This is a genomic window from Leifsonia sp. EB41, assembly GCF_041262565.1.
Lineage (GTDB): Bacteria > Actinomycetota > Actinomycetes > Actinomycetales > Microbacteriaceae > Leifsonia.
Map to the genome: position 1 here is coordinate 4,042,147 of NZ_JBGCCJ010000001.1, position 55,858 is coordinate 4,098,004.

The following is a 55,858-nucleotide window of genomic DNA, read 5'->3' on the forward strand; positions in this document are numbered from 1 at the left end:
GGCGTCGATCGCCACCGGATCGCCGCCGTCCGGGCCGAGGGCGAAGGCATCCTGGAGGACCGCGACTTCTGGCGGTACCAGTCGCGCTCGCTGGCGGTGTTCCTCGACGGGGAGGTCGCCGAGACCTTCCGCCTGCCCAACCGGCTGAACTCCGCGTGCGAGGTCGCCGACCGTTTCTACATCAAGCCGCTGCTGCGTGCCGTGACCTTCCCGCAGTCGGCGCTCATCCTCGCGCTCGCGCAGAACTCGGTGCGCCTGATCCGCGTGGACCCCGAGCTCCCGCCCGCGCTGGTCGAAGTCGAGGGGATGCCGAAGGACGTGGCCGCCGCCGTCGGGCTGACCTCCGTCAGCGGGCGCACTGCCGAAGGCCGTATCCAGGGCTCCGAGGGCCAGAAGGTGCGGATGCTGGAGTATGTGCAGGCGATCGAGCGGGCGCTGCACCCGCTGCTGGCGAGCTCCACCGAGCCACTGATCCTCGCCTCTGCCGAGCCGCTCACCGGCATCTTCCGCGGCGCGACGGACTATCCGCGCCTCGTGGACGACGTGATCGCGGGCAACCCGGAGGAGAAGACCGAGGACGAGCTGGCGACGGCCGCACGAGCCGTGCTCGACCGGCTGTACGCCGGCAAGATCGACGCGCTCAAAGAGGACTTCTCCACCCGCATCGCCGGCGGAACCGCTCTGGTGGATCTGAGCGACATCGCCCGTGCGGCGACCTACGGGGCGGTGGAGACCCTGGTCTTCGACATCGACCGGCGGGTGCCGGGGTCCCTGGACGACGAGACCGGCAAGATCGCGTACCTGGACGACGACACGGCGGGAAACTACGGCGTGGTGGACGAGATCATCCGCCGCTCGCTGGCCTCCAAGGCGAAGGTCTACGCGTTGCGCGCCGAGGACGTCCCCGGCGGCGGAGCCGTCGCCGCCGCCGTCCGCTTCCCGGTCTGACCCTCGCCGAAGGGCACGTAAACGCCCCTAAAATGTGGTTTTAGGGGCGTTTACGTGCCCTTCGACACGGGGTCAGTGGCGCTCGGCGCGGGCGAGGGCGAGGATGAGGAACTCCTGGACGGCGGCGAGCCAGTCGTAGACGGCTCGTCGCGTCGCGGACTCCAGGTCGTGGATGTCGCCCTCGTCGCCGTCGTGCTCGATGCCGAGGTCAGCGGCGAGCGCCAGCCGGATGTCGGTGAGCGCACGCAGCCAGGCCTGCGCCTGCTCGCCGTCCAGTCGCACCTCGACGGACCCGTCCGGCCGGGCGTCCTCCGCCGGGCCGCTGAGCGAGTCGATCACCGTGCGCGCGTTCTGCGCCTTCGACTCCGCCAGCCGCTCGGCCGTGAACCGGTGGAATTCGGCCGACGCCTCCGGGTCGTCCGGATACGCGTCGGGGAGCAGCCGCGTCAGCGTGGGATCGGCCGTCGCCCCGTCCCGCGTCTCGGAGCCCGCACGCTCCGCGCGTTCGGCGGCCACGGCAGCGAACCGCCGGAGCACCTCGGCCTCGCCCGCCTCGAACCGCGCGTGGACGCCGCCGCCGCGCCGGTCGGCGCGGAACGGCCTCACGCGTCCGCCTTCGTCAGGGTGGCCCACAGCCCGTAGCCGTGCATGGCCTCCACGTGCCGCTCCATCTCCTCGCGCGTGCCGGTCGCGACGACCGCGCGGCCCTCGTTGTGCACGAGCAGCATCAGCCGCTTGGCCTCCGCCTTGGAGAACCCGAAATAGCTCTGGAACACGTACGTGACGTACGACATCAGGTTCACCGGGTCGTTCCAGACGATCGTCACCCACGGCGCGCCGAGCTCCAGCCGCTCGCCGAGGTCGACCTCCTCCTCGGTGGCGGGCTCCGTGATCGCGGCCGTCACCCGGCCTGCACCTCGGCGATCGCGTCGGCGGCGCGCACGAGCGCCAGGTGGGTGAGGGCCTGCGGCGTGTTGCCCACCTGCGACCGGCCCTCGACGTCGTACTCCTCCGACAGCATCCCGACATCGTTGGCCAGCGCGACCAGGCGGTCCATCAGGCGTTTCGCGTCGTCCAGCCGGTGCGAGCGCGCATACTGCTCTGCGAGCCAGAACGCGCAGGCCAGGAAGGGGTGCTCGCCCGGCGGGAGGCCGTCGACGCCCTTCTCGGTGCGATAGCGCAGGGGGAGGCCGTCGCGCAGCAGGTCCTGCTCGATCGCCTTCACCGTGCCGAGCATCCGCGGGTCGTCGAAGGCGCAGTAGCCGACCTGCGCGAGCAGCAACAGCGAGGCGTCCACCTCGGTGCTGCCGAAATACTGCACGTAGCTGCCGCGGCCCTCGTCGTAGCCGTTCGCCTCGATGTCGGCACGGATCTCGTCCCTGAGGTGCCGCCAGCGCTCGACCGGGCCGTCCAGCCCGAACTGCTCGACGCCGCGGATGGCGCAGTCGAAGGCGGCCCACACCAGACCGCGGGAGTGGGTGAACGTCTGCGGCTCCCCGCGGATCTCCCAGATGCCGTGGTCGGGCTTGCGCCAGTTCTGCTCCAGGTACCCCATCAGGGCGCGTTGCAGCGCCCAGGAGAATCGGGTCTCCTGCACGCCTGCGGTGCGGCCGTGGTCGAGCGCCAGCATGACCTCGCCGATGACGTCGGCCTGGAACTGGGTGGAGGCGTCGTTGCCGATCCGCACCGGGTGCGCGCCCTGATAGCCGGGGAGGCTGTCGAGCTCGCGCTCGGCGAGGTCGCGCTCGCCGGCGAGGCCGTACATGATCTGGACGTCGCCGGGATCTCCGGCGATCGCGCGCAGCAGCCAGTCGCGCCAGTGGTCGACCGAGTCGTCGTAGCCGTGGGAGAGCAGCACGGCGATGGTCAGCGACGCGTCGCGCAGCCAGACGTAGCGGTAGTCCCAGTTGCGCTCGCCCCCGAACTGCTCGGGGAGGGAGGTCGTCGCCGCGGCGACGATGCCGCCGGTCTCCAGGTGGGTCAGCGCACGCAGGATGAGGAGCGAGCGCACGACCTCTGCGCGGTACGGCCCATCGTGGTCGCAGCTCTCCGCCCACTTCGTCCACCACTCCCGGGTGTTCTGCAGGGAGGTCTCGACGTCGAGGGCCGGCGGCGCCGGGCGGTGCGACGGGAACCAGGTCATCGAGAGGTCGACGGTCTGGCCGGCGTGGACGGAGAACCTGCCTTCGTGCGCGTGGTCCGCAGCGTGCAGCGCCGACCCGCGGAAGACGAGCCCGTCCGGGCCCGCGACGGCGACGAGCGCGGCCGGCTTCTCGTCGGTCATCTTGCGCACCCACGGGATGGCGCTGGCGTAGCCGAAGCGGATCCGCAGCTCCTCGCGCAGCTCCACCTTCCCGCTGACCCCGCGCACGCGCCGCACCAGGTCGGCGCGGTGGTCGCCCATCGGCATCGCGTCCACGACCTCCACCTCGCCGGTGGCGGTGCGCCAGCGGGTGACCAGGATCATGGTGTCCCGCTCGTACTCGCGCGTGCTGGTGGCCTCGGGATCGGAGGGCGCAAGCAGCCAGCGGCCGTGGTCCTCCGTACCCAGCAGGGCGCCGAAAGTGGACTGCGAGTCGTACCTCGGCAGGCACAGCCAGTCGATGCTTCCGTCCCGTCCGACGAGGGCCCCGGTGAAGCAATCACTGATCAGGGCGTAATCCTCGATGGGGAGCGACATATCCCCAGTATGGCCGTACTGTGAAGCGCATGACGCAGACCGTGGGCACTCTGGTGATTCTCGGAGCGAGTGGCGACCTGTCGTCCAGACTCCTCCTCCCCGCGATCGGCCAGTTGCTCACCCACCACCCGGAACGGCGCTTCCACCTGGTCGGATCCGGGGCCGAGGAGTGGTCGGACGCGAAGTGGCGTTCGGTGGTGAAGAAGTCGTTCAAGACGGTGAAGGCCAGCGGCCCAGCGGTGGAGGAGCTCCTCAAGAACACCACGTACCTGACGGCGGACGTGACCAAGCCCGACGATCTGCAGACGATCTTCGACGCCTGCGAGGGCGCGCCCGCGCTGTACTTCGCCCTGCCGCCGGCGATCACCGCGAAGGCGTGCGAGGCGCTCGGCAAGCTGACGCTGCCGGCCGGGCTGACGCTCGCGCTCGAGAAGCCGTTCGGCACCGACAAACGCTCGGCCATCGCGCTCAACAAGCGGCTCGCGACGCTGGTGCCGGAGGACCAGATCCACCGCGTCGACCACTTCCTCGGCAACTCCACCGTGCTGAACCTGATCGGCCTGCGCTTCGCGAACAGCATCCTGGAGCCGGTGTGGAACGGCGACCACATCCAGAGCGTCGACATCGTGTACGACGAGTCGCTCGGGCTGGAGGACCGCGCCCGCTACTACGACCACGCCGGGGCGCTCATGGACATGATCCAGAGCCACCTGCTCCAGGTGCTGGCGGTGTTCGCGATGGAGCCCCCCAGCGCACTGGACGCCACGGACATGCGCGACGGCAAGGCGACGGTGCTGCGGGCGACCCGGCTGTGGAAGGACGACCCTGTTACGTCGAGCCGCCGCGCCCGCTACACCGCGGGCACCATCGACGGACGGAAGCTCCCGGCGTACACGAGCGAGGCAGGCGTGGACCCGGCCAACGACACGGAGACGCTCGCCGAGGTCACCGTGCAGATCGACACCTGGCGCTGGGCCGGCGTGCCGTTCACGCTGCGCTCGGGCAAGGCGCTCGGCGAGCAGCGGCGCGAGATCCTCGTCACGTTCAAGCCGGCGCGGCACATCCCGCGCGGGCTGCGCGGCCACCGCGAGCCGACGATGCTGCGCATCATGCTCGCCCCCGACGCGATGTCGCTGGAGCTCAACATCAACGGACCTGACGACCCGCACGAGATCGAGCGCGTGGCGCTCAGCGCGAATTTCGGGCCCGGGCTGCTGCTGGCCTACGCCGAAGTGCTGGAGGGCATCCTCGACGGCGACCCGTCGCTGTCGGTGCGCGGCGACACGGCCGTGGAGATGTGGCGCATCGTGGCGCCGGTGATCGCGGCCTGGAAGAAGGACGAAGTCCCGCTCCAGACCTACCGCGCCGGCTCAGGAGGCCCCGCCGCCTGGAAGCACATCGGCTGAGCGGTCAGGCTGCGGAGCGCTCGTGGATGGTGGGGATCTCGCCGGTGACGGGCTTGCGCAGGTCGGTCCAGACGGTGATCGGAGCGGGCTCCCAGCCGAAGGCGGCGGGCTCCTCGTGCTCCTGCTCCTGCACCTCGGCGACCGGGGCGGCCTCCTCGATGGCGACCACCTCGGCGGGCGCGCGGTGCTGCGGCTCGGACGCGACCACGACGGTGGCCTCACCGGCCTCCAGACGGCGGCGCGCCTCCACGAGGGCGGCGGCGATGCCGACCGAGACGGACTGAGCGAGGACGGAGTGGAAGATGGAGTCGGTGTCGTCGGTGGAACGGCGTGACACCGTCCATTCGCCGCGTTCGCCGATCAGCTCGGCGATCTTGGTGTGGACCACCTCGAGGATCTGAGCATCCGTGAGCTGAGGAACGGGCGCCGCCTGCACCTCGGCGGCGGCATGCCGCCTACGACCAAACATCGCGATACCCCTTCCAGGTTCTCCGTCAGGAACCAGTCTCCGGGTGTATACGCGTCACGACGCGCGGACACGCCGTGAGAATCGCGGAAATCCTGCGGTCAGCGCCCGATTTCGCGCTCGTCGGCCTCGCGGGACTCCTCCAGGACGGTCCCGACCGCGATCACGATGCCGATGGCCGCGCTGATCCACATGAGCACCACCCTCCAGTCGCGCCGGCCCTCCTTGGTCTCCTGGATCGTGGACCAGAGTCCGATGACCGCGCTGATGATCGCTCCGTTGAAGATGAACTTGCGCATCCGCGTCCTTTCGCTCGTCCCGCCAGGGTACGCTGCCGAGGGCGCACGGTTGAAGGTGTCGCGTGGAGAGGAGTGGGATGCGGACGGCGATCGTCGGCGCTGTGCTGCTCCTCCTCGGTGCGGTCGCGGTGCTCACCGGCCTGCTGCCCGGCGCGGACGCGCTTGCCCTCTGGGATCGCGTCTGGCCGATCCTGCTCTTCGTGGTCGCGGTGACCGTGGTGACCGAGCTGGCTGCGGAGGCCGGCGTGTTCACCGTGGTGGCCCAGCAGACCGCGCGCTGGGGTCGCGGGCGGGCATGGCTGCTCTGGCTGCTGGTGGCCGTCGTCGCGACGCTGAGCACGATCTTCCTGTCGCTCGACACCACCGCGGTGCTCCTCACGCCGGTCGTGATCGTGCTGGCCAGGCACTCGGGGCTGGACCCGCTGCCGTTCGCGCTGACCACCGTCTGGATCGCGAACACCGGCTCGCTGCTGCTCCCGGTCTCCAATCTCACGAACCTGCTCGCCCAGCACGCGATGGGCAGCCCGACGCCGTTCGCGTTCGCCGCGCTGATGTGGGCGCCGGCGCTCGTGGCGATCGTGGTGCCGCTGGTGGTCGTCTTCCTGATCTCGCGGAAGCAGCTGCTGCTCCGCTACGAGACGGGGCAGGAGGACGGCATCGAGGACCCGGTGCTGTTCTGGATCAGCGCCGCGGTGGTGGTCGCGCTGATGCCGCTGCTGGTCTCCGGCATCCCGGTGTGGATCCCGGCCTCGGGCGCCGCGGTGGTGCTTCTGGTGGTCTTCGCGGTGCGCCGGCGCTCCGTGCTGCGGTTCGGGCTGCTGCCGTGGCAGCTCGTCCTGCTGGCGTCCGGGCTGTTCCTGTTCATCGAGGCCCTGCACGCGAACGGCCTCGGGACGCTGCTCGCGCGGGTGTCCGGCTCGGGGGAGTCGCCGCTGGCGCTGCTGCGGCTGTCGCTGACCGGGCTGGTCGGCGCCAACGCGATCGACAACCTCCCCGCCTACCTGGCGCTCGAGCCGGCGGCGGGCAGCCCGGTTCGCCTGGCGGCGCTGCTGATCGGGGTCAACGCCGGCCCGCTGATCACGCCGTGGGCGTCGCTGGCGACCTTGCTGTGGCACCAGCGGTTGACGTCGTTCGACGTCCGCATCCGCTGGGGCCGCTACATGCTCCTCGGCCTGATCGTCGCGCCGGTCACCGTGGTGCTCGCGACCCTCGCCCTTGCTGCGACCGCCTGAGCCTCTACTCCGCAGGCAGGAGCTGCGCGGCCGTGACGATGCGCCGCCGCGCGACCGCCGCGAGGGCGAGCGCGAAGCCGATCGCGGTCCAGATCAGGAGGCCTCCCAGGCCCCGCCAGAGGCCCGTCGACCCGTCCACCACGCCCTGCAGGGCCGTGATCGCGGGCGACGTCGGCAGCCACGCCGTCACGCTGTCGAAGAACCCGGGTGCCGTCGACACGATCCCGGAGGCGAGCGTGACCACGACCACCAGCATCGACAGGAACCGCCCGAGGCCGCCGAGCAGCGCCACAAGCCCGTGGTTGACCGCCGCGAAACAGACCGCGGTCGCCGCCGCCACACCCGCGAAGCCGAACCACGCGCCGACGCTCAGCTGCATCGCCGGCTGCATGATCGCCGCCACGAGCACGCCCTGCACGACGCCGATCGCGGCGGCCGGCAGGAGCCCGTCGGACGCGATCAGCCCGGCGGCGCGGGAGGTCAGCAGCGCACGCCGCGAGATCGCCTGCAGCACCAGGAAGGACGCGAACGCCCCGAGCCACAGCGCGACCGACGCGAACAGCGGAACGCTGGAGGTCCCGAACGCCGCGGTCCCCGACTGCTTCTGGCCGACCGGCTGCGAGGCGACGGATGCCAGGTTGGTGCGCTGGCCCGCGTCGTAGCTCGGGAGCTGCGCGACGGCCTGGTTCAGCCCGGAGGCGAGGGTGGCCGCTCCCGCCGCGGACTGGTCGGCGCCGGACGCGAGCGCGGGGACGCCCGCCGCGAACTGGCGCACGCCTGCCGCGTACTGGGAGGCGCCGTCCGCCGACTGCTGGACTCCCGACGCGAGCTGCTGCGCGCCGGAGGCCGACTGCGACGCTCCGGACGCGAGCTGCTGAGCGGCCGACGCCGACTGGGCGAGCTGGCCGGGCAGCGGCGCGACGCTGTTCGAGAGGGTCTGGGCTCCGGCAGCCACCTGGGTCGCGGCGGCCTGGAGTCCCAGTTTGGGGTTCGGATTCGTGATCCCGTCGATCGTCGCCTGGATCTCGACGCAGATGGAATCGTTCGCTCCGTGCGCTGTCACGCACGCTTTCTGGAGCTGGGTCAGTCCGGCCACCGTCGCGCCGACGCCGTCGCGCACCCCCGCCGTGCCGGTCGCAAGCTGGGCCGCTCCCGCGGGGAGCTGCTGCGCCGCGGCCGCGCCCTGCGAGACGCCGTTCGCGTACTGCGTCAACCCGTTCGACAGCGTCCCGAGTCCGCTTGCGAGCCCGGACGCGCCGCCGGAGAGCTGGCCGAGCCCGCTGGCGAGCGAGTCCGCTCCCGTGGAGAGCTGGGTCGCCCCGTCCGCGAGCTGGTGGGTGCCGCTCGCGAGCTGCGTCAACCCGGTCGAGAGCGATCCCGCGCCGGCCGCCGCCTTGGCGAGCTGGTCGTGCAGCGTGTTGAACCCGACGTACACGTTCTCCAGGTAGGTCGTCGTGAGCTGCTTGTTGAGCACGCCCGTCGCGGTCGTGGTCACGGCCTGGCTGATCGCCGGGTCCACGAGCTTGGACTTCTGGCTCGTGCGCACGTCGATGGTCGCCTGGGTGGCGGCGCCGGAGGTTCCAGCGGTGGAGGTCGCCGCCTTCGAGAAGTTCTTCGGAATGGTCACCACGGCCACATAGCTGCCGTCGGCGACGCCCGCGCTCGCGTCCTTCTGGTCGGTGAGCACCCAGGTGAAGTTCTCGTTCTTGGCGCCGAGGAGCCCTGCGGCCATCTGCCGGCCGAGCGGCACGACCTGGCCGTTGACGGTGACCGGCTGGTCGAGGTTGACCACGGCGGCCTTCACCTCGCCGAGGCGGTCGGTCGGGTTCCAGAGCGCCCACACCAGCAGGCCGCCGATGACGAGCGGCACGAGGACGATGCCCACGATGGTCAGCCAGGTCACGCGCTTGTCGGAGCGCATCCGCTCCAGCGAGAACAGCGAGCGCGGGCGGCGGAGAGCCACGTTGGAGGAAGAGGAGGGCGTCGGGGTGGTCATCGGGCGTCGGCCTTCTCGAGGTGGGCGGCAGGGTGGTGGTCGGCGTCGGCAGGCGCCGTCGTAGTCGCCGGGGGAGCGGAGGCGGTGCCGTGCGCCGCCCCGTCGGAGTCGACGGCGAGCCGCACCGTGGTGGGCTCGGCGGTGTCGGGGAGCAGGTCGTCCAGCCCGGACGGGTCCACGCAGCTCACGACCAGCGCGAACGGCCGGCCGGCGGCGGAGGCGTCGGCGAACGCGCGGCAGAGCTCGACCCGCACCCGCCGCCGCTCGACGGGGTCGGTCAGGCTGTCGGCCGCGTCGAGGGCGAGGATGACCGGGGAGCTCGCGAGCGCGCGGCGCACGTCCTCCACCGGCGTTTCGGCGTGGTCGAGCCGGACCACGGAGGTCCGCGAGCGCACGGCCGAGCCGCGGGTCGGGAGCACGACGCCGGCGACCTTGACCGTTCCGCCGTCGACGCGCGTACGGCCGGTGACGGCCATCAGCAGCGCGAGGGCGGCCGTGCGGTCCGGTCCGTGCACGACCAGGGCCTCCCCGTCGGCGAGCCGGAAGCTCACGTCTCGCAGGATCGGGGTGCGCCGCGCGCTGACGGACAGGCCGTCCGCCGCGGCGATGCTCCGGGAGCCCGGCGCCGGCCAGTCTGCCAGCTCCAGCTCCTTCTGCAGCCCGTCGCCCTCCACGTCGAAAGAGGGGAGCACGCGGTCGAGCCAGCGCGGCATCCACCAGGCCTTGTCGCCGAGGAGCTGCAGCACCGCGGGGACGAGCGTCATCCGCACGATGAACGCGTCCACGAAGACGCCGACGGCGAGGCCGAGCGCGATCGGCTTGATGGACGCGTCGCCCTCCGGCACGAACGCCGCGAACACCGAGATCATGATGATGGCCGCGGCCGTGACGACCTTGGCCGAGCCGACGAAGCCGCTCTGGATGGCCCGGCGGGCGTCGCCGCCGTGCACGTAGTCCTCGCGGATCCGGCTGACCAGGAAGACCTCGTAGTCCATCGCCAGCCCGAACAGCACGCCCATCAGGATGATCGGCATGAAGCTGATCACCGGCCCGGTCTTGTCCAGATGCACGGCCTGCCCGAACCAGCCCCACTCGAACACCGCCGTGACCGCGCCGAAGGCGACGCCGACCGACAGCAGGTAGCCGAGCGCGGCCTTGATCGGAACGGCGATCGAGCGGAAGACCATCGTCAGCAGCACGAGGGAGAGCCCGACGACGAGGATTCCGAACGGCAGCAGTGCTCCGGCGAGCCGGCTGGAGACGTCGATCTGGGCCGCTGTCGTGCCGGTCACCTTGAGATCCACGCCGTACTCGTCGAGGAAGTGCTGGTGCTTCGACCGCAGCTCGGAGACGAGCTGCGCAGTGCGCGGGTCGTCCGGCGCCGTGGTCGGGACGACTTGCACGATGCCGGTGTCCGCGTTCTGGTTCGGTGTGGAGAGCGGCACGGCGGCGACGCCGGGGAGGTCGGCGATCTCCGCGCCGAGCTTCTTCATCAGCCCGAGCGGGTCGTGACTGGAGATGATCGAGCCGGTCACGATCAGCGGGCCGTTGTAGCCGGGGCCGAAGTGCTCAGACACCAGGTCGTAGGCGATGCGCGCCGGATCGTTCTTGGGGTGCGACCCGGCGTCCGGGAGGGCGAGGCGCAGCTGCAGGGCGGGCACGGCCGCGATGCCGAGGACGACCACGACCGCGAGCACGGTCGCGATCGGGAAGCGCGTGACGGCGCGCACCCAGGTGCGGAACGGGCCCTTCGGGATGTCGGCCTTCGCCGCGTGCGCGAGCGACGGGTTGGCGCGCGTCACCGGCTCGGGAGCGGGCGTCGCGGCCTCCACACCGGCCGGCCCTGTCGCCTTCGCACGCGTCGCCGCCCGCTCGGCCCGCTTGGCCGCGCGGTGCCCCGGCGTGATGCGCGCCCCGGCGAAGCCGAGGAACGCCGGCGTCAGGCTGAGCGCCACGAGCACCGCGATGCCGACCGCGACCGACGCCGCCAGCCCCATCGTGGTCAGGAACGGGATGCCGGCGACGGCCAGCCCGGCCAGCGCGATGATCACCGTGATCCCGGCGAAGAGCACAGCGGACCCCGCCGTCGCCACCGCGCGGGCGGCGGACTCCTCCGGATCGACCCCCGCCTTCAGCTGGCTCTGGTGCCGCGAGATGATGAACAGCGAGTAGTCGATCCCGACCGCCAGCCCGAGCATCAGCGCCAGCAGGGGAGTGGTCGAGGAGATCGGCCCGAACAGCGTCGCGAGGAAGATCAGCGCCATCGACAGGCCCACACCGAGCAGGGCGGTGGCGAGCGGCATCCCGGCCGCGAGGATCGACCCGAACGTGATGATCAGCACCACGATCGCGATCAGCAGCCCGACGCCCTCCGTCGGCGAGATCGTGGGCAGGGACTGCGAGAAGAGCTGGCCGCCGACCGCGGTCTGCGAGCCGGACGGCAGCTCCTTCTGCAGTGCGGACCCCGCGTCTTGGATCGCGGTCTTGGTCGCTGCGGTGACGGTGGTCTGCTGACCGTGGAGCTGCACGGTGATGATCGCGGCCGTGCGGTCGTCCGAGATGAGGTTCTTGACCGTCGAGCTGTACGGGGAGGTCGTGCCGGCGACGCCGGAGGTCTTCGCGAGGTCGGCGACGGTGCTCTCCACCGGGTCCTGGATCGCGGCCTGGTCTACCGTCTCGCCCTTCGGCGCCACGACGACGATCTGTGCGCTGGTTCCGCTGACCTGGGGGAAGGTCCGGCTCAGCGTGTCGAGTGCCTCCTGGGACTCCGTGCCGGGGATGCTGAACGTGTTGTCCGTGCCCTGGTTGAAGGCGATGGCGCCGCCGGCGAGGAGGACGAGCAGCAGCAGCCACATCGCCAGGACCAGCTTACGGGCGCGGAAGGCCCAGCGGCCGATCGAATACAGGAGCGAGGACACGCGTTCTCCAGTAGTGAAAAGGGAACGACGGCGGGGGACCGACCGTCGAAAGGGTTTCGATACACCGTCGTATCCGATGCCCGACTGTATCGGATACACTCGTGTATCGGGAACTCGGCACAGGAAGGTTTCAGCTTGAACAGCACGGCTCTCAGAGACGACGCGCCTGTCGAGTCCGCACGCCGGCAGCGCACCCGCACGCGCCTCCTCGACGCCGCCTTCGACGTCTTCGCCGAGCAGGGCGTCAAGGCCGCGAGCGTGGAGACGATCGCCGAGGCGGCGGGCTTCACACGGGGCGCGTTCTACTCCAACTTCTCCAGCAAGGAGGAGCTCTTCTTCGCCCTGATGGAGCGCGAGAAGGCCATGCGCCTCGAGCAGCTCGACGCCGGCGTCGAGCAGTTCCTGCGGCCGTTGGTCGGCACGGGTGGAGTCGAGCTCGACGACGCGGACGTCCTCCGCACGATCACCCGCATCCTGGAGCTGCAGTCCGACGACCGGCGCTGGTGGCTGGTGCAGTCGGAGTTCCTGCTGCTCGCCCTGCGCGACCCGGCTATCTCCGCGGACTTCCTGCGCTACCAGGACGGCTTCTTCCAGGAGCTCACCGAGACGGTCGTCGCCGCGCTCGCGAGCGCCCGCCGCCGGTTCACCATCGACCCGGAGGAGGCGGTGCGCGTCATCGCCGAGCTGTGCGCGAACGGGGAGGCCAGAGCGCTGCTCTCCGGCGACGAGCGGAAGTTCGCCGAGCGGCTCTCCGAGTCGGTCCCCGCGATCCTGCTGGCCCTCACCGAGCGGGTCTGACCCGAAGGTTTGATCGAACGCCGAGCATCACCCGGTAACGTGTGCTCGATGCGACGTCGACTGCTCCGTCCGGCCCTCGCGACCGCGCTGTGCGCGGCCGTGCTGCTGGTCGTCGCCGCGTGCGCCGCGCCGGCGAACCCGGAGGCGACGCCGGGCGCGGCCGCGAGCGCCACGCCGTCCCCGAAGTCGACCCACGACCCGTTCCCGAAGCAGCAGCTCACGGCGCAGACCCGGTACGTCGCACTCGGCGACTCGTTCGCCGCCGGGATGGGCGGGGGAGACGAGACCGGCAAGTGCCGCTCCAGTCCGTTCGCCTACCCGAGCGTGTTCACCCGCGCCTCCGGGGTCGACCTGGTCGTCAACGCGTCGTGCGCGGGGGCGACGACCTCCGACCTCCTCAAGCACCAGCTCATCGCCCTGGACGACCGCACGAACCTGGTGACCGTGAGCATCGGCGGCAACGACCTCGGCGTGGCCGCCATCGCGGCCGAGTGCTCGTCGGGGAAGGCGGTCGCCTGCCGCAACGGCGTCTCCTCGGCGCTGTCGCTGCTGAACGTCCTCCCGGAGCGGCTGGCGGCGGTCTACGGCGCCATCCACCTCGCCGCCCCGAACGCCCGCATCGTCGTCACCGGCTATGCGGTGGTGTTCGACAACTACGACCCGAAGTCGCCGACCTTCGGAACGGACACCGCGATCAACGCGGCGACCCTCGGCCTCAACCAGACCATCTCGGACGTCGTGGACACCCAGCGGGCGCAGGGCGTGCCGATGACCTACGTCGGCGTGGACTTCGCCGGGCACGGCATCGGCTCCAAGAAGCCGTGGCTGAACCTCAGCGGGATCGACGCCTTCCACCCGACCGCAGCGGGCTACGCGCAGTACGCGAACGCGCTGGTGCGGCTGCTGGGTCGAGCGAAATAGCAGGGTCGTCTTCCGCTGCTTCGCGGGCGATGGGGTCGCTGCCGTCGATGTTGGCGCGCGCGAACTCCAGCGTCTCGCGGAGCATCGCCGCGCGTTCCCCGGCGTCGCGGGCCTTGCGCGTGTTCACCTCCGCGACGATCGAGCCGTCCCAGCCCGCGGCCGCGAGCGAGCGCAGCACCTCGGCGACCGGCTGGCTGCCCCGCCCGGGGATGAGGTGCTCGTCGAAGACGCGCGAGTCGTCCAGCGGGCCGGAGCCGTCGCACAGGTGGACGTGGCGCAGTCTCGGACCGAGCTGGTTCGCGAGGTCCAGCCCGTCCACCCCGCTCAGCGCGGCGTGCGAGAAGTCGAGGGTGACCGCGTCGCAGTCCATCCCGACCGGGTTCCAGTGCGGGACGTAGCCGGCCATCGACCGGCCCGCGACCTTCCACGGGAACATGTTCTCGACCGCGACCGTCACGCCGGTGCGCGCGGCGGTCGACCGGACGAGGCCGAGGAAGTCCTCCGCATAGCCGGACTGCCAGCGGAACGGCGGATGCACGACGACCGTGTCGGCGCCCAGCTCCGCGGCGAGCTCGGCCGAGCGCTCCAGCTTCACGCCGGGGTCGCGCCCCCACACGAAATGCGTCAGCAGCAGGACCGGCGCGTGCACGCTCAGGATGCGCGTGCCGTAGCGCTCGGCGAGCCTCCGGAGGGGCTCGGCCGACTGCGTCCGGTCGTCGCGGGTGACCATGACCTCCACGCCGTCGTAGCCCAGCTCGGCGGCCGTGCGGAAAGCCGTCTCGACCCCGAGCGGGTAGACGCAGGTCGTGCCCATGCCGATGCGCATCACGACCGCCACTCTAACCACGGCGCCTGAACGAGCAGTGTCCTGGGAGGTAACGTGCGCCCGTGCCGGCCACTGCGGGCGCTGGTACTGTGGCAGGCAGACCATCGCATCAACTGGGGGAGTTGACCCACCATCAGCCAGACGTCCGAAGCCTCGACAACCGAAACGTACGACCTGGTGATCGTGTCCAACCGACTGCCCGTGGACCGCGTGGTCGACGAGGCGGGGCAGGCGACCTGGCGGCCGTCGCCGGGCGGTCTGGTCACCGCGCTGCAGCCCGTCATGCGCGCCGAGGACGGCGTGTGGGTCGGCTGGGCCGGCGTGGCGAATGAGGAGGTCGAGCCATTCGAGGCCGACGGCATCAGCATCCTCCCCGTCGCGCTCAGCGAGCAGGAGCTGCAGGAGTATTACGAGGGCTTCTCCAACGACACGCTCTGGCCGCTCTACCATGACGTGATCGCCCAGCCGAGCTACCACCGCGAGTGGTGGGACAGCTACGTGCGCGTCAACCGTCGGTTCGCCGACGCGGCCGCGGGCGCAGCCGCGCATGGCGCCGTGGTCTGGGTGCACGACTACCAGCTGCAGCTCGTCCCGGCGATGCTGCGGGAGGTGCGGCCGGACCTGGTCATCGGCTTCTTCAACCACATCCCCTTCCCGCCGTACGGCATCTACTCGCAGCTCCCGTGGCGGCGCCAGATCATCGACGGCCTCCTCGGCGCCGACGTCATCGGCTTCCAGCGCGTGGCCGATGCGGGCAACTTCTCGCGTGCCATCCGGCGGCTGAAGGGCTACGAGACGCGCGGCCCCATCATCGAGGTGCCGATCGACAGCGACGACCCGGAGGCCGGTTCGCACCGCCATGTGACCACCAACCGGCACGGCGGGCTGGTGCGCACCGTGCTGGCGCGGGCCTTCCCGATCTCCATCGACGCCGACGCGTACCAGGAGCTCGCACGACGCCCGGCCATCCAGGAACGCGCCAAGGAGATCCGCGAGGAGCTCGGCAACCCCGAGACGATCATGCTCGGCGTCGACCGCCTCGACTACACCAAGGGCATCGGCCACCGACTGAAGGCCTTCGGCGAGCTGCTGCGTGACGACCGCATCTCGGTGGAGGACGTGACCCTGGTGCAGGTCGCGAGCCCCAGCCGCGAGCGCGTGGAGACGTACCGCCAGCTCCGCGACGAGATCGAGCTCACGGTGGGGCGAATCAATGGCGACTACGCCACCCTCGGCCACACGGCCGTCGCCTACCTCCACCACGGCTACCCCAAGGAGGAGATGGTCGCGCTCTACCTCGCCGCCGACGTCATGCTGGTGACCGCCCTCCGCGACGGCATGAACCTGGTGGCCAAGGAGTACGTGGCGACACGCGTGGACGAGGACGGCGTGCTCGTGCTGAGCGAGTTCGCCGGCGCCTCCGACGAGCTGCGCCAGGCCCTCCTGATCAACCCGCACGACATCGAGGGCCTGAAGGACGCCATCCTGCAAGCCGTCGCGATGCCGAAACGCGACCGCGTGCGCCGGATGCGCGCCCTGCGCAAGAAGGTCCTCACCAACGACGTCGCCCGCTGGTCCGCCAGCTTCCTGGAGGCGCTCACCCGCAGCGCCCACGGCGACCACCCCCTGCAGAACCCGCCGGTCAACCGGCGCTGACCCCTGCGGTCACGCCAGAGCGCCCAATGACCCAGAGAGCCGATCGACAGAGAGCCGCATGACAGACACTGCACCCTCCGCCCAGCCCGCCGCCATCGCCCTCGCGACCGCCATCGCGCGGCTCGCGGGAGCCGAGCGCCTCCTGCTCGCGCTCGACTTCGACGGGACGCTCGCGCCCTTCGTGGACAAGCCCAAGTCGGCGCGCGCCCTCCCGGAGGCCAAGGCCGCCCTCGACCGTCTCGAAGCGCTGCCGAACACCTGGATCGCGTTCGTCTCCGGGCGGCCGCTCTCCAGCCTGGAGATCGTCACGGAGGCCGACGAGGACGCACTGCTCATCGGCTCCCATGGCGTGGAGATCCGCTTCGGCCGCGACGGCGTCTCCCTCGACCTGACCGATGAGGAACGCGCGACGCTCGAGAAGCTGGGCGAGACGCTCGGCGCTCTGGTGGAGAGCGTCCCCGGCACGCGCCTGGAGGTCAAACCGGTCGGATTCGGCGTCCACTACCGCCTGCTGGAGGGCGAGGAGGGCGCGGCCGTCGTGTCCCGCGCCTACGAGGCCGCCGCCTCGGTCAGCGAAGCGCTGACCATCCGCGACGGCAAGGACATCATCGAGTTCTCGGTCCGCGGCGCGAACAAGGGCGACGGCATCGAGCGCCTCCGCGAGTACACGAAGGCGACCGCGGTGCTCTTCGCGGGCGACGACGTGACCGACGAGGACGGCTTCGCCGTGCTCCGCCCGGCGGAAGGCGATCTCGGGATCAAGGTCGGGGACGGCGAGACGGCGGCGCAGTTCCGCGTGGCGGACGAGCGGGCGGTCGCGGTGCTGCTGGGGCTGCTGGCGGATGCGCGGGCCTCCGCGGGTCCGTCCTCCGACGGCTGACGGGTCAGTCCTCCACAGGTTGCCCCGATCGGGGCTTGTCCACCGCTTCCGACTCATGGCCGGACCGGCATCCAAACGGTTCTAGAGTGGTCACATGCCAGAGATCGATTGGAAACCGCGCTCTCGCGTGGTCACGGACGGAATCGAAGCCACGACCAGCCGCGGGATGCTGCGGGCCGTCGGCATGGGGGATGCGGACTGGGAGAAGCCGCAGATCGGCATCGCCAGCTCGTGGAACGAGATCACGCCGTGCAACCTCTCGCTCGACCGCCTTGCGCAGGGCGCGAAGGAGGGCGTGCACTCCGGCGGCGGCTACCCGCTCCAGTTCGGCACCATCTCGGTCTCCGACGGCATCTCGATGGGCCACGAGGGCATGCACTTCTCGCTGGTCTCGCGCGAGGTCATCGCCGACTCCGTCGAGACGGTGATGATGGCCGAGCGGCTCGACGGCACCGTGCTGCTGGCGGGCTGCGACAAGTCGCTGCCCGGCATGCTCATGGCGGCGGCGCGGCTCGACCTCTCCGCGGTCTTCCTCTACGCGGGCTCCATCGCGCCGGGCTGGGTCAAGCTCAGCGACGGCACGGAGAAGGACGTCACGATCATCGACTCGTTCGAGGCGGTCGGCGCGTGCAAGGCCGGCAAGATGAGCGAAGAGGACCTCAAGCGCATCGAGTGCGCCATCGCCCCGGGCGAAGGCGCCTGCGGCGGCATGTACACCGCCAACACGATGGCCTCCGTCGCCGAGGCGCTCGGCATGAGCCTCCCGGGCTCGGCAGCGCCGCCCTCGGCCGACCGCCGTCGCGACTACTTCGCCCACCGCTCGGGCGAGGCCGTGGTCAACCTGCTCAAGCAGGGGATCACCGCGCGCGACATCCTCACCAAGAAGGCGTTCGAGAACGCGATCGCCGTGGCGATGGCCTTCGGCGGCTCGACCAACGTCGTCCTGCACCTGCTCGCCATCGCGAACGAGGCCGAGGTCGAGCTCACCATCGACGACTTCAACCGGATCGGCGACACGGTGCCGCACATCGGCGACCTCAAGCCGTTCGGCAAGTACGTGATGAACGACGTCGACCGGCACGGCGGCGTCCCCGTCGTCATGAAGGCCCTGCTCGACGCGGGGCTGCTGCACGGCGACTGCCTCACCGTGACCGGCAAGACGGTCGCCGAGAACCTGGCGGAGATCAACCCGCCCGCGCCGGACGGCAACGTCATGCGCTCGCTGGACAACCCGATCCACCCCACCGGAGGACTCACCATCCTCAAGGGCTCGCTCGCCCCGGAGGGCGCGGTCGTCAAGACGGCCGGCTTCGACGCCGACGTGTTCGAGGGCCCCGCACGCGTGTTCGAGCGCGAGCGCGCAGCGATGGACGCTCTGACCGAGGGCCGCATCAGCGCGGGCGACGTCGTCATCATCCGCTACGAGGGCCCCAAGGGCGGCCCGGGGATGCGCGAGATGCTCGCGATCACCGCCGCCATCAAGGGCGCAGGGCTCGGCAAGGATGTACTACTATTGACGGACGGACGATTCTCAGGCGGCACAACCGGCCTGTGCATCGGCCACATAGCACCCGAAGCGGTGGACGCAGGTCCCATCGCCTTCGTGCGCGATGGTGATCTGATACGGGTCGATATCGCGGCTCGCTCCCTCGACCTACTTGTCGACGAGTCAGAGCTGACCGCCCGCCGTGACGGCTGGGCTCCTCTTCCTCCGCGCTATACCCGTGGCGTTCTCGCGAAGTACTCCAAGCTCGTGCACTCCGCTGCGGAAGGCGCGGTCACGGGGTAACCCTTCGCCCCCATTCAGATTCATCAACCTCGCACGTAAGGGATCGATAAGGCATGACGCCGGATGCAACCCCCAGCTCAGTGTTGCCCCCCGCGGCGCCCGGAAAGGCGTCGCCCGAAATCCTGACCGGCTCCCAGTCGGTCGTCCGCACCCTCGAGCTCCTCGGCGTCACCGACGTCTTCGGGCTGCCGGGCGGTGCGATCCTCCCCATCTACGACGCGATCATGGACTCGTCCGCGATCCGTCACATCCTGGTCCGGCACGAGCAGGGCGGCGGCCACGCGGCCGAGGGCTACGCCGTCGCCGCCAACAAGGTCGGCGTCGCGATGGCGACCTCCGGCCCCGGCGCGACCAACCTCGTCACCGCGATCATGGACGCGCACATGGACTCCGTCCCCGTCGTGTTCATCACCGGCCAGGTGTTCTCCACGCTGATGGGCACGGACGCGTTCCAGGAGGCCGACATCGTCGGCATCACCATGCCGATCACGAAGCACTCCTTCCTGGTCAAGAAGGCCGAGGACATCCCGGCCACCATCGCCGCGGCGTACCACATCGCCGGGACCGGACGACCGGGCCCGGTGCTGGTGGACATCACCAAGGACGCCCAGCAGAACGCCGTGCCGTTCGTCTGGCCGCCCAAGATCGACCTGCCGGGCTACCGGCCGATCACCAAGGCGCACGGCAAGCAGATCCTCGCCGCGGCGCAGCTCATGGTCGAGGCGAAGAAGCCGGTGCTGTACGTCGGCGGCGGGGTCATCCGCTCGCGCGCCTCGCAGGAGCTCCTGGAGCTCGCCGAGGCGACCGGCATCCCCGTGGTCACCACACTGATGGCGCGCGGGGCGTTCCCCGACACGCACAAGCAGCACCTCGGCATGCCCGGCATGCACGGCACGGTGCCCGCGGTGCTCGCTCTGCAGGAGTCCGACCTCCTTATCTCGCTCGGTGCGCGCTTCGACGACCGGGTCACCGGCAACACCTCGCTCTTCGCGCCGGACGCGAAGATCGTGCACGTCGACGTCGATCCCGCCGAGATCTCCAAGATCCGGGTCGCCGACGTCCCCATCGTCGGCGATGCCAAGGACGTCATCGTCGATCTGACCGCGGCCTACCAGGAGGCCACCCGCACGGCCGCGCCCGACCTGGTCGAGTGGTGGACGTACCTCAACGGGCTCCGCGAGGAGTTCCCGCTGGGCTTCACGCCCACCAGCGACGGCCTGCTCGCGCCGCAGCACGTCATCCAGCGGATCGGCGAGCTGACCGGTCCGGAGGGCATCTACACCGCCGGCGTCGGCCAGCACCAGATGTGGGCGGCGCAGTTCATCAAGTACGAGCGCCCCAACTCGTGGCTGAACTCCGGCGGAGCAGGCACGATGGGCTACTCGGTCCCGGCGGCGATGGGCGCGAAGGTCGCCCAGCCCGACCGCGTCGTGTGGGCGATCGACGGCGACGGCTGCTTCCAGATGACCAACCAGGAGCTGGCCACCTGCACGATCAACGACATCCCGATCAAGGTGGCGATCATCAACAACTCGTCGCTCGGGATGGTGCGGCAGTGGCAGACGCTCTTCTACGACGGCCGCTACTCGAACACCGACCTCAACACGGGGCACGACACCGTCCGCGTGCCCGACTTCGTGAAGCTCGCCGAGGCGTACGGCGCCCTCGGCATCCGCGTCACGAAGGAGGAGGAGGTGGACGCCGCCATCAAGCTGGCGCTGGAGACGAACGACCGCCCGGTCGTCATCGACTTCGTCGTCAGCGCCGACGCCATGGTGTGGCCGATGGTGCCGCAGGGCGTCAGCAACAGCTACGTGCAGTACGCACGCGACCACAGCCCGTCCTTCGGAGAGGAGTGACCCCCATGAGCACACACGTTCTGAGCCTCCTCGTCGAGGACAAGCCCGGTCTGCTGACCCGGGTCGCCGGCCTGTTCGCGCGGCGCGGCTTCAACATCCACTCGCTGGCGGTGGGCACGAGCGAGGTCGACGGCCTCTCGCGCATCACCGTCGTGGTGGACGTGGAGGAGCTGCCGCTGGAGCAGGTCACCAAGCAGCTCAACAAGCTGATCAACGTCATCAAGATCGTCGAGCTGGACCCGGCGCAGTCGGTCCAGCGCGAGCACCTCCTCATCAAGGTGCGGGTCGACAACTCGACCCGCTCCCAGGTTCTGGAGGCGGTCAACCTCTTCCGCGCCCGCGTCGTCGACGTGGCCACCGACGCCCTCGTGATCGAGGTCACCGGCGACAGCGGCAAGACCCAGGCGCTGCTCAAGGTGCTGGAGCCCTACGGGATCAAGGAGATGGCGCAGTCCGGCCTCCTCGCGATCGGCCGCGGCGGCAAGTCCATCACCGAGCGCGTCTTCAAAAACTGAACCCGCCACCCGGCGGACGGAACCAGCACCACATCACGAAGGAGAACCCCCACAGTGGCTGAGATCTACTACGACAACGACGCGGACCTCTCGATCATCCAGGGCAAGAAGGTCGCGGTCATCGGCTACGGCTCGCAGGGCCACGCGCACGCGCAGAACCTCCGCGACTCGGGCGTCGAGGTCGTCATCGGCCTCAAGGCAGGCTCGAAGTCCACCCCGAAGGCCGAGGAGGCGGGCTTCCGCGTCCTCTCCGCCGCCGACGCCGCCAAGTGGGCCGACGTCGTCGTCATCCTCGCGCCCGACCAGGTGCAGCGGAACCTCTACAAGGACGACATCCAGGCCAACCTGGAGGAGGGCAACGCCCTCGTCTTCGGCCACGGCTTCAACATCCGCTTCGGCTACATCGAGGCCCCCGAGGGCGTCGACGTGATCATGGTCGCCCCGAAGGGCCCTGGCCACACCGTCCGTCGCGAGTACGAGGCCGGCCGCGGCGTCCCCGTCATCGTGGCCGTCGAGAAGGACGCGACCGGCAACGCCTGGCCGCTCGTCCTCTCCTACGCGAAGGGCATCGGCGGCCTCCGCGCCGGCGGCATCAAGACCACCTTCACCGAGGAGACCGAGACCGACCTGTTCGGCGAGCAGGCCGTCCTCTGCGGCGGCGTCTCGCAGCTCGTCCAGTACGGCTTCGAGACCCTGACCGAGGCCGGCTACCAGCCGCAGGTCGCCTACTTCGAGGTGCTGCACGAGCTCAAGCTCATCGTGGACCTGATGTGGGAGGGCGGCATCGCCAAGCAGCGCTGGAGCGTCTCCGACACGGCCGAGTACGGCGACTACGTCTCCGGCCCGCGCGTCATCGACCCGCACGTCAAGGAGAACATGAAGGCGGTGCTCTCCGACATCCAGGACGGCACCTTCGCCAAGCGCTTCATCGCCGACCAGGACGCGGGCGCGCCCGAGTTCCTGGAGCTCCGCAAGAAGGGCGAGCAGCACCCCATCGAGGCCACCGGCCGCGAACTGCGCAAGCTCTTCGCGTGGAACGCGTCGAACGACGACGACTACGTCGACGGCGAGGTCGCGCGCTGACCGCGACGCGCTGAGCCACGGCATCCCGGACGGGGCCGCACCGGAGGATCGGTGCGGCCCCGTCCGCCGTTCGCCGCAGCCCTCGCGCCGCTACGCCGCCTCGTGCTCGATGACCGCGTCCGTCCCCGGGTAGACGAGCGTCTCGTGCCCGTCGTCGAACCGGACCAGGTAGGGCGGTGCGCCGTCCTCGCCGCGCACCTCGATCACCGAGCCGTGGCGGTCGGCGGACTCCACATGGGTGCCCCGGATGCAGATCCGGTCTCCGATCGTCGCCTGCATGACGGCCTCCTCCCTGAACCCTCCCCTCCGACGTTACGCCGGGGCCGCCGCGGCGGGAATGCCGCTATCGTGGCCGCATGCCCGAACCCCGTCGCACCGCTGTCGAGATCGCCGTCCAGGATGTCGCGGGGGTGCGCGTCGCGCTCGCGGAGGGCGCTGACCGGATCGAGCTGTGCGTCGCGCTGGGGCTCGGCGGGCTGACCCCCTCCGCGGGACTGGTACGCGCCGCGGTCGCGGAGGCGCGAGAGGACGGCCGCACGGGCTTCGTGCACGTGCTCGTCCGTCCGCGTGGAGGCGGCTTCGTCTACGACTCCGACGAGCTGGACACGATCGTGGCCGACATCCGCTTCGCCCGCGAGGCCGGCGCAGACGGTGTGGTGATCGGCGCTCTGGACGAAGCGGGCCGCATCGACCGGGAGGCCGTGGCCCGGTTCGTCGCGGAGGCCGGCGGGCTCGACGTGACGTTCCACCGCGCCTTCGACACCCTCCCCGACCCACTGGGCGCGGCCGATGCGCTCGCGGAGCTGGGCGTCGCGCGCGTCCTCACCTCCGGCGGGGCCGCGCGCAGCATCGACGGGGTCGACGGACTGCGGGCGCTGGCCCAGCGGGCCGGCGCCCGGCTGCAGGTGATGGCGGGCGGGGGAGTGCGCGTGCAGGACATCCACCCGCTCATCGCCGCGGGTGTGGACGCTGTCCACCTGTCGGCGCGCGAGTCGGTGTCCGGCGCGCCGAGCGGGCCGGGCGGCGGGGACGCGACCTACGACATCACCGACCCGATCACGGTCAGGGAGGCGGTCGCCGCCGTCCGTGACGCCCGGTCGTAACGCGGCGAAAGGCAGCATTGCGCTCCCGCTAGAGTTAAGCAACCCGCGCACCGACGACTGCTGCGCGTCTTCTCCCAAGCCAGCCTCCCTGTAAGGAAACTGCCACGTGACAAAGCCGGTCGTGCTGATCGCCGAAGAACTCTCGCCCGCCACCGTCGACGCCCTCGGGCCGGACTTCGAGATCCGCAACGTCGACGGGACCGATCGGCCGGCGCTGCTCTCCGCCGTCGCCGACGCGGACGCCATCCTGGTGCGCTCCGCCACCAAGGTCGACGCCGAGGTGATCGCCGCCGCGAACAAGCTGCGCGTCATCGCCCGCGCCGGCGTCGGCCTCGACAATGTGGACATCAAGACCGCCACCAGTGCCGGCGTCATGGTCGTCAACGCGCCGACCTCCAACATCATCTCGGCCGCCGAGCTGACCGTCGGCCACATCCTGAGCCTCGCCCGGCACATCCCGGCCGCGCACAGCGCGCTGGCGCAGGGGCAGTGGAAGCGGTCCAAGTACACCGGCGTCGAGCTCTACGAGAAGACGGTCGGCATCATCGGCCTCGGACGCATCGGCGCGCTCATCACCGCCCGCCTGCAGGCGTTCGGCACCAAGGTGATCGCGTACGACCCCTACGTCACGAGCGCCCGCGCGCAGCAGCTCGGCGTCCAGCTCGTCAGCCTGGACGAGCTGCTCACCGAGGCCGACTTCGTCACCATCCACATGCCGAAGACCCCGGAGACCACCGGGATGATCTCCGACGACCAGCTCGCGCAGATGAAGCCGACCGCGTTCGTCGTCAACGTCGCCCGCGGCGGCCTGATCGACGAGGACGCCCTGTACCGCGCGCTCAGCACCAAGAGCATCGCCGGCGCCGGCCTCGACGTGTTCGTGACCGAGCCGCCGACCGAGTCGCCGCTGCTGGAGCTCGAGAACGTCATCGTCACGCCGCACCTCGGCGCCTCGACCGACGAGGCGCAGGAGAAGGCCGGCGTCTCCGTGGCCAAGTCGGTGCGCCTCGCGCTCTCCGGCGAGCTGGTTCCCGACGCGGTCAACGTCGCCGGCGGCGTCATCGACCCGTACGTGCGTCCCGGCATTCCGCTGGTGGAGAAGCTCGGCCAGGTGTTCTCCGGCCTCGCCCACAGCCCGCTGACCAGCGTCGACGTGGAGGTGCGCGGCGAGCTGGTCGACTTCGACGTCAGCGTGCTGAAGCTCGCGGCGCTCAAGGGAATCTTCACGAATATCGTCTCGGGGACGGTCTCCTATGTGAACGCGCCGCTCCTCGCCGAGCAGCGCGGCATCGAGGTGCGGCTCATCACCGACTCGGTGAGCGAGGAGTACCGCAACCTGATCACCCTGCGCGGCGCGCTCAGCGACGGCTCGCAGGTGTCGGTCTCCGGAACGCTCACCGGCACCAAGCAGATCGAGAAGGTCGTGGAGATCAACGGCTACGACGTGGAGGTGCCGATCGCCGAGCACCTGATCGTCATGGTCTACGACGACCGCCCCGGCATCGTCGCGGTCTACGGCCACGAGTTCGGCGAGGCGCGGATCAACATCGCCGGCATGCAGATCGCGCGGACCGCCGCCGGCGGCAAGGCGCTCAGCGTCCTGACCGTCGACTCGCGCGTCCCGGAGGGCCTGCTGGAGAAGGTCCGCGTCGCGATCGACGCCGACCTCCTGCAAGAGATCGACATCACCGAGCAGTAACTCCCGCCGAGGGGCACGTTGTTGTCACTTTTCGCCGCGAAAGGTGACAACGACGTGCCCCTCGAAAAGTTCTTGTCGCGCGCTGTCGATTTCGACGGTTGACTTGCGTCGTAGGGATGTCGCCCCGGACGGGGCGGCGTTCCGGCGAAGTGAGGAGACCACGATGTCCGACGAGTACGTTCTGCTCATCCGCGAGCCGAACTGGGACCCCGAGGCGATGACGGCGGAGGAGTGGCAGGCCGGGATGGCCGGCCACAAGGCATTCCAGGACGCCGTGGTCGCGGCCGGTGAGCGGATCGTCGCCACCGGCGCCCTGCAGCCTGTCACCAAGGCGGCGAAGATCACGCCGCGGGAGGGCGGCGCTCCGCTGATCACCGACGGGCCGTTCAGCGAGACCAGGGAGGTCGTCACCGGCTTCTACAGCTACACCGCGTCGACGCCGGAGCAGGCCAGGGAGCTGGCCGCGATGGTGCCGACCGGCGGCTGGGTGGAGCTGTACCCGGTGCTGGTGCTCGACACGGTGCGCTGAGCAGCGCCGTGACCGCGGCCTCCCGGATCGAGCGCGCTTACCGCGAGGACGCCGCCCGCATCCTCGGCGCGGTCGCGCGCACGACGGGCGACCTCCTGCTCGCCGAGGACGCGGTGCAGGAGGCGTTCGCGCGCGCCGTCGCCGAGGCGGCGCGCGGCCGCGAGCCGCGGAACCCCGCGGCCTGGATCACGACGGTCGCGCGCCGGGTCGCGCTCGACGCCTTGCGGCGCGAGCGGTCCGCCCGGCGGGTCGCGCCGATGCTGGCGGCGGAGGCCGAACGTGCAGAGAGCGCCGCGGCCGCCGACGCCGAGGAGAGGGGGGACGACGCGGTGTTCATCGGCGATGAGCGACTGGACCTCATCCTGCTCGTCGCGCATCCCGACCTCGCGCCGGAGACGCGCGTCGCGCTGGCGCTGCGGCACGTCTGCGGCGTGCCGACCGCGCGGATCGCGGACGCCTTCCTGGTCTCCGAGACCACGATGGCCGCCCGGCTCACCCGCGCCAAGAAGCGCGTCCACGACTCCGGCCTCCGGTTCGCCCTCGACGACGCGGCGGCGGTCGCGGAGCGGATGCCGGACGCGCTGACCACGATCTACCTGCTCTACACGGTCGGGCACGCGACCGCGGACGACCGGCTGCGCGCCGACGCGATCGCCCTCGCCCGCGACGCGCACAGGGTATCGGGTGACGCGGAGAGCGCCGGGCTGCTCGGCCTGCTGCTGCTCACCGAGGCGCGCCAGGCCACCCGGCTCACCGCGGACGACGAGTTCGCGACGCTGCGGGAGGCCGACCGGTTGCGCTGGGACGTGGCGATGATGGTGGAGGGGGAGCGGTTGGCGACCGTCGCGCTCGATGGCATGGGCGACGGCGACGGGCGGTACGCCCTCCAGGCGGGCATCGCCGGGCTGCACGCCATCGCGCCGGCCTGGGAGGACACCGACTGGCCCGCGATCGTCCGGCTCTACGACGGGCTGGTGCGGGTCTGGCCGAGCACGTCGGCGCGACTCGGCCGGCTGGTCGCGCTCGGGCACAGCCCGGACGCCGGTCCGCAGGTCGCCCTCGCCGCCCTCGACGCCGAGCCCGACCTGTTCGTCGGGCCGCTGGCCTCCCGGGCGCACGCGGCCCGCGCCGAACTGCTGCGGCTCGCGGGCGATCGTGCCGGTTCCGACGTCGAGCTGCGGCGGGCGATCGGGACGACCGACGACGACCGGACCCGACGGTCGCTGCTGCGGCTGCTCGCTGCTGGCGGCGCCTGAGCCCGGTTCAGTCCAGCCGGCTCAGTCCCGCGCGCTCAGCCGCTCGACCAGCCCGATCAGCTCCTGGACGTCGGTCTCGTCGCGGAGCACGGTGTTCGCCGCCGGCAGCAGTGCGGTGTTGTAGTACATCCCGTCGCCGATCAGCATGATGGTGCGCGCCACCATCCGGTCGCCGACGACGGCCTCCAGCTCGCTGAGCCACTGCCGCTGCGCGTCGGCGAGGGCGTCGCTGGCGCGGGCGTCGGAGGCCTGGGCCAGGCGGGCGATGGCGACGATAACTCGCTCCAGGCGGTTGTCGGAGGGGATGGACGTCCGCAGGAAGTAGGCGACCGGCCCGTCCGGCGCGGCGCGCATGTGCTCGATGTCCGCGGCGAGGTCGGCCGCGAAACGCTCCAGGACACCGTCGACCAGAGCGTCCTTCGACGCGAAGTGGTAGAGCAGGCCGCCCTTGGAGACGCCGGCCCGCGCGGCCACGGCCTCCAGCGTCGCCGCGCGCTCGCTCTGCTCGGCGAGCAGGTCCTCGAAGGCGTCGAGGATGCGGTCACGAGCGGACCGGGAGGGGGGAGCGGGTGAGGTGGACGCCGGTGAGGCGGGGGAGGACATGGGGCCATGCTAGCCGCGCCGACCTGCGCTCCCGCGTCATTGACCACTGTACCGTCCGGACGGTACAGTAAAGCATGACTTCGATGACCCGCTCCGACCGCACCCCGGCCGCCGCCGAGCCGACGGCGCAGCCCCCTGCGCCCACGCCCGGCCGTGCCGGCGCGCGCGCCTGGGTGGCCCTGGTCGTCCTCATGCTCCCCGTCCTCCTCGTGTCCGTCGACAACACCGTGCTCGGCTTCGCGCTCCCGGCCATCACCGAGGCGCTGCGACCGTCCTCGACCCAGATGCTCTGGATCGTGGACGTCTACCCGCTCGTGCTCGCCGGCCTGCTCGTCGCGATGGGCAGCCTCGGCGACCGCATCGGCCGCCGCAAGGTGCTTCTGATCGGCGCGACCGGCTTCGCCGCCGTCTCCGCCGCGGCCGCGTTCGCCCCGACCGCCGAGCTGCTGATCGGCGCGCGGGCCTTGCTCGGCGTGTTCGGCGCGATGCTGATGCCCTCCACGCTGTCCCTGCTGCGCAGCGTCTTCCAGGACCGCGAGCAGCGCCGCGTCGCCATCGCGATCTGGGCGGCGGGATTCGCTGCAGGCGCAGCGCTCGGACCGATCGTCGGCGGCCTGCTGATCGAGAACTTCTGGTGGGGCTCGGTCTTCCTGCTCGCGGTGCCCGTGCTGATCCCGCTGCTGGTGCTCACGCCGCTGCTCGTGCGCGAGTCGCGTGATCCAGCGCCGGGTCCGGTGGACGTCGTGTCCATCCTGCTGTCGCTCGTGACGATGGCGCCGATCGTGTACGGCATCAAGGAGTTCGCGGTGCACGGGCTCGCGCTGGTGCCGGTGCTGGCGGTGCTCGTCGGGGTGAGCGCCGGGGCGCTGTTCGTGCGGCGTCAGCTCCGGAGGCCGGTGCCGATGCTCGACATGCGCCTGTTCCGGCGGGCGGCGTTCAGCGGCGCCGTGCTGATCAACCTGCTCAGCGTGATCGCGCTGGTCGGCTTCCTGTTCTTCGTGTCGCAGCACCTCCAGCTCGTGCTCGGGATGCCGCCGATGCGGGCCGGGATGGTGCTGCTGCCGGGGCTCGCGACCATGATCGTGTCGGGCCTCCTCGTGGTGCCCGTCGCCCGGCGGCTGCGGCCCGGGTTCGTGATCGCGGGCGGGCTGTGCGTCTCGGCGACCGGGTACATCGTGGTCGCCGTGAGCGGGGGAGGCGCGTCGTGGGGCGTCCTGCTCGCCGCGTTCGTGCTGCTGGGGCTCGGGATCGGCGCGGCCGAGACGGTGTCCAATGAGCTCATCGTCTCGACGGCGCCCGCGGACAAGGCAGGCGCGGCGTCCGCGGTGTCCGAGACCGCGTACGAGCTGGGCGCGGTGCTCGGCACGGCGTTGCTCGGAAGCATCATCGTCTCGTCGTACCGGGCCGCGATCGTGCTGCCCGCGGGGCTCAGCCCGACCGACGCGACCGCCGCCGCCGACACGCTGGGCGGCGCGGTGACGGTCGCCGGCGGCCTCCCGAGCGGGGCGGCGGCCGAACTGCTTGCTTCCGCGCGCCACGCGTTCGACAGCGGCATCGCGCTCACCGCCTCCATCGGCGCGGGGCTGATGATCACCGCCGCTGTGCTCGCCCTCCTCACCCTGCGCCGCGTCCGCTCCTGAGCCGCGCGGCGATAGTGTAGGGGGAACCGTCCGCCCACCGATCAGTGCAGGAGCGTCATGAGCACAACCGTCCAACTCGCCGTCATCCCCGGGGACGGAATCGGTCCGGAGGTGATCGCGGAGGCGGTCAAAGTACTCGACGCGGTGACAGCGGGCAGCGACCTCGCCTTCGAGAAGACGCACTTCTCGCTGGGGGCGGACCGCTACCTGGCGACCGGCGACGTGCTCACCGACGACGACCTGGCCGCGATCGCCGGCCACGACGCCATCCTGCTCGGCGCCGTCGGCGGCAAGCCGGGCGACCCGCGGCTGGTGGGCGCGAACATCGAACGCGGGCTGCTGCTGAAACTGCGCTTCTCGCTCGACCACTACGTCAACCTGCGGCCGACCACGCTGTTCCCCGGCATCGCGAGCCCGCTCGCCAACCCGGGCGACGTCGACTTCGTGGTCGTCCGCGAGGGCACCGAAGGCCCCTACGTCGGCAACGGCGGCGCCATCCGGCAGGGCACGCCGCACGAGATCGCCAACGAGGTCTCGGTCAACACCGCCTACGGCGTGGAGCGCGTCGTCCGCTACGCGTTCGAGCAGGCCGAGGGCCGCCGCAAGAAGCTGACCCTGGTGCACAAGACCAACGTGCTGACCTTCGCGGGCGGGCTGTGGAAGCGGATCGTGGACGCCGTTGCCGCCGAGCATCCCGAGGTCGCGGTCGACTACCTCCACGTCGATGCGGCGACGATCTTCCTGGTCACCGATCCTGCTAGATTCGATGTGATCGTCACGGACAACCTCTTCGGCGACATCCTCACCGACCTCGCGGCCGCGATCAGCGGCGGCATCGGACTGGCCGCTTCGGGCAACATCAACCCCGCGGGCGAATTCCCGAGCATGTTCGAACCGGTTCACGGATCGGCCCCCGACATCGCCGGCCAGCAGAAGGCCGACCCCACCGCCGCGATCCTCTCCGTCGCGCTCCTCCTCCGCCACCTCGGCGCCGGGGAGCTCGCCGAGCGGGTCGAGCAGGCGGTGACGTCCGACCTCGCCGCCCGCAGCGGCGCCGCGCGCACGACCTCCGAAGTGGGCGACGCGATCGCGGCCCGCGTGGCGCAGAATTGACGCATCGCAGCAAAGGACACTCAATGACCTCCACCAGCATCAACCTCACCTCCGGACCCAGCGAGACGGCCGGCCTCCTCTGGAACGTCGCGCGCAACGAATCGCCGCGCAGCGAAGCCGAACGCGAGGAGATCCTCGCGAACCCCGGCTTCGGCAACCACTTCACCGACCACATGGTCGATGTGTGCTGGTCGGCCAAGGGCGGCTGGCACCGCCCGCGCGTCTCCCCGTACGGCCCGATCCAGCTCGACCCGTCGGCGGCCGTGCTGCACTACGCGCAGGAGATCTTCGAGGGTCTCAAGGCGTACCGGCACGAGGACGGCTCGATCTGGTGCTTCCGTCCGGAGGCGAACGCCGCCCGCATGCAGCGCTCGGCCTACCGCCTGGCACTGCCCGAGCTGCCGGTCGAGCACTTCCTCGACGCGCTCAAGCAGCTCGTCGCGGTGGACGGCGACTGGGTGCCCGACCGCGAGGAGACCAGCCTCTACCTCCGCCCGTTCATGTTCGCCAAGGAGGCCTTCCTCGGCGTGCGCCCGGCCAACAAGGTGGCGTTCTACCTGATCGCGAGCCCGGCCGGCGCGTACTTCTCGAGCGGCGTCGCCCCGGTGTCGATCTGGCTATCCGACCACTGGTCGCGCGCGGGCAAGGGCGGCACGGGGCGCGGCGAAGACCGGCGGCAACTACGCCTCCAGCCTCCTGCCGCAGGCGGAGGCGTACGAGCACGGCTGCGCGCAGGTCCTCTTCCTCGACTCCGTGGAGGGGAAGTACATCGAGGAGCTCGGCGGCATGAACGTCGTGCTCGTCTACAAGGACGGCACCCTCGTGACGCCGGAGTCGGACAGCATCCTCGAGGGCATCACGCTCGACTCGGTGCTGCAGCTCGCGCGCGACCGGGGCCACACGGTGGAGCGCCGCCGGGTGACGATCGACGAGTGGCGCGACGGCGTGGAGTCCGGCGACATCGTCGAGGTGTTCGCCTGCGGCACCGCCGCGGTCATCACGCCGATCGGCGAGCTGAAGTCCGACACGTTCACCGTGGGCGACATCACCGCGCCTCCCGGCGAGCTCACGATGTCGCTGCGCAAAGAGCTCACCGACATCCAGTACGGCCGCGAGCACGACCGCCACAACTGGATGCTCCGCCTCGACGCCTGACCAGCTCCCGAGTCGTGACTAATCGCGGGAATCCGACCCTGGATTTCCGCGATTAGTCACGTGTGGAGGGCCGCTAGGACCCGGTCGACGTCGTCGGGAGTGTTCCAGAGGTGGAAGGCGACGCGGGCGCGGCCGGCACGGCCGGAGGCGCGCAGGCCGGCGGCGGTCAGCGCCGCCAGGTGGGCGCCGTCGGGATCCGGCCAGGTCAGGATGGCGCGGCCGCGCACGGGGGCGCCGGAGGCGTCCACCAGCCCCAGCGCGTCCGCGAGCCGATCTCCGAGTGCCGTGGCGTGCGCGTGCACGGCCCACGCGTCCAGTGACGCGAAGAACTCCAGAGCGGCGGCGGTCCCGGGCCAGACCGGCCACGCGGGGGAGACGTCGAAGCGCCGTGCGGAGTCCGCGGGGGCGACGAGCGGTCCGTAGCACGAGCTCCACGGGTCCTCGCCCGCGTACCAACCGGCGTGCACCGGCCGGAGCCGGTCGCGCACACCGGGGCGCACCGTGAGGAACGCGCTTCCGCGGGGCGCGCACAGCCACTTGTAGGCGTGCGTGACCGTGATGTCGAACCGGGACGCGTCCACCGGCAGCCAGCCGAGCGCCTGGGTGAGGTCGGCGAAGCTGAGCGTCCCGGTCCGCGCGCAGGCGGCGAGGATGGCGTCCGCGTCCGCGTGCTCGCCCGTCGCCGACTGCACCAGGGAGAACGCGACGAGCCAGGTGTCGTCGCCCACCGCCGTGGGGAGGTCGGCCAGCGTGACCTCCCTGACCCGCACGCCACGGTGCGCCTGCGCGTGGAACGGCGCGACCATCGACGCGAAGTCCCCTTCCGCGCACACGACGACGGCGCCGTCCGGTGCGGAGGCCGCGATCAGCGAGGCGAGCACCGAGACCTGCGAACCGATCGCGATGTCGTCCACGCCCACTCCGGCGATCCGGGCGAAGGCGTGCCGGGAGCGCGCGATCGCCCCGTCGTAGTCTCCCGGAGCGGCCTCTCCACGAGCCCAGCGCTCCAGGTCCGCGTGGCCTGCGTCGACCGTCGCGCGGGTCGGCAGCCCCTGCGTGCAGGCGGCGAGGTAGCCGGCGCCGGCGGTGAAGGCCTCCGCGAACGAGACGGCGGGCATCGTGAGGGTTTCGGGCATGCTCCCAGCCTGAGGGACTCTCACACATCACACCAGAGCAGCTATCTAATCATTTCCATCACTCCGCATTATGATTCGCGCATGCTCCTCGACGACCTCGACTCCCACAGCCTCCGCGTGGTGCGCGCGATCGCCGACCACGGTTCGATCACCCGCGCCGCCGAGTCGCTCGGCTACAGCCAGCCCGCGATCAGCCAGCACCTGCGCCGGCTGGAGGGCCGCATCGGGATGCCGCTGGTCGCCCGCGCCGGCCGTGGGGTGCGGCTCACCGAGGCGGGCCGCGTGCTCGCCCGGCACGCCCGCGCGGTGACGACGGCGCTCGACGCGGCGGCGGGGGAGCTCGCCGACCTCCGCGGGCTCCGCACCGGCCGGGTGCGCCTGGCGGGCTTCCCGTCGGCGTCGTCCTCGCTCGTCCCGCGGCTGCTCAACACGATGGAGGCCGAGCATCCGGGCGTCCGGATCACCTACCTGGAGGCCGAGCCTCCGGAGGCGGTCGCGGCCGTCCGCAATCAGACCGCCGACCTCGCGATCACCTTCGGCTACCCGGGCGACCGGGTCGACCCGCACCGCGAGAGCGCCCGCGGACTCGCGGTCGTGCCGCTCTGGAAGGACGAGATGCTGGTGGCGTTGCGCTCCGACCATCCCCTCGCCGCCGGGAGGAGCGTCGACCTCGCCGAGCTGTCCTCCGCCTCCTGGATCGGCGGCTGCCCGCGCTGCCGCGGCCACCTGCTGGAGCTGACCGACGCCTGCGGCTACGCGCCGCGGATCGCCTACGAGACCGACAACTTCATCGCCGTCCTGCGGATGGTCGCCGAGGGCGTCGGCGTCGCGCTGCTGCCCGCGCTCGCGGTCGGCTCCGCCGGAGCGGTGGAGGGCGTGGTGCTGCGGCCGACGGCGAATCGCGACCACCGCACCATCAACCTCGTCGCCGCGACCGGCTCCGACGCGGTCCCGGCGATCGCCGCGACGGCGGACGCGCTGCTCGCACTCGACGGCGCGCCCTGGGGGCTGTCCGCGCTCTGAGCGCTGGCTACGATCGAGCCATGAGCGCATCCGAACCCGTCTTCGCCGTCGTCGGTCCAGGAGCCGTCGGCGGCCTGTTCGCCTGGCTGCTGTCCCGCGCGGGTCACGATGTCGTGGCGGTGGGCCGTCCGGCGACCGTCGCCGCCATCCGCGCCGACGGCATCGAGGTGCGCAGCGCCACCTTCGGCGACGGCGTCGAGCGCGTCTCCGCCGCCACCGAGGTTCCGGAGGGCGCGAGCGTCATCGTGGCGACCAAGGCGTACGGGCTGGAGGACGTCCTCCCGGGCATCGCAGCGGCACGGCCGAGCGAGGTGGTGTCGTTCCTCAACGGCGTCGAGCACATGGGGCCGCTGCGGGAGGCGCTGCCCGGCGTGCCGGTGGCCGGCGCGTCCGTCGCGGTGTCCGCCCTGCGCGCCTCCACGACGGTGATCGACCACCGCAGCCCGTTCGTGAACATCGAGGCGCCGGAGGCCGCGGGCGGCTTCGCGTCCGTCCGTGCGCTGGCGGACGCCGGACCGCGGGTGAAGGTCGGCGGCACGGAGGCCGAGGTGCTGTGGGCGAAGTTCCGGCTGCTGTCTGCGCTCGCGCTGCTGACCTCCTACTGGCGGCAGTCGGCCGGTCCCGCGCTCAGCGAGGACCCGGAGCTGACCGAGGCGGTCGTCTCCGAGATCGTCGCGTGCTCGGCCGCGGAGGGCGTGCCGACCTCGGCGCTCGACCTCGTCCGCGTGCTGCACAGCGTGCCGGGCGGGATGCGCACCTCGCTCCAGGAGGACCTCTCCGACGGCCACCCGAACGAGCTGGACGCGATCGGCGGCGCGCTGCTGCGCAGCGGAGCCCGGCACGGGATCCCCACCCCGGCCATCGCCCGGATCGTCGCGGCGCTAGGCTCGAACGCGTGAAGATCGCACGGTTCAGCCACACGCGTCCCTCCGAGCAGTCCCCGGTCATCGACTACGGCATCGTCGACGACGACGCCCTGGTCGTCCTCGCCGGCGACCCCATGTTCTCCGGCTTCGACACGACGGGGGAGCGCGTGCCGCTCGGCCAGGTCGGCTCACTGCTCGCGCCGGTCATCCCGCGCTCGAAGGTCGTCGCGGTCGGAAAGAACTACCGCGAGCACGCTGCCGAGATGGGCAGCGAGGCTCCGGGGGAGCCGTTGCTCTTCCTGAAGCCGAACACCGCGGTGATCGGCCTGGGCGATGCCATCCTGCTGCCTCCGCAGTCTCAGCAGGTCGAGTACGAGGGCGAGCTGGCCGTCGTGATCGGCAAGATCGCCCGGCACGTCCCTGCCGAGAGGGCCGCTGAGCACATCTTCGGCTACACGGTCGCGAACGACGTGACGGCCCGCGACCTCCAGAAGTCCGACGGCCAGTGGACGCGCGCGAAGGGTTTCGACACCTTCTGCCCGCTCGGACCGGTGATCGAGACCGAGCTGAACCCGGAGGCCTTCCTGCGCACGCGGGTCAACGGCGAGCTCAAGCAGGAGGCGCGCATCTCGGAGATGGTGCACGACATCCCGTCGATCATCGCCTACGCGTCGAGCGTCTTCACCCTGCTGCCGGGCGACGTCATCCTCACCGGGACCCCGGCCGGGGTCGGGCCGATCGTCGCGGGCGACACCGTCGAGGTGGAGGTCGAAGGCGTCGGCTCGCTGGTGAATCCGGTGCGCACACCCAAGTAGGATTTCCAACGATGTCTGACAACGATCCGCACCCCTTCTCCACCGCGACCGGAGCGGACGTCCGCGTCCGGTTCTGCCCGTCGCCCACCGGCACCCCGCACGTCGGCCTGATCCGCACGGCCCTGTTCAACTGGGCGTACGCGCGGCACACCGGCGGAAAGATGATCTTCCGCATCGAGGACACCGACGCCGCGCGCGACAGCGAGGAGTCGTACGCGATGATCGTCGACGCGCTGCGCTGGCTGCGCCTCGACTGGGACGAGGGCATCGACGTCGGCGGCCCGAACGAGCCGTACCGGCAGTCGCAGCGGTACGACATCTACCGCGAGCTGATCGAGCGGCTGAAGGCCTCCGGCCACATCTACGAGAGCTTCGCCACCGGCGAGGAGATCGAGGCGCGCAACGTCTCGCTCGGCCGCGACCCCAAGCTCGGCTACGACAACTTCGAGCGCGACCTCACCGAGGACCAGAAGGCCGCCTACCGCGCGGAGGGCCGCGAGCCCGCGCTGCGCCTGCGCGTGCCGGACGACGACCTGAGCTTCGACGACCTGGTGCGCGGCGAGATCACCTTCCCGGCCGGCTCGTTCAGCGACTTCGTCGTCGTGCGGCCGAACGGCCACCCGCTCTACACGTTCGTGAACCCGGTGGACGACGCGCTCATGGGTGTGACGCACGTGCTCCGCGGCGAGGACCTGCTGTCCTCGACCCCGCGCCAGATCGCGCTGTACCACGCGCTCATCGACGCCGGGGTGACGACCTTCGTGCCGCGCTTCGGCCACCTCCCGTACGTGATGGGCGCCGGCAACAAGAAGCTCTCCAAGCGCGACCCGGAGTCGAACCTGTTCCTCCACCGCGACCGCGGCTTCATCCCGGAGGGCCTGGTCAACTACCTGGCGCTGCTGGGCTGGTCGCTCACCCACGACCGCGACGTGTTCTCCATCGACGAGCTGGTCGCCGCGTTCGACGTCGCCGACGTGAACCCGAATCCGGCCCGCTTCGACCAGAAAAAGGCCGAGTCGATCAACGGCGACCAGATCCGGCTGCTGGAGGTCGGCGACTTCGCCGAGCGGACCATCCCGTACCTGGTCGCGGCCGGAGTGCTCAGCGAGCCGCTGACGGACGCCCAGCGCGCGGTGCTGGCCGACGCCGCACCGCTCGTGCAGGAGCGCGTGCAGCTCCTCGGCGAGACGCCGGGGATGCTCGGCTTCCTGTTCACGGACGCCGCGTCGCTGACCGTCGAGGACGACGCCCGGGCGTCGCTGCCCGACAACGCCGGCGAGGTGCTGGCCGCGTCGCTCGGTGCGCTCGAGGTCGTGCCGGAGGACGGCTGGACGCATGACGCGATCGAGGCCGCCCTGCGCGACGCCCTGGTGGAGGCGCTCGGGCTCAAGCCGCGCGTCGCCTTCGGGCCGCTGCGCGTCGCCGTCTCGGGGCGCCGGGTGTCGCCTCCGCTGTTCGAGTCGATGGAGATCCTCGGCAAGGCCGAGTCGCTCGCCCGGCTGGACGCGCTGTCGGCGAGCCTGAGCTAGGTCCCGCGGTGGGCGTCAGCGTCGAAGTCATCGTGGTCGGGGGCGGCCCGGCCGGCCTCAGCGCCGCGCTCAACCTGGCGCGGGCGCGCAGACGGGTCCTCGTCGTGGACGGCAACCGGCCGCGCCACGCGGCGACGCTGCAGGCGCACGGCTTCCTCAGCCGCGACGGCGTGCCTCCTGCGGAGCTGCGCCGACTCGGCCGCGAGGAGGTCTCCGGTTACGACGACGCCGACGTGGTGTTCGCGCAGGTGGACTCGGTGACCGTGGACGCGGACGGCTTCCGTGTGCGCGGCACAGGCGTGCGCGGCGCCGCCGACGTGGACGCCGTGGCGGCCACGGTCGTCATCGCGACCGGAGTGGCCGAGACGATGCCCGCCCTCCCGAGCCTGCGTGCCTTCTACGGCACCCAGCTGCACAGCTGCCTGGAGTGCGACGGCTTCGAGAAGGCCGGCGAGCCGCTCGCGCTGATCGGTGAGACGGCGGACCTCGCCGAGCGCGCACTGCTGCTCACCCAGTGGACGGACGATCTCATCGTCTTCACCAACGGCGTCGCGCCGGTCGGCGACGACGAGGAGCGCGCCCTCGCGCGTCTCGGCGTCGGCGTCGAGCGCCGGCCGATCGAGGACGTCGTGGGGGAGAAGGGCGCCATGACCGGCGTCCGGCTCGCGGACGGGACCGTGGTGCCGCGGGCAGGCGGGTTCGTCCGGCCGGTGTGGACTCCCGCCCTGTCGTTCGCGGACGCGCTCGACCTGGACAGGGACACCGACGGCTACCTGGTGACGGACGCGCACGGCCGCACGTCGCTGCCCGGCGTGTACGCGGCGGGGGAGACCACCGCGCCCGGGCCGCAGCAGCTCATCGTCGCCGCCGGCTCCGGAGCCGTCGTCGCCGCCGCGGTCAACCGCGACCTCATCGGGATCGCGCTGAACGACGACGCCGTCCTCTAGCCCCGCCACCGCCGAGGGGCACGTAAACGCCCCGAAAACGCGGTTTTAGGGGCGTTTACGTGCCCCTCGATCGAAGGTTTCGGCGGGCTACTCGTCGGGCGCGGCGTTGTAGCGCTCGAGCATGCGCGCGAAGGCCTCCAGGTCGGCCGACGACCAGCTCGCCAGCCGCCGCGCGACCGAGTCCAGCACGGTGCGGGTGGACTGGTCGAAGGCGGCGCTGCCCGCGGGGGTGAGCCGCAGGGCGGTGCCGCGCGAACCTCCCGCCACTTCCTCGTCGGCGACGACGTAGCCGTGCTCCAGGAGGGTGGCGAGCTGTCGTGACACCGTGGAGCGGTTGAGCTGGAAGTGCGTCGCGATGTCGATGGCCCGGCAGCCGGGGTTCTCCTGGATGTAGGTGAGGAGCGAGCGGTCCACGACGGAGAGCGCCTCGTCCTCCCGCCGCACGCGCGCCGTCCCGCGCCGGCCGAGTGTGAGGAGCTCGCGCTGCACGCGGGTGATGGGGTCGCGGCCGCTGCTGTCGTGGCTGTCAGGCGCTGTCGGGGGCGTCATCCCTCCACCCTACCGGAATCAGAGTTGCACAATACAACGAAGTATCGTACGTTGCTTTCTGCAACTCAATCCACGAAGGGTCCACCCGCCGCATGTCCGCGCACCGCATCACCCCCATCCCCGCCGTCGCCCGGCCGCCGCGATTCTGGCCGGCCGCCGCCTTCTGGAAGACGCTCGGGTCGCACATCGTCATCCCGCTGTTCCTTGCGGCCGGGATGGCGCTGGCCTACCTCGGCGCGTTCCACGCGGCCCAGCCGAACAACATCCCCGTCGGGATCGTCGGCCAGGGCCCTGCGGCCGACGTGTTCGCGCAGTCCCTCAACGACAAGGCCCCCAACGCGCTCGACGTCAGCACGGTCGCGACGGCGGCGAAGGCCAGGGCGGAGGTCGCCGACGGGAGGCTCTCCGCGGCGTACGCGACCGACGCGACACACGCGACGATCATCGTGTCCACCGCCGCGTCCCCGGCGGGGGCCTCCGCCGCGCAGGAGCTCCTGCTCCCGATCGCGTACCAGCAGCACCTGCCGGTCGCGATCGACGACGTGCGCCCGGTGCCCGCGAACGACATGACCGGCCAGGGGCTCTTCTTCATGATGGTGGCGATGAGCGTCGGCGGTTACTCGAGCGCCATCGCCATCGCCGCGGTCGCCGGCCGCCTCGGCATCGGCTGGCGCATCGCCGTGTCCGCCGCGACCGCCGTCGTCGTCTCCGCGATCACCACCGTGGTGGCCGGCCCGCTCTTCCACGTGCTCGCCGGCAACGAGTGGAGCATCGGCCTCCTCGGCGCCCTCTACACCTTCGGAATCATCACGATTGGCGTCGGCCTTCACCCCATGCTCGGCCGCTGGACCACCCCTGTCCTCACACTGCTGTTCGTCATGCTCAATGTGACGACCTCCGGCGGCATCTTCCCGCAGAACATGCAGCCGCCGTTCTTCGCGGGCCTCAGCACGTTCTGGACGGGCGCCGCGTGGCTGGACTCCGCCCGGGCGCTGACCTACCTCCCCGGCCAGCAGTTCGGTTTCGACGGCCTGCGCTTGGCGCTGTGGGCGACTGCGGGACTGGCGCTGATCGGCGTCAGCCACCTGCTCACGGTGCGCCGTCGTCGGGCCGCCGACGACACGATCGAGGCGACCGCGGAGGAGGAGGAGACGGCCACCGTCGCGGCGTGAACGGGCGGGCCGGGCGACGGCTCGCCCGGCCTTCCCGCGTTTTGTGGAAGCGGCGAAGCATAGGCTATTGTTGTATCTCGTGCCCGGACCACGGTCCGAAGCCCTTGGGGTATGGTGTAATTGGCAACACGGCTGATTCTGGTTCAGTTGTTCTTGGTTCGAGTCCAGGTACCCCAGCAGTAAGAATTCAGACGAAGCCCCGGTGAATCCGGGGCTTTCTGCTTCTCCGGCCCAGCGATGCACACACAGCGGTCGGGGAGGAGAATGCGGCCATGTCGGCTTGGTGCCGCATCGCCGTCGCGGCGGTGGCTTCGTTGGTGCTGCTCGCCGGGTGCGCTCAACCGCCGCCCGCGCGAGAGTCGGCCACGCCACGGGGCATCGACAGCGTCGCCTATGCCCCCGCGCAGCCTCCCGGGACGGCGGGCCACCTCCTGGACCTCTACCTGCCTGGCGACAGCACGAGGCCTGCGCCCGTGATCATCTGGTCAGGCGGTAACGCGTGGCTCGACGACACCGGCGCGAACACGGCCGGACAGCTCGCGCAGATCTTCACCCCGCACGGTTACGCGGTCGCCGGCGTCGACATCCGCTCCAGCAGCGAGACCACCTTCCCCGGGCAGCTCTCCGACATCAAGGCAGCGGTCCGTTTCCTGCGCGCCAACGCCGAGCGCTACCATCTCGACCCCGGACGATTCGGCATCGCCGGCGACTCCTCCGGCGCCTGGGCCGCCGTCATGGCCGCCGTCACCGGGGACGTCCCGTCGCTCGAAGGGGACGTCGGGGTCGCCGGCGTCTCCAGCCGGGTTCAGGCCGCCGCAGCCTTCTACCCGCCGACCGACTTCCTGAGCGCGGACCACTACCTGCCCACACCCTGCTCCCCGGCTGGAACCGCCTGCGCTGCCGCAGACCAGTTCTTCTCGGCGATGCTCGGCTGCCCCATCCAGACCTGCCCGGATCGCGTGGCCGCCGCCGACCCGATCACCTATGTCTCCGCCGACGACCCGCCACTCCTCCTCCTTCACGGTCAGCAGGACACACTGGTGCCGTGGCAGGACAGCCTCCTGCTCTACCAAGCGGTCCAACGAGCTCGAGGACGGGCGGAACTCGTCCTTCTGCCGAACGGTCAGCACGGTCAGGCGATGCAGTTCCTGAACGACACCCAGGTGAACGCGGGCGCGCAAACGCAATCCACCGACCGAGGCCACGAGACCGCCGCGCAGCCGGTCGCCCTCACGCCGCAGTACCTGGTCGCGTTCTTCAATCGGTACTTAGGCTGACGCCTCTCACCCCTGAACGTGATGCCCGAACGCGAACCCCAGCGCCATCCACACGATCAGGCTGACGATCGGGGCGGCGCCCGCGAGGACGATGGCGACGATGCCGTTGCGGCGGCCGCGGTTCTGGGCGACTGCGACGATTCCCTGGGTCAGGGCCCAGATGCCGAACACCGAGCCGAGGAGCATCTGGATGCCGAAACCGCCCTGGTCAGGGTTCAGGTTGAAGCCGGCGCTCGATCCTGTGCTGTAGGTGCGGAGCGTCGTCCCGAACAGGCCCTGCAGCACGGAGGCCAGCACCGACACGCTGATGACGCAGATCGCCATGATCATCGCCACCCGGCCCAGCCGAGGCGATTTCGGAGCGACGGGCGCGGGCGTCGGCGCGGGATTCTGCGCCGGAAAAGCACCGGCCGGCGGCTGCGCGTTCGCCCACCCGGGCTCGACGGGCGCGAAGGACGCGTCCGGCTGCACGGGCGCAGGAGTCTCAGGGTTCTCGGTCATCTCGTTCTCCACATCGAGGTCACTCGGCGGCTCATGCCGTCGTCGAAATCGCGGCGGCGTCCGCGTTGTTCCCGCCGTTCACCGGTGTCGCGCCGAACACCATCACCACAGCGAGCACACACCCCAGCAGCGCCGCGCCGCTCAGGCAGATCCCCCAGATCACGCGCGCCCGGCCGACGTGCGGCGCCAGGCGCCGCGCGCGCACCAGCCCCGGGATGCCGAAGCCGACGGACAGGCCGACGCCGGCCAGGATCAGCAGGGCGAGGAGGGGGTCGATGCCGCCGCCGAGGGCGAGCGCCAGCACGACGACGGCGGCGGCGACCACGCCCCCGGCGAGCGACGCAGTGGCGAAACCGTTGCCCGGAGGCGGGCCGGCGACCGGCGCGGAGGGCGCCAGCGGGCGGACCGCGTCGGTCCAGCGGAGGCCGTCCCACCAGCGCTGGAACCGGGTGTCGGCGTCGGGGTACCAGCCGGGCGGCGGCAACTGGCTCATCGGGCTCCTCGATCGGGGTGCACCGACACTATCGCCCGTCGTGCCTGCATCGGAGGATCCTCAGCCTGAAGCACCCGTTCTGGGGGTAGTCACAGGCTGCGGTTCACCTGCTGGTAACCCTCGGCGAGGACAATCTTTCTACCGGGATAGCGGTACGGGGGTTCCGCAGACCGAAGGTCACTCCATGATGCGGGTGACGGTGCGGCCGATCTCATCCACAGGACGGGATGAGACCGGCCGCACCTCTCTTGTTCGAGACCCGAACGTCGTCCCGGTCAGCTCCCCAGCCCGACGCGGTCCACCCGGCGGTGGTAGCGCATGCCGGCCACCCCGCCGAGCACGGCGCCCGCGAGGCTCACGATCGCCACGGCCACCGCGGTGATGATGCCGGTCGCGGTGACGGTGCCCTCGTCGAGCGGGATCCGGGGGAAGCCGTTGATGTTGCCGAGGATGTTGTACTGGGCGCCGAGGATGAGGGTGAGGATGGCGACGACGACCGCGATGATGATCGCCCAGATCCACACCGCGAGGCCTTGGCGGGCGCCGTCGAAGCGGGCCATCCGGCCGGCCACGTAGCCGCCGCAGTAGTACGCGACGAACGCGATCACCACGAGCGCGATCGCGCCGACGACGCCGATCGTCGCGGCGTTCTTGTTGGCTTCGCTCGCGGCGGCGTTACCGCTGCCGCCCGACGCGCCGAACCCCACTGCGGCGCCGGCCGCGGCGACCAGCGCGGTCAGGATGACCGCCATTCCGGTCGCGGTGAGCCAGCCGAAGAAGGCCGCGCCGAACTTCATGCCGCCGAACTCGCTGCGCTCGCGGGCGACCACGTTCTCGCGGAGGGTGCGGTTGCCGTCCACCCGGAGGGCCTCGTCCGTCTCCTCCTGGGTGTCGCTCGGGTAGCGGGCGGCCCGCGGGTACTCGTCCACCGGCTCCTCGTCGAGGGAGCGGTCGTCCACGCGGCGGGTGGGAGCGGGGTCGTCGATCCCGTCCTCCATCGGCTCACCGGCCGCCCGGTGCGCGCCTGCGCTCGTCGCCGTCGCGTCGGCGGGCGCCGCGTCGTACGCCCGGGTCCCCGGCTCGTACGCGCGGGTCTCCGTCGGTTCGTCCGCTGGGGGTCTACGGTCCGTCATCTCGCTGTCTCCTCCACTTTCACCCGCCTGAGCGGCGGGCGCGTCGTCAGATCTGCCGGAGCGGACCGTAGACGCGTTCCGGCCCCGGGGATAGGACCTTGATCCGGTCGGACATCGGGGGTACGAGCGTACAATCGGACCCACTTCAGCAGGAGGCCGGCAGGAGGGAGGCGCCCGATGGGGTGGTTCGCCAGGACACGCCGCGCCGACTCCGTCGCGCTGGCCGAGGACGGCCTGAGCGCGCTGACACTGCTGGCCGTGCTGGAGGAGGCGGTCTCGCACCTGTCGGCCGCCGAGAGCCTCCTGGAGCGGTGCGCCGTGGCGGGGGAGCCGGGTCACCCGGTCGGGGTGCGGCCTTCCGACCGCCGGCTGGGGGTGGCGGATGCACGGCAGGGCCTCCGGCTGCGGATCGCATTCACCCAGCTCTCGCGCTGGCTCGACGGGATGATCTGCGAGCCGGAGCAGGAGCCGCTGCGGGCGGACGCCTCGCGGCTGCTCCGGTTCTACCTGCTGATGGTGACGTACGCGCTGGATGCCGCGTTCACGCCGCCGGCGCGGCAGCACATCGCGATCCGCGGCGGGCACGGCGGCGCTGCGGGGCGGCTGGTCGAGCTGCGCGACCTGGCGCGGGCGGCGGCGGAGTAGGCAGGCGGCGGCTCACCGCGCCTGGTCGCCTGCCTTCGCCTTGCGCGTACGGCCGGCGATCGTGAGCGCCGATCCAGCGCTGATCGCCAGCACGCCGATGACGACGGCGGGGGCGGCGTCCGAACCCGTGTCCGCGAGCTCGCCCGTCGTCGAGGTCGCGCCACCGGACGCGGTGCCACCGGACGCGGCGCCACCCGACGCGGCGGGCGGAGGCGCGGGCGGCGGGGCGACCGCCGCCAGCGCGAAGTCCTGCCCCGTGACCGACTCGCCCGCAGCGGTGATCGTGACGGTGCGCTGCCCGGTCCCGGCGTCGACGAATCCGGTGGGCGGGGTCACTGTGATCGTGTACACGCCTGCGGCGAGGCCTCCCGCCGCATACGTCCCGTCGGCCCCGGTGGTGAGCGGTATCGTCCCGCCCGGTCCCTGGATGCCGACCTCCGCGCCCGCGACCGGCCCGGCCGGAGAGGTCACCGTGCCCTCCACCGCTCCGGAGCGGGTGAGTGCGAAGTCCACGCCGGTCACGTCGGCTGTCGTCACCGTCTCGGTGCGGCTCGATGGGCCGCTGACGCCGTAGCCGGGCGGCGCCGCGACGGTCACGGTGTAGTCGCCTGCTGCGAGTGCGGGCAGCCGGTACGTGCCGTCCGCTTCGGTGACCGCGCTGATCGATCCGCCGGCGGAAGTGGCCGTCACGACGACGCCGGCGACACCGCCGCCCGCGTCCGTCACCCGGCCGGAGAGGTCCGGGCTCGCGCGCAGGGCGAAGTCCACGCCGCCGATCGGGGTCTCCGATCCGGCGGGGACGGTGACGGCGACCGGTCCGCCGACCACCGTGTACCCCGCGGGCACGCCGACGACCTGCACCTGGTACGTGCCGACGGCCGCGGTGTCGAAGAGATAGGCGCCATCGGGACCGGTCGTGGTCGTGACGCCGGGCGCGAGCTGGACGGTCGCGTTCGGGACGGGGTCGCCTCCTTTGTCCCGCACGGTGCCGCCGACGGCGACCGGGACGATGACGTGCATTCCGAAGTCCACCATCGCGTCGGCGGCGGACAGGTCCGCCGGTTTCGTGCGCGCTCCGTCGGCGATCGAGCCGGCTGGAGGCGTGAGCGTGACTGTGTAGCCGTCGCTCGCCTGGACGCCGGTGAACGAGTAGCCGCCGCCCGCATTTGAGGTCGTGGTCGCGACGACGGCGCCGTCTGCGTCGCGCAGGGTGAGCGTGGCCCCGGCCGGCGAGCCGGTCGCGGCCGTGACCGTCCCGGTGATGTCGCGTGCGAGCGAGGCGAACCAGGTCTGGTAGACGGGGAATCCGGAGCGCTGGGTGTAGATGAAGGTCAGCGCCGAGATCGGGGCGTTCGGCTCGAACCAGCCGGCCGAGCCGTTGGTGTCCGCCGCCGCGGCGTTGCCCGTGAGGGTGAGGGTCGCCGGATCCCAGTTCGGGATGTCGGTCGCGGAGCCGGTGCACGACGGCTTGCCTGCAACACCCGGCGCGCAGTAGTTGAACCCGCCGCGGTAGCCGAGCTGCGCCGCCGTCAGCAGCGCGCCGTCCGGCCCGATCGCGCGCACCTGCACCTTGTCGGCGTCGATATCGCCCAGCACGAACGTCCAGCCGGAAGTCGGGGTCGGCGTGGCGAACGAGTAGGTGGTCGTCGACGGCGCGGTGGGGGAGTCTGCCTTGGGCCGGAGGTTGAGGTAGGGCCTGCCCTGGCTGGAGCCGTACTTCGCGCCGACCGGCGTCCCGACGCCGAGCCACGTCGACGTGCCACTGATCACCCCGGTCTGACCCTGGCGGGAGTCCGTCGTCACGCTCGCGGTGATCGCCGGGGTGTTCGCCACCTGGACCGTGAAGGAGTTCGTTCCTGTCGTGCTCCAGCCCGCCCAGAGGCCTGTCGTCGCCGCCGAGGCCGGCGATGCGAGCAGCGCGGGAAAAGCGATCGCCGCGACGATCGCCGCGGGCACCAGCAGCCGAGAGCGCACGCCGCGAATTTACGCCGCATCCGCGGCCGCGTCCAGCACTGTTCGCCGCGCCTGCGTCCACGATCCGCCGGGCTCAGCGTCCCCGGCGCCTCCGGAGCCCGAACCCGATGAGCACCCCGCCGCCGATCGCGACGAGCACCCCGACGCCGCGGACGGCCCACTGCACGTCGCCCGTCGCGGCGTCGACCAGGAGCGGACCGGCGAGCCCCACGACGACGAGCAGGACGCCGACGATGAAGAACCACGGGGACCCGTTCGTCCGTTCGACCATGCCTCCGAGCCTACCGGCGGCCGGCCGTCGCCACCCGGCGTCTCACGCACGGCGGGATTGCAGCGAACCCCGGTAGCGTTGAGCACAGTATGCGCACCGACATCCTCGACCCGGTCCGGCTCCGCTCGGACTTCCCGATCCTCTCCCGTGAGGTGAACGGGCACCCCTTCGTGTACCTCGACTCCGGAGCCACGTCGCAGAAGCCCCGGCAGGTGCTCGACGCCGAACGTGACTTCGCCGAGCGGTACACATCCGCCGTGCACCGCGGCGCCCACACCGTCGCCGGGGAGGCCACCGAGCTGTTCGAGGACGCCCGCACCCGCGTGGCCCGCTTCGTCGGCGCCCGCCCCGAGCAGCTGGTCTGGACCTCCAACGCCACCGAGGGCCTGAACCTCCTCGCCTACGGGATGTCGAACGCGTCCGCCGGCCGTGGCGGCGCGGCGGCCGAGCGGTTCCGGGTCGGCCCGGGCGATGAGCTGGTCGTCACGGAAGCCGAGCACCACGCCAACCTCATCCCGTGGCAGGAGCTGGCCGCGCGCACCGGCGCGACCCTCCGCGTGATCGGGCTGACCGACGACGGGCTGCTGCGGCTCGACCAGGCGACCGAGCTGGTCGGACCGCGAACCAAGGTCGTCGCGTTCACCCACGTCTCCAACGTGCTCGGCGCGATCAACCCGGTCGCCGAGCTCGTCGCACTGGCGCACGCCCAGGGCGCGCTCGCCGTGCTCGACGCGTGCCAGTCCATCCCGCACCTCGCCGTCGACCTCCCGGAGCTCGGCGTGGACTTCGCGGTGTTCTCCGGCCACAAGATGCTCGGCCCGACCGGCATCGGCGCCCTCTACGGCCGCACCGAGCTGCTCGACGCGCTTCCGCCGTTCCTCACCGGCGGCTCCATGATCACCACAGTGACGCTCGACCACGCCGAGTACCTGCCGGCACCGCAGCGCTTCGAGGCCGGCACGCAGCGGGTGTCGCAGGCGGTGGCGCTGGCCGCCGCGGTCGATTACCTCGACGCGGTCGGGATGCCGGCGATCGAGGAGCACGAGGCGGAGCTGGGCGCGCGGATGCTCGCCGGGCTCGCGGCCATCCCCGGCGTGCGGGTGCTCGGCCCCGGCCCGGACGTCGAGCGGGTCGGCCTCGCCAGCTTCGTCGTGGACGGCATCCACGCGCACGACGTCGGCCAGTTCCTGGACGACCGCGGCATCGCGGTGCGCGTGGGCCACCACTGCGCGCAGCCGGTGCACCGCCGATTCGGCGTGACGGCCTCCACCCGGATCAGCTCGTACCTCTACAACACCGAGGACGAGGTGGACGCGGCAGTGGCCGCTGTCGCCGACGCGCGCGACTTCTTCGGAGTGATCGACCGATGAGCGATCTGCAGAACCTGTATCAGCAGGTCATCCTCGACCACGCGCGCGAGAAGCACGGCTACGGCCTGCGGGAGGACGCTGCGGCCAGCTCGCACCAGTACAACCCGACCTGCGGCGACGAGGTCACGGTGGGCGTGCACCCGGACGCGGACGGCCGCATCCACGCGATCAGCTGGGAGGGCCACGGCTGCTCGATCTCGACCGCGTCGGCCTCGCTGCTCAGCGACCTGGTGCACGACACGGACCGTGCCGAGCTGGCCGCGTCGATCGCGGCGTTCCGCGAGCTGATGCAGTCCAAGGGTGCGCTGGAGGGCGACGAGGAGCTGCTGGGCGACGCCGTCGCGCTGGCCGGGGTCTCGCGCTACATCACGCGCGTCAAGTGCGCGATGCTCCCGTGGGTCGCCCTAGAGGACGCCCTCCTCAAGTCCGCGTAACTCACCGCCCTCGGCGGGGGCGGGAGGGTCAGGGGACGGGGGCGAGGTCGACTTCGTCGGCGATGGCCTCCAGGGCGGAGGGCAGCGTCGGGAAGGTGGTGCCGTAGATGAGCCCCGACGGGCCGGCCGCGGTCCAGGTCTCCTGCTTCTTCGCGACCTTGCCGACCAGGTAGCGCCGGTGGCCGCCGAGCGCCTGCCGCTGGGCGATCGGCAGCGTCAGCGGGAACGCGTAGACATCGCCGCGCGGGCTGACCACCAGCTCCCAGCGGGCGCGGCCCGGGTTGAACTTGCTCGTGAAGATGCGCGACATGATGGCCTTTTGTACCCTGCCGCCGCCATCGGTCGCCATGAAGATGACGACCTGTTGCGCGGTCGCGCGTCACGCGGCGTCACAGGGCCGGCACCACGCGCGCTCACCCGCGCCGTCACCTCCGCCGTCCCCCGCCGCCGTCAGTCGCCGAGTCCCTCCAGGAAACCCCGGGTGGGCACGAAGAACGTCGTCCCCGTCGTCGCCGTCGAGAAGTCCAGGATGCGGTCGTGGCTGCCGGGAGGGTCGCCGATGAACATCCGCTCCAGCATCCGCTCGATCACCCACAGCTCACGCGAGTAGCCGATGAAGTAGGTGCCGAACTCGCCGTGGCCCGGCCTCCCGAACGGCATGTTGTCGCGGAGGATGTCGTGTTCGACGCCGTCCTCGTCGGTGATCGTGTTGAGCGTCTTGTGCGCCTTCTGGCCGTGCTCGACGTCCGGCAGCTCGATGTTCTCCACCTTCGTGCGGCCGATCACGCCCTCCTGCGAGGGCACGGGCAGCCGGTTCCAGGAGGCGAGGTCGTGCAGGTACTTCTGCACGACGACATAGCTGCCGCCGGCGTGCGCCGGGTCCTCGTCGCCGACGATCGCGGCGGCCGCCATGTCGCCGCCGGTGGGGTTGGCCGTTCCGTCGACGAAGCCGAGGAGGTCGCGCGCGTCGAAGTAACGGAACCCGACCACCTCATCCACCACCGTCACCGCGTCGCCGAGCGCGTCCAGGAGCTGCCGCTCGAACTCGAAGCAGAAGTCGCCGCGCTCGGCCCGGATGTGGAACAGCAGGTCGCCAGGCGTGGAGACCGCCGTGTGCACAGCGCCCCGGATCTCCGGGAACGGGTGCAGCTCGGCAGGCGACGCGACGTCGGTCAGCCTGCTCCAGAACTCCGCGCCGACGCCGATGTTGCACGACAGGTGGGCGCCCAGGTCGCGGAAGCCCACCGTCTTGACGATGTCGGAGATGTTCGCCACCACATCCCGCGCGGTCGCGGCGGCATCCGGCGTGTCCGCGACGGCGACGACGAGGAAGACGGCCGCGCTGGAGAGCGGCGCGTCGACGCTCTGCGGCTCGATCGGGACGCGCTGCCAGGGGTGATCGCCGGTGGAGTTCGCCATGCGCACACTCTGCCGGAATCGCGCACTCCGCGGTAGGTCCATCCGGGTCGCCGCACGCGGTTTCACCCGCTCTCGATTCGCGGTCGCTGCAAGGACACTGATAGCGTCGAAGGGCTTCGTGCGCCGAACGACTCGGCGCGGGCGAAGTGAACCAGCCCGCGATCAGGGCCGTGCGGCCGCACCGGTGGCCCCGCCAGGATCGTACGGTCGGCTGGCATGGGCGCACCCCGATGGTCGCGCCAGCGACGGTGATTCGCGCGGAAGGCCCGCGCTCGAGTCATGCCTCCGTCGCCGCATGTCGTCGGCCCGGGCGCGACCAGAGTGCGCGTGTCCACCAGACGCGAATCGCGCACCGCGGAGAGACACGTTGTGAGCAACACGATCGCCGTCGAGGCGAGGAACATCTTCAAAGTCTTCGGACGCAAACCCCAGGAGACCGTGCGCCGGCTCCGGCAGGGCGCCAGCAGGAAGGACGTCGCCGGGCTCGGGACGGCCGCCGTCATCGACGCGAGCCTGACCGTCGAGCGCGGCGAGATCTTCGTCGTGATGGGACTGTCCGGCTCGGGCAAGTCCACCCTGATCCGCATCCTGAACGGGCTCCTGGAGCCCACCGCGGGCGAGGTGGAGGTCATGGGCACCACGATCACCGGCCTCGCCGGCGCCAAGCTCCGCGCCGTCCGGCAGCAGCACATCTCGATGGTGTTCCAGCATTTCGCCCTGCTGCCGCACCGCACGGTCCTCGACAACATCGCCTACGGCCTGGAGGTGCGCGGCATGTCCGCTGCCGAGCGCCGCGAGCGCGCGGCCGAGGTGCTGGAGCTGGTCGGGCTCGGCGGCTGGGGCGACAAGCTCCCCGGCGAACTCTCCGGCGGGATGCAGCAGCGCGTCGGCCTCGGCCGGGCGCTCGCCGCCGACACCGACGTCCTGCTGATGGACGAGGCGTTCTCGGCGCTCGACCCGCTGATCCGGCGCGAGATGCAGGAGCAGCTCCTCGAGCTGCAGAGCTCGCTCGGCAAGACCATCGTCTTCATCACGCACGACCTCAACGAGGCGATGTTCCTCGGCGACCGGATCGCCGTGATGCGGGACGGCCGGATCGTCCAGACCGGGACGCCGGAGGAGATCCTCACCGACCCCGCCAACGACTACGTCGCCAGCTTCGTGCAGGACGTCGACCGCGCCCGCGTGCTGACCGCCGCGAGCGTCATGGAGCCGGCGCGCGCGCTGGTCACCGTCGCCGGCGGACCCCGCGCGGCGATGCGGACGATGCGCGACCTCCAGACCTCCGCCGCGTTCGTCGTCGGCCAGGGCCGGCGGCTGCTCGGGGCCGTGCGCGACCGGGACGTGATGCGCCAGGTGCGCGACGGGCAGGGCGACCTGACCGAGGCGATCGACGCGGACATCGCGACGGTGTCCCGCGACGAAGTGCTGAGCGAGCTGGTCGAGCCCGCCGTCGGCAGCGCCCTCCCGCTCGCCGTGGTGGACGACGAACGCCGCCTGCTCGGTGTGATCCCGCGGGTCACCCTGCTCGCGGCGCTCGGGAACGTCACGAGCGACACCACCGAGATCCCGGTCGTGGTCGAGCCTCCGGCCACCGTGCCGGTGGACGCGATGACGCTGGCCCTGCGCGAGTCCGCCGGGGGCGACCCCATCCCGGTCATGGCGGACGAGGCGGAGGTGGTCGCGTGAACACGGCCCACCTGATCCCGCTCGGCGAGTGGGCGACTGCGGTCGTCGATTTCGTCACCACCACCTTCGGCGGCCTGTTCGACGTCATCCGCCTGGTCTTCACCGGGATGTACGACGGCGTCGACTGGGCGCTGCAGACGCCGCCGTTCTGGGGTGTCATCCTCATCGTCGCGATCCTCGCGGTCTGGCTGCGCGGCTGGGTCTTCGGTGCGGGCACCGTGCTCGGGCTGCTGCTCATCGCCGGGATCGGCCAGTGGCCGAACGCGATGGACACCCTCGCGCTGGTGCTGGTCTCCTCGGCCATCGCGATCGCGCTGAGCGTGCCGCTCGGTATCCTCGCCGCGCGGTCGCGGGTGGCGTCGGCGATCATCCGGCCGGTGCTCGACTTCATGCAGACGATGCCCGCGTTCGTGTACCTGATCCCGGCGCTCATCCTGTTCCGGGTGGGCGTGGTGCCCGGCATGGTCGCGACCATCGTGTTCGCGATGGCCCCGGGCGTCCGGCTCACCGAGCTCGGCATCCGCGGCGTCGACACCGAGCTGGTGGAGGCCGGACGCGCGTTCGGCTCGCCGCCGCGGCGCATCCTGCGCCAGATCCAGCTGCCGCTCGCCATGCCGTCGATCCTCGCCGGCGTCAACCAGGTCATCATGTTGTCGCTCTCGATGGTCGTCATCGCCGGCATGGTCGGCGGTGGAGGCCTCGGCCGCGACATCGTCCAGGCGCTCAGCCGCGTGGACGTCGGGCTCGGCTTCGAGGCGGGCATCGCCGTCGTCATCCTGGCGATCGTGCTCGACCGGCTCACCGCCGCTGTCGGCAAGGCCAGACTGCGGATGCCGAAGCGCGCGCTCGCGGTGCTCGGCGCCGGCCTGCTCGTCGTGATCGGCGGGACGGCCGTGACTGCGGCCTCCACTGCGGGCGGCAGCAAGGGCAACGTGAAGGTCGCCGTGTTCAACGGCTGGCCGGAGGGCGAGGCGGCGTCGTACCTGTGGAAGCACGTGCTGGAGCGCGAAGGCTACCAGGTGGACTTCGAGTACGCCGACGCCGGGCCGGCGTTCGCCGGGCTCAGCACCGGCGACTACGACGTCGCGTTCGACGGCTGGCTGCCGACCACGCACGCCCAGTACATGAAGACGTACGGCGCGCACCTGACTGACCTGGGCGCCTGGAACGACGAGGCGAAGCTGACCATCGCGGTCAACAAGAACGCGCCGATCGACTCGCTCGATCAGCTCGCGTCGCACTCTTCCGAGTTCGGCAACCGGCTGGTCGGCATCGAGCCGGGCGCCGGGCTCACGGAGGCGACCCAGAAGAAGGTCATCCCGGAGTACGGGCTGGGGAAGATGAACTTCGTCACGTCCTCCACGCCCGCGATGCTCGCCGAGCTGTCGAGCGCGATGAAGAAGCACGACAACATCGCCGTGACGCTGTGGCGCCCGCACTGGGCGTACGACCAGTGGAACCTGAAGGACCTCAAGGACCCGAAGAACACGCTGGGCGCGGCGGAGTCCATCCACTCGATCGCGAGCAAGGACTTCCCGCAGAAGTTCCCGCAGATCACCACGTGGGTCAAGAAGTTCCGGATGAAGTCGGACATGCTCTACTCGCTCGAGAACGCGATGTACAACGGCAAGGCCGACTCCAGTCAGTACGACGCCATCGTCGAGAAGTGGATGAACGCGCACTCCGCGTACGTCGACTCGCTCACGAAGTAGTCGCCCGCGAGAGGGCCATTCCTCCAGCCTCTACGCTGGAGGGATGACCCTCCCCGCCGGCGACACCGTCGTCACCTACCCCGACGGCGACCTCGCCTCCACCGGAACCGTGCTGCACGTCGAGCCCCTCGCCGACGGCCGCAGCGCGGTGATCCTCGACCGCACCGCCTTTCACGCGGTCGACCCGGTCTGGCCGGACCAGCCCGCCGACACCGGCACGCTGACCGTCGCAGGCAGGACCGTCGCGGTCGTCGGCGCGGTCGTCGGCGCGACCGACGGGACGGCGCTGCACATCGGCGACGCCCCCGTGCGCACCGGGACCGAGGGCTGGTCGTTCCTGGTCTGCCACCTGGTGGAGGACGCGACCGGCATCGAGCCTGGCGTCTCGGCCGAGGTGACGGTCGACGCGGAGACGCGCCTGGGGCTCTCCCTGGGCCATACGGCCTGCCACCTGGCATCCCTGGCGCTGGATGAGGCGCTCTCCGGTCTCTGGACGAAGGAGGTCCCGCTCGACGGGCGCGGTCAGCCGGCGTTCGACCAGCTCGCCATCGCCTCCTCGCGCATCCTCCCGGACGGGTCGGTGGACGAGTACCGCATCGGCAAGAGCCTGCGGAAGAAGGGCTTCGCAGCCGCTGAGCTCCCTGCGGCGCTCGATGAGGTGACCGACGCCGCCAACGCGCGGCTGGCCGGATGGGTGGCGGCCGGGGAGGGCGTGGCCATCTCTATCGAGCGCGACGGCGACGGGCTGGGGGAGCGCAGGCGCTGGCGTGCGGAGCTGCCGGACGGCGTGGTCGTCATCCCGTGCGGCGGAACACACCTGCACTCGCTGGCCGAGGTCGCGGCCATCCGCGTGGAGCTCGACTACGACGGGGAGGCGGCGTCGCTCACGATGCGGACGACCGCCGTCCCGGTCTGACGCACCGGATCAGCGGGTCAGCACCGACACGACCGGCAGGGCGACGGCGACCGCGCCGAGCGCGACCGCGAGCATCCAGCCGGCGCGCACGAGCTGCGCGGTCCTGACCTCGCGCTCGATGACCGCGAAGCGTTCCACCGTGTCGGCGGACGAGTCCACCGGTCGCCAGGTCGCCGGGTCGTCGAACAGCCGGGCCACGTCGGCGATCGTGGCGGCGTCCAGCACGGCCGGGCGCCGGGTCAGCCATCGGACGAGCTGCTCGGCGCGCAGCACCAGCACCCGGCGCGGCTGCTGCCGCACCGTGACTTCCTTGGTCCCGACGAGCGCCACCACGCCCGTGACGGGCGCAGCGATGCCCGCCTGTGCGAGCACGCCGCGCACACGGGAGGCCTCCAGGTCGGAGTTGCGCAGGTACGGCTGCTTCTGACCGGCCACCAGCACCGCGCGCTCGCCCACCCACACGCGCTGGCCGCGGTGGTGTTTCGTGTTGACGACGAACACGCCGGCCGGGCCGACCACGATGTGGTCGACGTCGGAGACCGCGCCGGAGGCGTCGGGGCGCGTCCCGACCGGGATGGCGTGGAAGACGCTCCAGCCCTCCGGCAGCCGGTCGAGCACCGCGCCCACCTCGCGCTCGCCGAGCGCGCCCGCGAACCAGGGTGCGGTGTCCTCGCCGATCGGCCGGGCGCCGAGGGCGCGGGCGAGAGTGGACCGCGGCGGCGCCTGCGCGTGCAGGCGCACCACCTGCTCCATCACCGCGGCGCCTGCGGCGCGGTCGCGCATGCGCGTCGTGCGCCGTCCGTCGTCGTTCATCCCCGCCAGCGTACGGACGCGCGGGAGGTCGCCCCAGTCCCCAGTGAGGGACGACCGCAGCGGCCTACCCCTGGCCGGGTGCCCCCTCGCCGCGGGGCACGTCGGCGTCGGGATCGCCGCCGCTGACGCTCAGCTCCTCGTCGGGCAGCCGCTCCTCGAGCGAGTCGTTGCGGCTCGCGATCTCCTCCAGGGCGTCCTCGGGCGTATCCCCGAGGCCGGAGACCTTGTCGCGGAGCTCGTGCTCCCGGGACTCGGGAGGCTCCGGCGCGTCGTTTCGATCCGTCATGCGGCGCACTCTACGCCGAGCCGGGCCGCCTCAGACCATGATGTCGACGGCGTAGACCTGATCGGTGGGATGACCGGACTTCTCGTGCACCCGCATCACCGCCTCCTTCGACGGCCCGGTCGACAGGCAGAACACCTTGCCGCTCTCCGGGTCGAGCCAGGCGGTCTCGAAGTGCACGCCCTCCTCGCCCTCGACCGCCAGGTCGGCGGCGTGGGCCTCGGCGAGCTGGTCCTCGGTGACGCCGACGAATCCGTCGTGGATGTCCATGAATCGTGCCATGATCGGCTCCTTCTCCTCGTGCGCGGAGGATCCTCCCCGCGACGGCCCGAGTCTCCTCGCGCGGGCGCGGCGGTGGCATCGGTCATCCGACCGATCCCGGTGCGTCACGCGTTCGCGCGGCGCTATGCTTCGCGCATGGATGCGGCGCCGGCGTCGTTCCGGGGCGCCGAACGCGTGTGCCCGGTGTTCGTGGGCAGGGAGGACCTGCTCGCGCTGGCCCGCCGCCGTCTGGCCGCCGCACGTGACGGCAGCGGAGGCCTGCTGCTCATCGCCGGCGAAGCCGGGATCGGCAAGTCGCGGCTGATGGAGGAGGTTGTCGCACTGAGCGCTGTGCGCCGGGTTCACGCCGACGCGTACGCGGACGACCGCGAGACCCCTGGCATGCTGCTGCTCGGCGTCGCCGCATCGCTCGCGGACGCCGGGGACGGCCCCGCGGCCGAGCGGATCAGGGGCTTGGTGCTGCGCGGCGACGCGGCCGACGGCGCCGACCCCGGACCAGGCCGAGACGCGACGCGCTCGACCCGCCGCCGCCTCCTGGTCGCCGAGCTGGCGGCCACCCTCGCCACGGCGCTCACGCTGCCGACGATCCTCGCGCTGGAGGACGTGCACTGGGCCGACCAGCTCACCCTCGACGTCCTCCGCCGGGTGGCGGTCGCCGTGCGCGAGCGGCCGTGCCTCCTCGTGGCGACCTTCCGCACCGAGGATCCGGAGGTCGCGGCCGAGGCCACCGCGTGGCGACTCGACCTGGTGGGGCATCGCCTCGCGGAGGAGGTGCGACCCTCGCGCCTGGGCAGCGAGGGGGTCTCGCGCATGCTCGCCGCGATCCGCGGCGCCGAGCCGTCCGCCGAGGAGACCGAGCGGCTGCACGCGGTGAGCGACGGCATCCCGCTGCACGTGGAGGAGCTGCTCGCCGAGGGCTCCGACGGCGCTCCGGAGACGGTCGCCGCGGCCGTGCTGGCCCGCACGCGCACCCTCGCCCCGGCGTCGTCCGCGGTGCTGGAGGCGGCCGCGGTGATCGGGCGCGAGTCCGATGTCCGGCTGCTGACGGTGGTCGTCGGCGACGACTGGGATCGCACCGCGCGGGAGGCCGCCCTCGACGACCTCGTGGCGCAGCACCTGCTGGTCCGCGCGGCGACGGGCACCTACGGCTTCCGGCACGCGCTCATCCGGGACGCGGTGTACTCCGCCGTGCCGTCCGCACGCAGGCGCCTTCTGCACGGCCGCGTCGTCGACGCCGGC

53 protein-coding genes, 1 tRNA gene and 1 pseudogene (2 of these 55 running past the window's edge) are annotated in these 55,858 nt (G+C 71.5%); 33 read left to right on the plus strand and 22 right to left on the minus strand.

The genetic code is table 11. The annotated features are described in order from the left end of the window. Positions 1-948: the 3' portion of a hypothetical protein gene (locus ABH923_RS19935; protein ID WP_370057131.1), read on the plus strand. The gene continues 174 nt to the left of window position 1, outside the view; 948 of the gene's 1,122 nt are visible here — the last part of the coding sequence; its start codon lies off the left edge, out of view; the stop codon is at positions 946-948. Positions 949-1,020: 72 nt separating this feature from the next. On the opposite strand, the gene ABH923_RS19940 is transcribed toward ABH923_RS19935, so the two are convergent. The 3 genes from ABH923_RS19940 to ABH923_RS19950 are packed head-to-tail and all read right to left on the minus strand — an operon-like array spanning position 1,021 to position 3,628. Further along, positions 1,021-1,554: a DUF2017 family protein gene (locus ABH923_RS19940; protein ID WP_370057132.1), complete on the minus strand. Its 534-nt coding sequence runs from the start codon at positions 1,552-1,554 to the stop codon at positions 1,021-1,023. Beyond that, positions 1,551-1,853, minus strand: coding sequence for an ATP-dependent Clp protease adapter ClpS (gene clpS, locus ABH923_RS19945; RefSeq protein WP_370057133.1), 303 nt, complete (start codon positions 1,851-1,853; stop codon positions 1,551-1,553). The genes ABH923_RS19940 and clpS overlap by 4 nt, the downstream gene beginning before the upstream one ends. Beyond that, on the minus strand, positions 1,850-3,628 hold the full coding sequence (locus ABH923_RS19950) for a glycoside hydrolase family 15 protein (protein WP_370057135.1): 1,779 nt from the start codon (positions 3,626-3,628) through the stop codon (positions 1,850-1,852). Before ABH923_RS19950 ends, clpS begins: the two co-directional genes overlap by 4 nt. A gap of 29 nt (positions 3,629-3,657) precedes the next feature. On the opposite strand from ABH923_RS19950, the gene ABH923_RS19955 reads away from it, so the two are divergent. Continuing rightward, complete coding sequence (locus ABH923_RS19955; RefSeq protein ID WP_370057136.1) at positions 3,658-5,034, plus strand: glucose-6-phosphate dehydrogenase; 1,377 nt, start codon at positions 3,658-3,660, stop codon at positions 5,032-5,034. A gap of 4 nt (positions 5,035-5,038) precedes the next feature. Here ABH923_RS19955 and ABH923_RS19960 read toward each other — a convergent pair whose 3' ends face one another. Beyond that, positions 5,039-5,503 carry a hypothetical protein gene (locus ABH923_RS19960; RefSeq protein ID WP_370057137.1) on the minus strand — a complete coding sequence of 155 codons (465 nt, stop codon included), beginning with the start codon at positions 5,501-5,503 and terminating at the stop codon, positions 5,039-5,041. Positions 5,504-5,601: 98 nt separating this feature from the next. After that, positions 5,602-5,799, minus strand: a complete 198-nt coding sequence (locus ABH923_RS19965) for a hypothetical protein (RefSeq protein WP_345839416.1) — start codon at positions 5,797-5,799, stop codon at positions 5,602-5,604. Positions 5,800-5,876: 77 nt separating this feature from the next. Between ABH923_RS19965 and ABH923_RS19970 the strand changes: the two genes are divergently transcribed. Continuing rightward, entirely contained in the window at positions 5,877-7,031 is a 1,155-nt protein-coding gene (locus tag ABH923_RS19970; RefSeq protein WP_370057138.1) for an SLC13 family permease, read from the plus strand. Between the two features lie 4 nt (positions 7,032-7,035). Here ABH923_RS19970 and ABH923_RS19975 read toward each other — a convergent pair whose 3' ends face one another. Both ABH923_RS19975 and ABH923_RS19980 read right to left on the minus strand, forming a co-directional pair. Next, complete coding sequence (locus ABH923_RS19975; protein ID WP_370057139.1) at positions 7,036-9,027, minus strand: YhgE/Pip family protein; 1,992 nt, start codon at positions 9,025-9,027, stop codon at positions 7,036-7,038. Continuing rightward, positions 9,024-11,945, minus strand: a complete 2,922-nt coding sequence (locus ABH923_RS19980) for an MMPL family transporter (protein ID WP_370057141.1) — start codon at positions 11,943-11,945, stop codon at positions 9,024-9,026. The genes ABH923_RS19975 and ABH923_RS19980 overlap by 4 nt, the downstream gene beginning before the upstream one ends. A 135-nt stretch (positions 11,946-12,080) precedes the next feature. On the opposite strand from ABH923_RS19980, the gene ABH923_RS19985 reads away from it, so the two are divergent. Continuing rightward, positions 12,081-12,743 carry a TetR/AcrR family transcriptional regulator gene (locus tag ABH923_RS19985; protein WP_370057142.1) on the plus strand — a complete coding sequence of 221 codons (663 nt, stop codon included), beginning with the start codon at positions 12,081-12,083 and terminating at the stop codon, positions 12,741-12,743. Between the two features lie 48 nt (positions 12,744-12,791). Then, positions 12,792-13,664 carry an SGNH/GDSL hydrolase family protein gene (locus tag ABH923_RS19990; RefSeq protein WP_370057143.1) on the plus strand — a complete coding sequence of 291 codons (873 nt, stop codon included), beginning with the start codon at positions 12,792-12,794 and terminating at the stop codon, positions 13,662-13,664. Here ABH923_RS19990 and ABH923_RS19995 read toward each other — a convergent pair. Then, positions 13,576-14,490 carry a sugar phosphate isomerase/epimerase family protein gene (locus ABH923_RS19995; RefSeq protein ID WP_370057405.1) on the minus strand — a complete coding sequence of 305 codons (915 nt, stop codon included), beginning with the start codon at positions 14,488-14,490 and terminating at the stop codon, positions 13,576-13,578. The two genes, ABH923_RS19990 and ABH923_RS19995, sit on opposite strands and share 89 nt — an antisense overlap. A 183-nt stretch (positions 14,491-14,673) precedes the next feature. On the opposite strand from ABH923_RS19995, the gene otsA reads away from it, so the two are divergent. The 6 genes from otsA to ilvC all read left to right on the plus strand — a co-directional run bounded on the left by otsA (position 14,674) and on the right by ilvC (position 22,272). Then, a complete protein-coding gene (gene otsA, locus ABH923_RS20000; protein ID WP_370057144.1) occupies positions 14,674-16,146 on the plus strand; it encodes an alpha,alpha-trehalose-phosphate synthase (UDP-forming) in 1,473 nt (490 codons plus the stop codon). Between the two features lie 58 nt (positions 16,147-16,204). After that, positions 16,205-17,026 (plus strand): trehalose-phosphatase, encoded by an 822-nt coding sequence (gene otsB / locus ABH923_RS20005; RefSeq protein ID WP_370057145.1) that lies wholly within the window; start codon positions 16,205-16,207, stop codon positions 17,024-17,026. A 94-nt stretch (positions 17,027-17,120) separates the two neighbouring features. Then, the gene (ilvD, locus tag ABH923_RS20010; protein ID WP_370057146.1) at positions 17,121-18,815 is read left to right on the plus strand and encodes a dihydroxy-acid dehydratase; all 1,695 of its coding nucleotides are present in this window, start codon (positions 17,121-17,123) and stop codon (positions 18,813-18,815) included. 53 nt (positions 18,816-18,868) lie between these two features. Beyond that, complete coding sequence (locus tag ABH923_RS20015) at positions 18,869-20,674, plus strand: acetolactate synthase large subunit (protein WP_370057147.1); 1,806 nt, start codon at positions 18,869-18,871, stop codon at positions 20,672-20,674. 5 nt (positions 20,675-20,679) lie between these two features. Continuing rightward, positions 20,680-21,189, plus strand: coding sequence for an acetolactate synthase small subunit (gene ilvN, locus ABH923_RS20020; RefSeq protein ID WP_185277752.1), 510 nt, complete (start codon positions 20,680-20,682; stop codon positions 21,187-21,189). Positions 21,190-21,243: 54 nt separating this feature from the next. Beyond that, on the plus strand, positions 21,244-22,272 hold the full coding sequence (gene ilvC, locus ABH923_RS20025; RefSeq protein WP_370057148.1) for a ketol-acid reductoisomerase: 1,029 nt from the start codon (positions 21,244-21,246) through the stop codon (positions 22,270-22,272). A 90-nt stretch (positions 22,273-22,362) separates the two neighbouring features. Here ilvC and ABH923_RS20030 read toward each other — a convergent pair whose 3' ends face one another. Further along, a complete protein-coding gene (locus ABH923_RS20030) occupies positions 22,363-22,551 on the minus strand; it encodes a DUF1918 domain-containing protein (protein WP_370057149.1) in 189 nt (62 codons plus the stop codon). Between the two features lie 77 nt (positions 22,552-22,628). Here ABH923_RS20030 and ABH923_RS20035 point away from each other — a divergent pair, with 77 nt between their 5' ends. The 4 genes from ABH923_RS20035 to ABH923_RS20050 all read left to right on the plus strand — a co-directional run bounded on the left by ABH923_RS20035 (position 22,629) and on the right by ABH923_RS20050 (position 26,859). Next, the gene (locus tag ABH923_RS20035) at positions 22,629-23,375 is read left to right on the plus strand and encodes a copper homeostasis protein CutC (RefSeq protein WP_370057150.1); all 747 of its coding nucleotides are present in this window, start codon (positions 22,629-22,631) and stop codon (positions 23,373-23,375) included. Between the two features lie 106 nt (positions 23,376-23,481). Then, positions 23,482-25,074 carry a phosphoglycerate dehydrogenase gene (gene serA / locus ABH923_RS20040; protein ID WP_370057151.1) on the plus strand — a complete coding sequence of 531 codons (1,593 nt, stop codon included), beginning with the start codon at positions 23,482-23,484 and terminating at the stop codon, positions 25,072-25,074. A 163-nt stretch (positions 25,075-25,237) separates the two neighbouring features. Further along, positions 25,238-25,603, plus strand: a complete 366-nt coding sequence (locus tag ABH923_RS20045; RefSeq protein WP_370057152.1) for a YciI family protein — start codon at positions 25,238-25,240, stop codon at positions 25,601-25,603. A gap of 8 nt (positions 25,604-25,611) precedes the next feature. Beyond that, positions 25,612-26,859 carry an RNA polymerase sigma factor gene (locus ABH923_RS20050; protein ID WP_370057153.1) on the plus strand — a complete coding sequence of 416 codons (1,248 nt, stop codon included), beginning with the start codon at positions 25,612-25,614 and terminating at the stop codon, positions 26,857-26,859. 21 nt (positions 26,860-26,880) lie between these two features. Here the strand turns inward: ABH923_RS20050 and ABH923_RS20055 are convergent, their stop codons facing one another. Next, the gene (locus ABH923_RS20055; protein ID WP_370057154.1) at positions 26,881-27,462 is read right to left on the minus strand and encodes a TetR/AcrR family transcriptional regulator; all 582 of its coding nucleotides are present in this window, start codon (positions 27,460-27,462) and stop codon (positions 26,881-26,883) included. Positions 27,463-27,545: 83 nt separating this feature from the next. Here ABH923_RS20055 and ABH923_RS20060 point away from each other — a divergent pair, with 83 nt between their 5' ends. From ABH923_RS20060 to ABH923_RS20070, 3 genes and pseudogenes are all read left to right on the plus strand, one after another. Next, a complete protein-coding gene (locus tag ABH923_RS20060) occupies positions 27,546-29,102 on the plus strand; it encodes an MFS transporter (RefSeq protein ID WP_370057155.1) in 1,557 nt (518 codons plus the stop codon). Positions 29,103-29,159: 57 nt separating this feature from the next. Continuing rightward, on the plus strand, positions 29,160-30,215 hold the full coding sequence (locus ABH923_RS20065; protein WP_370057156.1) for a 3-isopropylmalate dehydrogenase: 1,056 nt from the start codon (positions 29,160-29,162) through the stop codon (positions 30,213-30,215). A 23-nt stretch (positions 30,216-30,238) separates the two neighbouring features. Then, positions 30,239-31,370 (plus strand): annotated as a pseudogene (locus tag ABH923_RS20070) (branched-chain amino acid aminotransferase). A gap of 56 nt (positions 31,371-31,426) precedes the next feature. Here ABH923_RS20070 and ABH923_RS20075 read toward each other — a convergent pair. Beyond that, the gene (locus ABH923_RS20075) at positions 31,427-32,506 is read right to left on the minus strand and encodes an aminotransferase class V-fold PLP-dependent enzyme (RefSeq protein WP_370057157.1); all 1,080 of its coding nucleotides are present in this window, start codon (positions 32,504-32,506) and stop codon (positions 31,427-31,429) included. Positions 32,507-32,587: 81 nt separating this feature from the next. On the opposite strand from ABH923_RS20075, the gene ABH923_RS20080 reads away from it, so the two are divergent. The 5 genes from ABH923_RS20080 to ABH923_RS20100 are packed head-to-tail and all read left to right on the plus strand — an operon-like array spanning position 32,588 to position 37,686. Then, entirely contained in the window at positions 32,588-33,529 is a 942-nt protein-coding gene (locus tag ABH923_RS20080) for a LysR family transcriptional regulator (RefSeq protein ID WP_370057158.1), read from the plus strand. 20 nt (positions 33,530-33,549) lie between these two features. Then, a complete protein-coding gene (locus ABH923_RS20085; protein ID WP_370057159.1) occupies positions 33,550-34,428 on the plus strand; it encodes a ketopantoate reductase family protein in 879 nt (292 codons plus the stop codon). After that, positions 34,425-35,210 (plus strand): fumarylacetoacetate hydrolase family protein, encoded by a 786-nt coding sequence (locus ABH923_RS20090; protein ID WP_370057160.1) that lies wholly within the window; start codon positions 34,425-34,427, stop codon positions 35,208-35,210. Before ABH923_RS20085 ends, ABH923_RS20090 begins: the two co-directional genes overlap by 4 nt. An 11-nt stretch (positions 35,211-35,221) precedes the next feature. Continuing rightward, entirely contained in the window at positions 35,222-36,739 is a 1,518-nt protein-coding gene (gene gltX / locus ABH923_RS20095; RefSeq protein ID WP_370057161.1) for a glutamate--tRNA ligase, read from the plus strand. Between the two features lie 8 nt (positions 36,740-36,747). Beyond that, positions 36,748-37,686: an NAD(P)/FAD-dependent oxidoreductase gene (locus ABH923_RS20100; protein ID WP_370057162.1), complete on the plus strand. Its 939-nt coding sequence runs from the start codon at positions 36,748-36,750 to the stop codon at positions 37,684-37,686. Between the two features lie 87 nt (positions 37,687-37,773). Here the strand turns inward: ABH923_RS20100 and ABH923_RS20105 are convergent, their stop codons facing one another. Continuing rightward, positions 37,774-38,235, minus strand: a complete 462-nt coding sequence (locus ABH923_RS20105) for a MarR family winged helix-turn-helix transcriptional regulator (protein ID WP_370057163.1) — start codon at positions 38,233-38,235, stop codon at positions 37,774-37,776. Between the two features lie 92 nt (positions 38,236-38,327). Between ABH923_RS20105 and ABH923_RS20110 the strand changes: the two genes are divergently transcribed. From ABH923_RS20110 to ABH923_RS20120, 3 genes are all read left to right on the plus strand, one after another. Next, positions 38,328-39,407 carry a hypothetical protein gene (locus tag ABH923_RS20110; RefSeq protein WP_370057164.1) on the plus strand — a complete coding sequence of 360 codons (1,080 nt, stop codon included), beginning with the start codon at positions 38,328-38,330 and terminating at the stop codon, positions 39,405-39,407. Between the two features lie 105 nt (positions 39,408-39,512). Further along, a tRNA-Gln gene (locus ABH923_RS20115) sits at positions 39,513-39,584 on the plus strand. 95 nt (positions 39,585-39,679) lie between these two features. Beyond that, positions 39,680-40,684, plus strand: coding sequence for an alpha/beta hydrolase fold domain-containing protein (locus ABH923_RS20120; RefSeq protein WP_370057165.1), 1,005 nt, complete (start codon positions 39,680-39,682; stop codon positions 40,682-40,684). A 6-nt stretch (positions 40,685-40,690) separates the two neighbouring features. On the opposite strand, the gene ABH923_RS20125 is transcribed toward ABH923_RS20120, so the two are convergent. The 3 genes from ABH923_RS20125 to ABH923_RS20135 form a co-directional block, all read right to left on the minus strand. Further along, complete coding sequence (locus ABH923_RS20125) at positions 40,691-41,185, minus strand: hypothetical protein (protein WP_370057166.1); 495 nt, start codon at positions 41,183-41,185, stop codon at positions 40,691-40,693. A gap of 31 nt (positions 41,186-41,216) precedes the next feature. Then, positions 41,217-41,678 carry a DUF2510 domain-containing protein gene (locus ABH923_RS20130; RefSeq protein WP_370057167.1) on the minus strand — a complete coding sequence of 154 codons (462 nt, stop codon included), beginning with the start codon at positions 41,676-41,678 and terminating at the stop codon, positions 41,217-41,219. 275 nt (positions 41,679-41,953) lie between these two features. Beyond that, complete coding sequence (locus tag ABH923_RS20135) at positions 41,954-42,811, minus strand: hypothetical protein (RefSeq protein ID WP_370057168.1); 858 nt, start codon at positions 42,809-42,811, stop codon at positions 41,954-41,956. A 177-nt stretch (positions 42,812-42,988) separates the two neighbouring features. On the opposite strand from ABH923_RS20135, the gene ABH923_RS20140 reads away from it, so the two are divergent. Next, positions 42,989-43,456, plus strand: a complete 468-nt coding sequence (locus ABH923_RS20140; protein WP_370057169.1) for a hypothetical protein — start codon at positions 42,989-42,991, stop codon at positions 43,454-43,456. A gap of 12 nt (positions 43,457-43,468) precedes the next feature. Here the strand turns inward: ABH923_RS20140 and ABH923_RS20145 are convergent, their stop codons facing one another. Then, a complete protein-coding gene (locus ABH923_RS20145) occupies positions 43,469-45,430 on the minus strand; it encodes a collagen binding domain-containing protein (protein WP_370057170.1) in 1,962 nt (653 codons plus the stop codon). A 73-nt stretch (positions 45,431-45,503) separates the two neighbouring features. After that, the gene (locus ABH923_RS20150; RefSeq protein WP_370057171.1) at positions 45,504-45,701 is read right to left on the minus strand and encodes a hypothetical protein; all 198 of its coding nucleotides are present in this window, start codon (positions 45,699-45,701) and stop codon (positions 45,504-45,506) included. 89 nt (positions 45,702-45,790) lie between these two features. On the opposite strand from ABH923_RS20150, the gene ABH923_RS20155 reads away from it, so the two are divergent. Further along, the gene (locus ABH923_RS20155; protein WP_370057172.1) at positions 45,791-47,071 is read left to right on the plus strand and encodes a SufS family cysteine desulfurase; all 1,281 of its coding nucleotides are present in this window, start codon (positions 45,791-45,793) and stop codon (positions 47,069-47,071) included. After that, positions 47,068-47,505 (plus strand): Fe-S cluster assembly sulfur transfer protein SufU, encoded by a 438-nt coding sequence (gene sufU / locus ABH923_RS20160; protein ID WP_370057173.1) that lies wholly within the window; start codon positions 47,068-47,070, stop codon positions 47,503-47,505. The genes ABH923_RS20155 and sufU overlap by 4 nt, the downstream gene beginning before the upstream one ends. Before the next feature lie 28 nt (positions 47,506-47,533). Here the strand turns inward: sufU and ABH923_RS20165 are convergent, their stop codons facing one another. Continuing rightward, positions 47,534-47,815 carry a hypothetical protein gene (locus tag ABH923_RS20165; RefSeq protein ID WP_370057174.1) on the minus strand — a complete coding sequence of 94 codons (282 nt, stop codon included), beginning with the start codon at positions 47,813-47,815 and terminating at the stop codon, positions 47,534-47,536. A 140-nt stretch (positions 47,816-47,955) separates the two neighbouring features. After that, complete coding sequence (locus ABH923_RS20170) at positions 47,956-48,924, minus strand: Dyp-type peroxidase (RefSeq protein ID WP_370057175.1); 969 nt, start codon at positions 48,922-48,924, stop codon at positions 47,956-47,958. A 369-nt stretch (positions 48,925-49,293) separates the two neighbouring features. On the opposite strand from ABH923_RS20170, the gene ABH923_RS20175 reads away from it, so the two are divergent. The 3 genes from ABH923_RS20175 to ABH923_RS20185 are packed head-to-tail and all read left to right on the plus strand — an operon-like array spanning position 49,294 to position 53,241. Beyond that, a complete protein-coding gene (locus tag ABH923_RS20175; protein ID WP_370057176.1) occupies positions 49,294-50,613 on the plus strand; it encodes a glycine betaine/L-proline ABC transporter ATP-binding protein in 1,320 nt (439 codons plus the stop codon). Continuing rightward, positions 50,610-52,325, plus strand: coding sequence for an ABC transporter permease/substrate binding protein (locus ABH923_RS20180; protein WP_370057177.1), 1,716 nt, complete (start codon positions 50,610-50,612; stop codon positions 52,323-52,325). The genes ABH923_RS20175 and ABH923_RS20180 overlap by 4 nt, the downstream gene beginning before the upstream one ends. A 43-nt stretch (positions 52,326-52,368) precedes the next feature. Further along, the gene (locus ABH923_RS20185; RefSeq protein WP_370057178.1) at positions 52,369-53,241 is read left to right on the plus strand and encodes a metal-dependent hydrolase; all 873 of its coding nucleotides are present in this window, start codon (positions 52,369-52,371) and stop codon (positions 53,239-53,241) included. 9 nt (positions 53,242-53,250) lie between these two features. Here the strand turns inward: ABH923_RS20185 and ABH923_RS20190 are convergent, their stop codons facing one another. From ABH923_RS20190 to ABH923_RS20200, 3 genes are all read right to left on the minus strand, one after another. Next, positions 53,251-54,054, minus strand: coding sequence for a nuclease-related domain-containing protein (locus ABH923_RS20190; protein ID WP_370057179.1), 804 nt, complete (start codon positions 54,052-54,054; stop codon positions 53,251-53,253). A 64-nt stretch (positions 54,055-54,118) separates the two neighbouring features. Then, positions 54,119-54,340: a hypothetical protein gene (locus tag ABH923_RS20195; RefSeq protein ID WP_370057180.1), complete on the minus strand. Its 222-nt coding sequence runs from the start codon at positions 54,338-54,340 to the stop codon at positions 54,119-54,121. A gap of 30 nt (positions 54,341-54,370) precedes the next feature. After that, positions 54,371-54,619: an SCO4226 family nickel-binding protein gene (locus ABH923_RS20200; protein WP_370057181.1), complete on the minus strand. Its 249-nt coding sequence runs from the start codon at positions 54,617-54,619 to the stop codon at positions 54,371-54,373. A gap of 135 nt (positions 54,620-54,754) precedes the next feature. Here ABH923_RS20200 and ABH923_RS20205 point away from each other — a divergent pair, with 135 nt between their 5' ends. Continuing rightward, on the plus strand, positions 54,755-55,858 hold the 5' end (the start) of the coding sequence (locus ABH923_RS20205) for an AAA family ATPase (RefSeq protein ID WP_370057182.1). Its footprint extends 1,728 nt past the window's final position; 1,104 of the gene's 2,832 nt are visible here — the first part of the coding sequence; it begins with the start codon at positions 54,755-54,757; its stop codon lies beyond the right edge, outside the window.

Excerpts from the sequence above, each read along its gene's own strand:
- ABH923_RS19950 (WP_370057135.1), bottom strand. The coding sequence starts at position 3,628 with ATGTCGCTCCCCATCGAGGATTACGCCCTGATCAGTGATTGCTTCACC.
- ABH923_RS19955 (WP_370057136.1), top strand. The coding sequence starts at position 3,658 with ATGACGCAGACCGTGGGCACTCTGGTGATTCTCGGAGCGAGTGGCGAC.
- ABH923_RS19960 (WP_370057137.1), bottom strand. The coding sequence starts at position 5,503 with ATGTTTGGTCGTAGGCGGCATGCCGCCGCCGAGGTGCAGGCGGCGCCC.
- ABH923_RS19965 (WP_345839416.1), bottom strand. The coding sequence starts at position 5,799 with ATGCGCAAGTTCATCTTCAACGGAGCGATCATCAGCGCGGTCATCGGA.
- ABH923_RS19970 (WP_370057138.1), top strand. The coding sequence starts at position 5,877 with ATGCGGACGGCGATCGTCGGCGCTGTGCTGCTCCTCCTCGGTGCGGTC.
- ABH923_RS19975 (WP_370057139.1), bottom strand. The coding sequence starts at position 9,027 with ATGACCACCCCGACGCCCTCCTCTTCCTCCAACGTGGCTCTCCGCCGC.
- ABH923_RS19990 (WP_370057143.1), top strand. The coding sequence starts at position 12,792 with ATGCGACGTCGACTGCTCCGTCCGGCCCTCGCGACCGCGCTGTGCGCG.
- ABH923_RS19995 (WP_370057405.1), bottom strand. The coding sequence starts at position 14,490 with ATGCGCATCGGCATGGGCACGACCTGCGTCTACCCGCTCGGGGTCGAG.
- otsB (WP_370057145.1), top strand. The coding sequence starts at position 16,205 with ATGACAGACACTGCACCCTCCGCCCAGCCCGCCGCCATCGCCCTCGCG.
- ilvD (WP_370057146.1), top strand. The coding sequence starts at position 17,121 with ATGCCAGAGATCGATTGGAAACCGCGCTCTCGCGTGGTCACGGACGGA.
- ABH923_RS20015 (WP_370057147.1), top strand. The coding sequence starts at position 18,869 with ATGACGCCGGATGCAACCCCCAGCTCAGTGTTGCCCCCCGCGGCGCCC.
- ilvN (WP_185277752.1), top strand. The coding sequence starts at position 20,680 with ATGAGCACACACGTTCTGAGCCTCCTCGTCGAGGACAAGCCCGGTCTG.
- ABH923_RS20030 (WP_370057149.1), bottom strand. The coding sequence starts at position 22,551 with ATGCAGGCGACGATCGGAGACCGGATCTGCATCCGGGGCACCCATGTG.
- ABH923_RS20035 (WP_370057150.1), top strand. The coding sequence starts at position 22,629 with ATGCCCGAACCCCGTCGCACCGCTGTCGAGATCGCCGTCCAGGATGTC.
- ABH923_RS20045 (WP_370057152.1), top strand. The coding sequence starts at position 25,238 with ATGTCCGACGAGTACGTTCTGCTCATCCGCGAGCCGAACTGGGACCCC.
- ABH923_RS20055 (WP_370057154.1), bottom strand. The coding sequence starts at position 27,462 with ATGTCCTCCCCCGCCTCACCGGCGTCCACCTCACCCGCTCCCCCCTCC.
- ABH923_RS20060 (WP_370057155.1), top strand. The coding sequence starts at position 27,546 with ATGACCCGCTCCGACCGCACCCCGGCCGCCGCCGAGCCGACGGCGCAG.
- ABH923_RS20065 (WP_370057156.1), top strand. The coding sequence starts at position 29,160 with ATGAGCACAACCGTCCAACTCGCCGTCATCCCCGGGGACGGAATCGGT.
- ABH923_RS20075 (WP_370057157.1), bottom strand. The coding sequence starts at position 32,506 with ATGCCCGAAACCCTCACGATGCCCGCCGTCTCGTTCGCGGAGGCCTTC.
- ABH923_RS20080 (WP_370057158.1), top strand. The coding sequence starts at position 32,588 with ATGCTCCTCGACGACCTCGACTCCCACAGCCTCCGCGTGGTGCGCGCG.
- ABH923_RS20085 (WP_370057159.1), top strand. The coding sequence starts at position 33,550 with ATGAGCGCATCCGAACCCGTCTTCGCCGTCGTCGGTCCAGGAGCCGTC.
- gltX (WP_370057161.1), top strand. The coding sequence starts at position 35,222 with ATGTCTGACAACGATCCGCACCCCTTCTCCACCGCGACCGGAGCGGAC.
- ABH923_RS20105 (WP_370057163.1), bottom strand. The coding sequence starts at position 38,235 with ATGACGCCCCCGACAGCGCCTGACAGCCACGACAGCAGCGGCCGCGAC.
- ABH923_RS20110 (WP_370057164.1), top strand. The coding sequence starts at position 38,328 with ATGTCCGCGCACCGCATCACCCCCATCCCCGCCGTCGCCCGGCCGCCG.
- ABH923_RS20120 (WP_370057165.1), top strand. The coding sequence starts at position 39,680 with ATGTCGGCTTGGTGCCGCATCGCCGTCGCGGCGGTGGCTTCGTTGGTG.
- ABH923_RS20125 (WP_370057166.1), bottom strand. The coding sequence starts at position 41,185 with ATGACCGAGAACCCTGAGACTCCTGCGCCCGTGCAGCCGGACGCGTCC.
- ABH923_RS20130 (WP_370057167.1), bottom strand. The coding sequence starts at position 41,678 with ATGAGCCAGTTGCCGCCGCCCGGCTGGTACCCCGACGCCGACACCCGG.
- ABH923_RS20135 (WP_370057168.1), bottom strand. The coding sequence starts at position 42,811 with ATGACGGACCGTAGACCCCCAGCGGACGAACCGACGGAGACCCGCGCG.
- ABH923_RS20140 (WP_370057169.1), top strand. The coding sequence starts at position 42,989 with ATGGGGTGGTTCGCCAGGACACGCCGCGCCGACTCCGTCGCGCTGGCC.
- ABH923_RS20150 (WP_370057171.1), bottom strand. The coding sequence starts at position 45,701 with ATGGTCGAACGGACGAACGGGTCCCCGTGGTTCTTCATCGTCGGCGTC.
- ABH923_RS20155 (WP_370057172.1), top strand. The coding sequence starts at position 45,791 with ATGCGCACCGACATCCTCGACCCGGTCCGGCTCCGCTCGGACTTCCCG.
- sufU (WP_370057173.1), top strand. The coding sequence starts at position 47,068 with ATGAGCGATCTGCAGAACCTGTATCAGCAGGTCATCCTCGACCACGCG.
- ABH923_RS20165 (WP_370057174.1), bottom strand. The coding sequence starts at position 47,815 with ATGTCGCGCATCTTCACGAGCAAGTTCAACCCGGGCCGCGCCCGCTGG.
- ABH923_RS20170 (WP_370057175.1), bottom strand. The coding sequence starts at position 48,924 with ATGGCGAACTCCACCGGCGATCACCCCTGGCAGCGCGTCCCGATCGAG.
- ABH923_RS20185 (WP_370057178.1), top strand. The coding sequence starts at position 52,369 with ATGACCCTCCCCGCCGGCGACACCGTCGTCACCTACCCCGACGGCGAC.
- ABH923_RS20190 (WP_370057179.1), bottom strand. The coding sequence starts at position 54,054 with ATGAACGACGACGGACGGCGCACGACGCGCATGCGCGACCGCGCCGCA.
- ABH923_RS20195 (WP_370057180.1), bottom strand. The coding sequence starts at position 54,340 with ATGACGGATCGAAACGACGCGCCGGAGCCTCCCGAGTCCCGGGAGCAC.
- ABH923_RS20200 (WP_370057181.1), bottom strand. The coding sequence starts at position 54,619 with ATGGCACGATTCATGGACATCCACGACGGATTCGTCGGCGTCACCGAG.